The organism is Bradyrhizobium frederickii (assembly GCF_004570865.1).
Classification (GTDB): Bacteria; Pseudomonadota; Alphaproteobacteria; order Rhizobiales; family Xanthobacteraceae; genus Bradyrhizobium; species Bradyrhizobium frederickii.
Window position 1 is genome coordinate 113,107 of sequence record NZ_SPQS01000020.1, and the last position, 43,518, is coordinate 156,624.

Below are 43,518 nucleotides of genomic sequence, written 5' to 3' on the forward strand. Positions count from 1 at the left end.
CACAGCTGATGAACTTCCTGCTCTACGCCTCGCTGTTCGGCGGCGCGCTGACGCTGCTCCTGCTCCAATTCCGGCAATGGCCGCTGCCTTACGGGCTGGCGGGTCAGGCCTGGCTTGCACGGCTGCACGCCAAGGAGAGCGGCATCCCCTACGGCATCGCGCTCGCGCTGAGCGCGCTGATGGTCTACCCGGAGACCGAATGGGTGAAGGCGATCGACCTCGCTCACCTCGCGCTGCGCTGAACGCACCGGGTAAACCCGGCGTTAAGGCGATTTAGATACGCCTCATTAACCATGCTTTGACGAATAGCTGGTCAACTGCCGATTACGGCGGCGGCAGCGTCGCGGCGTCTTGTTGGAAAGTGAAGCGTATGAATAGGGCACGCATTGTCGTCCTGGCGGTCGCCATCAGCGCCGGCGGCGTCGCCGCGTACCTGGCGAGCGGCTCGGACCAATCTGCGCCGCCTCCCGCGGCTCCGGTCGCACAGCTTCCCACCGTCGACGTCCTCGTTGCCAAGAACGACATCGGCCTCGGCCAGACCGTGAAGCCGGAAGACGTGCAATGGCAGACCTGGCCGGCCGCGACCGCCAGCGCCACCTTCATCCGCCGCAACGAACGTCCCGAGGGCGCGACCCAGGTCACCGGTTCGATCGCGCGCGCCCCTTTCATTCAAGGTGAGCCGATCCGCGACCAGAAGCTGGTCAAGGCCGAAGGCTCCGGCTTCATGGCTGCAATCCTGCCCACCGGCATGCGGGCGATCTCGACCGAGATCTCGCCGGAGACCGGCGCAGGCGGCTTCATCCTGCCCAACGATCGCGTCGACGTCCTGCTGACCCGCCGGCTGAAGAATCCGGACCAGAACAACGGCGCGCCCGACATCATCACCTCCGAGATCATCCTGGCCAATATCCGGGTCCTCGCCATCGACCAGGCGCCAAAGGAAAAGGACGGCCAGAACGCGGTGATCGGCAAGACCGTCACCCTCGAGCTCAATCCCGCGCAGACCGCGACGCTCTCCGCAGCCCGCCAGAGCGGCACGCTGTCGCTGGCGCTGCGCAGCATCGTCGACGTCAAGATGAGCGAAATCACGCTCGATGATTCCGCGCAGAAGCGGGACGGCGTTTCGATCATTCGCTACGGCATTCCAAGTCAGACGGCGAAAGCACGATGAAGACAGTCGATATGAAACGCAGGGTGGATTTGGCGACGATGCGAACCTCGGTGGTTCGCGCCCTGTCGTTTTCGGCCGCTCTGGCGCTGGCGCTCAACCCGGTGCTGACCCCCGTGGTCGCCGCCGATTACCGTCCCGGGGCGACGGCCGCGGCGGATGGCCAGATGAACGCGCGCTTCCTCTCGCTCGGCGTCGGCAAATCCGTCGTGATCGACCTGCCGCGCGACATCAAGGACGTGCTGGTGGCCGATCCCAAGATCGCCAACGCTGTGGTCCGCTCGGCGCAGCGCGCCTATATCATCGGTGCCACGGTCGGCCAGACCAATATCGTGTTCTTCGATTCCGCCGGTCAGCAGATTGCGGCCTATGACATCGCGGTCAAGCGCGACCTCAACGGCGTGCGGGCCGCGCTGAAGCAGGTTCTGCCCAATTCGGACATTCAGATCGACGGACTCGGCGACGGCATTGTCCTGACCGGCACGGCGGCCAATCCGATGGAAGCGCAGCAGGCCAACGAGCTCGCCGCGCGCCTGGCCGGCGGCGCCGACAAGGTGGTGAACTCGATCGTGGTGCGCGGCCGCGACCAGGTCATGCTCAAGGTGACGGTGGCGGAGGTCCAGCGCACCATCGTCAAGCAGCTCGGCATCGACCTGACCGCCAGCCTCAATTACGGCACGTCGGTGGTGAGCTTCAGCAACTCCAATCCGTTCACGGCGCTCGGCAAGAACCTCGTGGACGGCAACAATTTGACGACGAAGTTCGGCGGCTCGTCGTCGGTGCAGGCCACCCTGCGCGCGATGGAAAACGCGGGCGTGATCCGCACGCTGGCCGAACCGAACCTGACCGCAATCTCCGGTGAATCGGCAACGTTCATCGCCGGCGGCGAATTCCCGGTCCCGGCTGGCTATGCGTGCGACCCCACCACCCACGTCTGCACCACCCAGATCAGCTTCAAGAAGTTCGGTATCTCGCTCAACTTCACCCCTGTGGTGCTGAGCGAAGGCAAGATCAGCCTGCGCGTGATGACCGAGGTCTCGGAGCTCTCGAACGAAAACGCGATCACGCTGTCGCAGGCCGTGACCTCGACCTCGGTGAACTCGCTGACGGTGCCCTCGATCAGGACCCGCCGCGCGGAGACCTCGCTGGAAATTCCCTCCGGCGGCGCGATGGCGATGGCCGGCCTGATCCAGCAGCAGACCAAGCAGGCGATCAGCGGACTGCCGGGGATCATGCAGCTCCCGATCCTCGGCACGCTGTTCCGCAGCCGGGACTTCGTCAACAACGCGACCGAGCTGGTCGTGATCGTGACGCCCTATGTCGTTCGCGCGGTGGCGCCAAAGGACCTGTCGCGGCCGGATGACGGCTTCACGCCGCCTGCGGATCCACAGGTCCAGCTGCTCGGCAGCATCAACCGCATCTATGGCGTGCCCGGCCGGACCGAACCGGCCAAGAACTACCGCGGCACCTACGGCTTCATTACCGACTGAGGCGGAACGGGGACTTCACGATGATCACAAGACCACCCCAGCTTCGCAAGCGCGCCATCCGTCTCGGTGGCGCGCTGGTCGCAATGGCGCTCGCGCTCGGCGGCTGCCAACACGACGAAGTGGTTACTGCCTCGATTCCCGACGACTACAAGCAGCGCCACCCGATCGCGATCGAGGAGCAGAATCGCTCGATCGTCGTCTTCGTCGGCCATGCCCGTGGCGGATTGACCGCTTCCCAGCGCGCCGACGTGATGGGCGTCGCATCGGCATGGCTGCACGAAGGCACGGGCGCCATCCGCATCGACGCACCGTCCGGCACGCCCAATGCGCGTCCGGTCGCGGACACGATGCGCGAAATCCAGGCGATGCTGGCGGCGGCAGGCGTTCCGCCGCGGGCCGTCAACGTTCGCCCCTACCAGCCCGAGGACAAGCGCTTCCTGCCGCCGATCCGTCTCACCTATTCCAAGATCGCAGCGATCGCAGGTCCCTGCGGCCTGTGGCCGGACGACATCGGCCCTTCGATGAAGAACAAGAGCTGGTTCGAGAACAAGGACTACTACAATTACGGTTGCGCCTATCAGCGCAACCTCGCGGCGATGGTCGACAATCCGTCGGACCTCGAGCAGCCGCGGCCTGAAACGCCGTCCTACACCCCCCGGCGCATCACCGGTCTCGAGAAGTACCGCAAGGGACTCACGAGCGCGACCACCTATCCCGAAGCCGACAAGGCCAAACTCAGCGACACCGGCAAATGATCAGCTACGCTCGCCAGACACACGAAGAGCAGCCGGAAGCGCCCCCTCCACCGGTCGAGGAGCATATTGCGCCGGCGCCGCGCGTCTCGGTCCAGGCCTTCTGCGAGACCGTCGAGACCGCTGCCGCGGTCCAGTCGGCCGGCGAGGACCGCCGCCTCGGCAAGGCCCATCTGAAGATCCAGATGGGCGGCATGGCGGCCGCGATCGAAGCCTACCGCTCGGCTCCCACGCCGAACGTGATCGTGCTCGAGAGCGACGGCCGCAACGACCTCCTGGGCGGGCTCGACCAGCTCGCCACCGTCTGCGACGCCGGCACCCGCGTAGTCGTGATCGGCCGCATCAACGACGTCACGCTCTACCGCGAGCTGGTGCGCCGCGGCGTCAGCGACTATGTGCTCGCGCCGGTCGGCGCGATCGACGTCGTACGCTCGATCTGCAACCTGTTCTCGGCGCCGGAAGCCAAGGCGGTCGGCCGCATCATCGCCGTGGTCGGCGCCAAGGGGGGCGTCGGGGCTTCCACCATCTCGCACAACGTCGCCTGGGCGATCGCGCGCGACCTCGCAATGGACGCCGTCGTCGCCGATCTCGACCTGGCCTTCGGTACTGCCGGGCTCGACTACAACCAGGATCCGCCGCAGGGCATTGCCGACGCCGTGTTCTCGCCCGATCGCGTCGACACCGCCTTCATCGACCGCCTGCTGTCGAAATGTACCGACCATCTCAGCCTGCTGGCGGCGCCGGCGACGCTCGACCGGGTCTATGATTTCGGCACCGACGCCTTCGATTCCGTGTTCGACACGCTGCGCTCCACCATGCCGTGCATCGTGCTCGACATTCCGCACCAATGGTCGGGCTGGACCAAGCGCGCCTTGATCGGAGCGGACGATATCTTGATCGTGGCCGCCCCTGACCTCGCCAATCTGCGCAATACCAAGAATTTGTTCGATCTGTTGAAGGCCGCGCGCCCCAACGATCGGCCGCCGCTCTACTGCCTGAATCAGGTCGGCGTGCCGAAACGGCCCGAAATCGCCGCCGCGGAGTTCGCCAAGGCGATCGAGAGCCAGCCGATCGTCTCGATCCCGTTCGAGCCGCAGATCTTCGGCTCGGCGGCCAACAACGGCCAGATGATCGCGGAGATCTCCGCCAACCACAAGTCGATCGAGATGTTCCTTCAGATCGCCCAGCGCCTGACCGGCCGCTCCGAAACCAAGAAACAAAAGTCGTCCCTGTTTTCACCCCTGATTGACAAGTTGCGGGGAAAATAAGCCGCCGCATGGAGTTGTTAAGTGTTCGGTAAGCGTAGCGGAACAGACACCGACCTTCGGGCGCCCAAGCCCGGCGCCGTGTCGCTCGAGCCTGCCCAGGCTCCGGCGCCGACGGTGTCGCGCGCCCCGCCTCCGCCGGCCGTTGTCTCGCCGCCGCTTGCTCCCGCCAAGGCCCCGCCGCCCCCGGCCATGGAGAGCCGGCGTTCGGACAATTACTACGAGGTCAAGGCGACCATCTTCGGCGCGCTGATCGAGGCGATCGACCTCGCCCAGCTGGCCAAGCTAGATTCGGAATCCGCCCGCGAGGAAATCCGCGACATCGTCAACGAGATCATCGCGATCAAGAACATCGTGATGTCGATCGCCGAGCAGGAGGAGCTGCTCGACGACATCTGCAACGACGTTCTCGGCTACGGTCCGCTCGAGCCGCTGCTGTCTCGCGACGATATCGCCGACATCATGGTCAACGGCGCCAACACCGTCTACATCGAGGTCGCCGGCAAGATCCAGCGCACCGGTATCCGCTTTCGCGACAACCAGCAGCTCCTCAACATCTGCCAGCGCATCGTCAGCCAGGTCGGCCGGCGCGTCGACGAATCCTCGCCGATCTGCGACGCGCGCCTCGCCGACGGCTCCCGCGTCAACGCCATCGTGCCGCCGCTGTCGATCGACGGCCCGACGCTCACCATCCGCAAGTTCAAGAAGGACAAGCTGACGCTGGATCAGCTCGTCAAGTTCGGCGCGATCTCGCCGGAAGGCGCCGAGATCCTCCAGATCATCGGTCGCGTCCGCTGCAACGTGCTGATCTCCGGCGGTACAGGCTCGGGCAAGACGACGCTGCTCAACTGTCTGACCAATTACATCGAGCACGACGAGCGCGTCATCACCTGCGAGGACGCTGCCGAGCTCCAGCTCCAGCAGCCCCATGTGGTGCGGCTGGAGACCCGTCCGCCCAACATCGAGGGGGAGGGCCAGGTCACCATGCGCGAGTTGGTGCGCAACTGCCTGCGTATGCGGCCCGAACGCATCATCGTCGGCGAAGTCCGCGGACCCGAGGCGTTCGACCTGCTCCAGGCCATGAACACCGGCCATGACGGGTCGATGGGCACGCTGCATGCCAACAACCCGCGCGAAGCGCTGTCGCGCTGCGAATCCATGATCACGATGGGCGGCTTTTCCCTGCCCTCGCGAACGATCCGCGAGATGATCTGCGCCTCGATCGACGTCATCGTCCAGGCCGCGCGACTGCGCGACGGCTCGCGCCGCATCACCCACATCACCGAGGTGATGGGCATGGAGGGCGACACCATCATCACCCAGGACATCTTCCTCTACGACATGATCGGCGAGGACGCTAACGGCAAGATCATCGGCCGGCACCGCTCGACCGGTATCGGCCGTCCGAAGTTCTGGGAACGCGCCCGCTATTACGGCGAGGAGAAGCGCCTTGCCGCCGCGCTCGACGCCGCGGAAGTGGCGCCGACGACGTGAGCAGGTCAGCGACGCCATGAACATACAGGTCCTCGCCCTCGCATTTCTCGCCACCGCAGCGGTCGGCGGCATCGCCTGGGTCTTCCTCTATCCGCTGCTCTCCGGGGAACGGAAGGCGGAAAGCCGGCGCGCCTCGATCTCGCGTGCCGACGCGCCGATGGCCAAGCAGAGCGAAAAGAGCCAGCGATCGCGCCGCGAGCAGGTCGAAACGTCGCTGAAGGACCTCGAGGCACGGCGTCAGCAGGAGAAGAGCGTTCCGCTCAACGTTCGCCTCTCCCAGGCCGGTCTGGACTGGACGCCGCAGAAATTCTGGATCGTGTCCGCCGTCGTGGCGGGCGTGCTGTTCGCGGCGGCCCTGTTCATCGGCGGCGGCCTGCTCGGCGCCGCTGGTCTCGCCTTTGCCGGAGGTTTTGGCCTGCCGCGCTGGGCCCTCGGCTTCCTGAAGAAGCGCCGGGAAGACAAGTTCCTGAAGGCACTGCCCGATGCGGTCGACGTCATCGTCCGCGGCATCAAGGCCGGCCTGCCGTTGTTCGAATCGATCAAGGTCGTCGCGGCCGATTCGCCCGAGCCGCTGCGCAGCGAATTCCTCGCCATCATCGAGACGCAGGCGATCGGTATGCCGCTGGGCGAGGCTTGCTCCCGGCTCTATGAGCGCATGCCGCTGCCCGAAGCCAACTTTTTCGGCATCGTCATCTCGATCCAGCAGAAATCGGGCGGCAACCTCTCCGAGGCGCTGGGCAACCTCTCCAAGGTGCTGCGCGACCGCAAGAAGATGAAAGAGAAGATCCAGGCGATGTCGATGGAAGCCAAGGCCTCGGCCGGCATCATCGGCTCGTTGCCGCCGATCGTGATGTTCCTCGTCTATCTCACGACGCCGCACTACATCTCGCTACTTTGGACTCATCCCACCGGCCAGCTGATGCTGGTCGGCTGCGTCGTCTGGATGTCGATCGGCATCATGGTGATGAAAAAGATGATCAATTTCGACTTCTGACGGTGCCGCATGGTCGAGTTCCTCGTTTCAAAACTGCATGACGTCCGTTTCATGACCATGTTGCTGGCGGCCGTCGCCGCCAGCGCCACCGTCTATACGCTGGTGATGCCGCTGTTCGCCGGCGAGGGACTCTCCAAGCGCATGAAGGCGGTCGCGAGCGAGCGTGAGCGCATTCGGCAGCGCGAGCGCGAGCGCCTTCACAAGAACGAAAAGGTCTCGCTGCGCCAGACGCCGAAGCAGCTCGTCTCCAAGGTCGTGGAGGACTTCAACCTCACCAAATGGCTCGCGCAGGAGGCGGCGCGGGACAAGCTCATCATGGCCGGCTACCGCGGCCAGGCGCCCTACATCACCTTCCTGTTTGCCCGCTTGGTCACCCCGATCGTGCTCTTCGTCGGCTCGCTCCTCTACGTTTTCGTGATCGCGCACATGGACAGGCCGATGCCGATCAAGATCGGCATCTGCATCGGCGCGGCCTATCTCGGTCTCCAGGCGCCGATGCTGTTCCTGAAGAATGCGATCTCCAAGCGCCAGCTCTCGATCAAGCGCGCCTTTCCCGATGCACTGGACCTGCTTCTGATCTGTATCGAATCCGGCATGTCGGTCGAAATGGCGTTCCGGAAGGTTGCCACCGAAATCGTGGGACAGTCGATTGCGCTGTCGGAGGAGTTCACGCTGACCACGGCCGAATTGTCCTACCTGCAGGACCGCAAGGTCGCCTATGAGAATTTGGCGCGACGCACCGGGCTCGAGGGCGTCAAGTCGGTCTGTCTCGCGCTTCAGCAGGCGGAGCGCTACGGCACCCCGCTCGGTCAATCCTTGCGCGTCATGGCACAGGAAAACCGCGACATGCGGATGACCGAGGCCGAGAAGAAGGCCGCCGCGTTGCCGCCGAAACTGACGGTGCCGATGATCCTGTTCTTCCTGCCGGTGCTGTTCGTCGTCATTCTCGGACCGACCGGCATCAAGCTCACCGAGATGCAGTGACACAAGCCCCCGACCGCGCGCGGTCCGCGGGACGGCTTCTTCTGAGGATCAGATCTTGATCAGTCGGGCTGGTTGAGCGAGGCGACCGGGGTCCGCTTCGGCCCGCCGCGATGATTGTCGCTGCGGCTCAGCATTTCCTTGAGATAAGTGACATTGGCCGCGGCCTGATCCGGCGGCAGATCCGCCTTCACGATGGTCTCGGCCTCCGCGAAGCGGCCCTGGAGACCGACGACGAGGCCGAGATTTTGCCGTACCCGGCTGCTGGCGCGCGGCGAGGCGTGGGCTTGCCGCAACGCCTCTTCGGCCTTGGGCAGATCCTTCGACAGCATGTAGGACAGGCCGAGATTGGAAAGCACGCCAGGATCACCCGGCGCGATCTTGAGCGCGCTCGTATAATAGGAGCGCGCCTCCTCGTGACGGCCCATCTGGTCCAGCGCGGTGCCCTGCACCGAGAGCAGGCGCCAGTCCGGATTATCAGGCGAATGCGCCTTCGACAGGACGTCGTAGGCCTGCTGGAAATTGCCGTTGTCGGCGAGCGCGCGGCCATACTGCGCGAGCAGCGCCTTGTTGCCGGGATTGGCGATGGTCGCCTGCTCGAGCACGGCGGCGGCCTGGGCGCGTTGGCCGTTGGCGCGCAAGGCCTGGCCATAGGCCAGCGCCGCCTCGGCATCCCTGGGATTGGCCCGGTAGCGCTCGCCATAGACCTCGACGGCGCGCGCGGGATCGGTGGGAGCCGCTTCTGCCCGTGGTCCGCCGACCGAGCCCGTCACGTCGGAGAGTTTCGACATGCCCGTGCAGCCGCCGAGGCCCATGGCGACCGCCGCGACCAGCGAGGTGGACGCAAGAAGCCGGGCGAGACTGAACCGTTGACGCATGACGCCTTGACTCTCGAGCCGATTGATCGAGCTGAACGCGCCAGCAATAGGCTGTTAACCCTAACGGCCGGTTAACGCCGCTTCCCGGCCCGCACCTCTCACGGCGACGTCTGCGGCGGCGTCTCCGCCGAGGTCGAGATCGGGGCCGAGCACCCTCATCTGCCCGTTAGATGCCTCAGCATTGCCGCCTCAATATTCGATCGCGAGCCGCTTGCGGATTTCGTCGATGCGCTTGTCGAGCGCATCGAAGCGCGCGTGGACCGAGCGGTCGTGGAGATAGAAGACGTAACCGCCGGCAAGGAGCGCGAAGATCCAGTGGTGGTGCTCGACATAGCCAAAGATCGCCTCGACGGCATGGCCGATGAACGTGACCACGCTCCACACAAATTCCATTGCATGTCCTCCCGGCGCGTTTGTCGTCGGCCGCCTGATCTCCAGCCCTGGCGACCATTGCCGGAACCTAGCATGGCCCCCTTGCCGCGAGTAGCGGCTCGCCGAAGCGGTGGCAGCAAAGCCGATTGCAGCCGCGGCGAAACTCTGCGAAGTCTCGTCCGTTCGCATGACCCGTTTGATCCGACGATCCGGACCCGCCAATGCCTGCTGTCTTCGAGACGTCATCCACCGCCATCCCGATCACGTTCGTCACAAAATCGAGCTGGGATCAGGTCGCCGAGGCGCTGCCGCCGGCGCAGCGCCAGTTCGCCACTTCATGCGCCTTTGCTGCCAAGCCCGGTGGTTATCTCGCGCTGCCCGCGCCCGATGGCGCGATCGCCCAGGTGCTGTTCGGCCTGGACGACGACACTGCACGATCGCGCGACCTGTTCCGGCCCGGCGCCCTGCCCGGCCTGCTGCCGCCGGGTACTTATCGCTTTGCCAATGCGCCGCACGATATACGGCTGGCGGCGCTCGCTTTCGCGCTCGGCACCTACCGCTTCGCGCGCTACCGCAAGGCTGACAGGCCCGAGGTCCGGCTGGTGCCGCCTGATGGCGTCGATCCTGCCGAGATCGAGCGGATCGCCAATGCGGCGATGCTGGCGCGCGACCTCATCAACACGCCCTCCAACGACATGGGGCCGGAAGAGCTCGCGGCCGCCGCGCAAGACCTCGCCGCGGAGTTCGGCGCAAGCTTTTCCTGCACCATCGGCGAGGAGCTGGAGAAGCACTTCCCGCTGATCCACGCCGTCGGCATGGCGTCGAGCCGCGCGCCTCGGCTGATCGACATCGGTTGGGGCGATCCCGATCATCCCAAGGTGACGCTGGTCGGCAAGGGCGTCTGCTTCGACACCGGCGGGCTCGACCTGAAACCGTCGAGTGGCATGCTGATCATGAAGAAGGACATGGGCGGCGCTGCCAACGTGCTGGCGCTGGCGCGCATGGTGATGGACGCGAAGCTGAAGGTGCGCCTGCGCGTGCTGATTCCGGCGGTGGAGAACGCCGTCGCCGGCAATGCCTTCCGCCCGCTCGACATCTTCACCTCGCGCAAGGGCATCACCGTCGAGATCGGCAACACCGACGCGGAAGGACGCCTGGTGCTCGCCGATGCGCTGGCGCTGGCCGACGAGGAGAAGCCCGACCTGCTGATCGACCTGGGCACGCTGACCGGCGCGGCGCGCGTCGCGCTGGGACCGGATCTGCCGCCCTTCTACACCAATGATGAGACCCTTGCCGCCGACCTTGCGCGTTGCGCGGTGAAGGAGAACGATCCGTTGTGGCGCATGCCGCTGTGGCCTCCTTACGACAAATGGCTGGACTCCAAGACGGCCACGATCACCAACGCGCCCTCCGGCGGTTTTGCCGGCTCGATCACCTGCGCGCTCTTCCTGCAGCGCTTCGTCGAGCACGCCGGGAGCTGGCTGCATGTCGACATCTACGGCTGGACGCCGTCGGCCAAGCCCGCACGCCCCGAAGGCGGCGAGTGCCAGGCCGCGCGCGCCATCTACACCTTGCTGAGCGAGCGCTATGCATGATCCGCGAATAACACCGGCGCGCGGCGACCTTGCCGCGAAATATCTCGAAGGCAAGGTGCAGGCGGATCGCTTCGTCGAGGGCCGGGAGTTCGAGGTGGTCGAGCCGGTCGCGCCGGTGCGCGAGCAACCGTCCTCGAGCGCAATGCTGATGACGGAGGCCCTGCGCGGCGAACGCGTCACGGTCTACGACCGCAACGGCGAGGGTTGGGCGTGGGGCCAGCTCAACGGCGATGGCTATGTCGGCTGGCTGCCGGATGCGGCGCTCGTGACGCCGTCGGCCGCCCCGACTCACGTGGTCAGCGCATTGCGGACGTTTGCCTTCCCCGGCCCGTCGATCAAGCTGCCGCCGGCCGAGACGCTCGTGATGGGATCCAGGCTCGCCGTGGCGCGCGAGGACGGCAGCTTCGCCGTGACGCACGACGGCAGATATCTGCCGAAAACGCATCTCGCTCCGCTCGATCATCGCGAACCGGACTTCGTCGCAATCGCCGAGCGCTTCGTCGGCACGCCCTATCTCTGGGGCGGCAAGAGCAGTCTTGGCATCGATTGCTCCGGCCTCGTCCAGGTCTCGCTGACGGCAGCAGGGATCGGCTGCCCGCGCGACAGCGACATGCAGCTGGCCGGTCTCGGCCGCGCACTGGAGCCGCATGAGCAAAGCAGCTTGCAGCGCGGCGATCTGATCTTCTGGAAGGGCCACGTCGCGATCGTCCGCGACGGCAGCACCATGGTTCACGCCAACGCGTATCATATGGCGACCGAGATCGAGCCGATCGAGCCGGCCATTGCGCGGATCAAGGCGGCCGGCAGCGAGGTCGCTGCGATCAAGCGGCTCTGACGGGGCTTACGTCTCCACCGAGCCGTTCCCCGCCGTCTCGAGCCGGAACGCCGCCGCGAACAGCGCACGCGTATAATCGCTCTTCGGATGCTTGAACAGCTCGGCGGCCTGGCCCTCTTCGACCACCTTGCCGCCGCGCATCACGATCAAATGGCTCGCGAGCGAGGCGACGACGCGTAAGTCGTGCGAGATGAACATGTAGGTGAGCTCGCGCTTGCGCTGCAGCTCGCGCAACAGATCGACCATCTGCGCCTGGAACAGCATGTCGAGCGCGCTGGTCGGCTCGTCCAGCACGACGAAGTCCGGCTCCAGCACCGCCGCGCGCGCGATGCTGATGCGCTGGCGCTGGCCGCCGGAGAATTCGTGGGGATAGCGGAAGCGGGTATCGGGCTTCAGCCCGACGTCTTCCAGCGCCTTGACGACGCGTTCCTCGCGTTCCTCGCGCGACAGCTTCGGCTGATGCACGGTGAGGCCTTCGGCGATGATATCGGCGATCGACATGCGCGGTGAGAGCGAGCCGAACGGGTCCTGGAACACGATCTGCATGTCGCGCCGGAACGGGCGCATCTCCTTGAAGCGCAGGCCCTGGATATCCTTGCCCAGGAACACGATGCGTCCGTTCGAGGAGATCAGGCGCAACAGTGCCAGCCCCAGCGTAGTCTTGCCCGAGCCGGATTCACCGACCACACCGAGCGTCTCGCCCTTGCGCACGGCGAGGCTGACCCCGTCGACCGCCTTGATGTGGCCGACCGTCTTGCGCATCAGGCCGCGCTTGATCGGAAACCACACTTTCAGATCGTTGGCCGACATCACCACCGGCGCGTCCGGCTGCGGCGGCGCCGGATCCGGCTTCGGCTCCGCCGCGAGCAGGTCGCGCGTATAGGGATGCTTCGGCGTCCTGAAGACCTGCTCGACCGGTCCCTGCTCGACGATCTCGCCGCTCTTCATGACACAGACGGTGTCGGCGATGCGGCGCACGATGCCGAGATCGTGGGTGATGAAGAGCAGGCTCATGCCGAGCCGCGAGCGGATCTCGGCGAGCAGCGCCAGGATCTGCGCCTGCACGGTGACGTCGAGCGCCGTGGTCGGCTCGTCCGCGATCAACAGATCCGGCTCGTTGGCGAGCGCCATCGCGATCATCACGCGCTGGCGCTGACCGCCGGAAAGCTGATGCGGATAGCTCCTCAGCCGCGTCTCGGGCTCGGGAATGCCGACCTGCGTCAGCAGTTCCAGCGTCCGTCTGCGCACCTCGGCATTGCCGGTCGGATTGTGCAGCTGGATGATCTCGCCGATCTGCGCCTCGATCGTGTGCAGCGGATTGAGCGAGGTCATCGGCTCCTGGAAGATGATGGAGATATCGCTGCCTCTGATCTCCCGCATCTTCTGCTCGGAGCGGTCGATCAGCTCCTGCCCCTTGAAGCGGATGCTGCCCGAGGGGTGTGAGGCGTTCGGATAGGGCAGCAGCTTGAGGATCGAGAGCGCGCTGACCGACTTGCCGGAGCCGGATTCGCCGACCAGCGCCAGGCATTCGCCGCGCTTGATCTGGAACGAGACCTTGTCGACCGCGAGCGTGGTGGCGCCGCCCTGGTGGAAAGCCACCGAGAGGTCGCGGACGGCAAGCAGGGGCTGGTTGATCGCGTCCATGACCTTACCTGAACGTCTTGCGCGGATCGAAGGCGTCGCGGACCGCTTCGCCGATGAAGATCAGCAGCGACAGCATGATCGCGACCGAGAAGAAGCCGGAGAAGCCGAGCCAGGGCGCCTGCACGTTGGATTTGGCCTGCGACAGCAATTCGCCCAGCGAAGGCGATCCCGGCGGCAGGCCGAAGCCCAGGAAATCGAGCGCCGTCAACGTCATCACCGAGCTCGACACGATGAAGGGCAGGAACGTCATGGTCGCCACCATCGCATTCGGCAGCAAATGGCGGAACATGATGACCGGGTTGGAGACGCCGAGCGCCCGCGCCGCCTGGATGTATTCGAAGTTGCGCCCGCGCAGGAATTCGGCCCGCACGAGACCGACCAGCGAGACCCAGGAGAACAGCAGCAGGATACCGAGCAGCACGAAGAAGCCGGGCACGAGCACCGAGGACAGGATCAGGAGAAGATAGAGCGAAGGAATCGCCGTCCAGATCTCGATGAAGCGCTGGAAGATCAAATCGACCCGACCGCCGAAATAGCCCTGCACCGCGCCCGCGGCGATGCCGATGACGGACGAGATGATGGTGAGGCAAAGGCCGAACAGCACCGAGATGCGGAAGCCGTAGATCAGCCGCGCGACGACGTCGCGGCCCTGATCGTCCGTGCCGAGCCAGTTGTATTCGAGGTCGCGGCAGCTCCTCAGCCCCTTCTTCTCAACCACCGGCTGGCACTGCTTTTCGGTCAGCATCCAGGTCGGCGGCGACGGCGCCGGCGTCGGCAGGTCGAGATTGTGGGTGTCGTAGGAATAGCGGATCAGCGGCCAGACGATGCTGCCGTTCTTGTCCTTGATCAGCTTCTGCAGGTACGGATCGCGATAGTCGGCCGCCGTCTCGAAATCGCCGCCGAAGGTGGTTTCGGAATAGGTCACGAAAGCGGGCCAATAGAGACGGCCGTCGAACTTGATCAGGAAGGGGCGGTCGTTGGCGATCAGCTCGGCGAACAGCGAGACCACGAACAGGGCGATGAAGATCCAGAACGACCAGTAGCCGCGGCGGTTGGCCTTGAAGTTCTGCCAGCGCCGCCTGTTGAGCGGCGAAGGCGCGAACGGCTTGCGCGTGATCGGAACGACCTCGCCGAGCGGGGACTGGGTCGTGGTCTCGATCGGCGTCGGCGCAGCAATCGTCATCAGACCTCCCGCGCCTCGAAATCGATCCGGGGGTCGATCCACATATAGGTCAGGTCGGAGACCAGGTTGATCACAAGGCCGACCAGCGAAAAGATGTAAAGCGTGCCGAACACCACGGGATAGTCGCGGTTGAGCACGCTCTCGAAGCTGAGCAGCCCCAGCCCGTCCAGCGAGAAGATGGTCTCGATCAGGAGCGAGCCCGAAAAGAAGGCGTGGATGAAGGTACCGGGGAAACCCGCGATCACGATCAGCATCGCGTTGCGGAAGACATGTCCGTAAAGCACCCGGCCCTCGCTACAGCCCTTGGCGCGCGCGGTCATGACGTATTGCTTGCGGATTTCGTCCAGGAACGAGTTCTTGGTCAGGAACGTCATGGTGGTGAACGCACCCAATCCCATGGCGATCAGCGGCAGCGTCAGATGCCAGAAATAATCGATGATCTTCCAGTACCAGGGAAACTGCGACCAGCCGTCCGAGGTCAGTCCGCGCAGCGGGAACCAGTTGAAGAAGGAGCCGCCGGCAAACAGGATGATGAGGAGGATCGCGAACAGAAAGCCGGGAATCGCATAGCCCAGCACGAGAATGGTCGACGTCCAGGTGTCGAAGCGCGTGCCGTCCTTCACCGCCTTGCGGATGCCGAGCGGGATCGAGATCAGATAGGTGATCAGTGTCAGCCAGATCCCCAGCGAGATCGAGACCGGCAGCTTTTCCTTGATGAGCTGCAGCACGCTGACGTCGCGGAAATAGCTCTTGCCGAAATCGAAGCGGGCGAAATTCCAAACCATCAGCGCGAAACGCTCCGGTGCCGGCTTGTCGAAGCCGAACTGTGCCTCGAGCTTCTTGATGAAATCAGGGTCGAGGCCCTGCGCGCCGCGGTATTTCGAGTTGATGGCATCGCCGCCGGCCCCGACCTGCCCCGGCGCGCGCTGTGCAAAGTCACTGCCGCCCGAAATGCGCGAGGTGCCGCCGGTATCGGCCCCCGAGAGTTGTGCGATCACGCGCTCGACCGGGCCGCCCGGCGCGAACTGCACGACGACGAAGGACACGAAGAGGATTCCGAGCAGGGTCGGAATCATCAGGAGGATACGGCGGGCGATATAGGCGCTCATGATTATTTCGCCTGCTCGAGCTTGGCGGCCTTGGCGGGTTCATACCACCAGATGTCGGGCGCGCCGACGCCATTGGCGTAACGCGGCAGCCTCGGTGGATGACCGAACTGGTCCCAATAGGCCAGCCGGTGCGTCTTGTTGTACCATTGCGGCACCCAATAGCGGCCGGCGCGGAACAGGCGATCGAATGCGCGGCAGGCGAAGGTCAGTTCCTCGCGGCTGTCGGCCGCCATGATCTTCTCGATCATGGCGTCGATGGCCGGGTTGGCGATGCCCGCGAGATTGTACGAGCCCTTGGTGTTCGCGACCTGCGAGGAGAAGAACGAGCGCATGGCGTCGCCCGGCGTCGCCGACATGCTGAAGCGCTGGATCGTCATGTCGAAGTCGAAGTCATCCTGGCGCGCCCTGTGCTGCACCGGATCGACGACGCGCACATTCGCTTCGATACCGAGCGTCGCGAGATTCTTGATGTAGGGCGCATGATGCGGCTGGAAGGAGGGCTCATCCAGCAGGAACTCGATTCTGAAGACTTCACCGTTCGGCAGGACGCGCTTGCCGTCCTTGATTGGCACGCCGGCTTCGGTCAGCAATTGCTGGGCCCTGCGCAACAAGCTGCGGTCTTGTCCGGAGCCGTCCGTGACCGGAGGCGTGAACGGAGCGGTGAAGACGTCGTCAGGAACCTGACCGCGGAATGGCTCGAGCAGCTTCAGCTCTTCCGGCGAAGGCGGCGCATTGCCCGCCATGAGGTCCGAGTTCTGGAACGGCGACACCGTACGGGCATAGGCGCCGTACATGATGGTCTTGTTGGTCCATTCGAAATCGAAGGCATCGATCAGGGCCTCGCGCACGCGCGGGTCTTTGAACTTGTCGCGCCGGGTATTGATGAACCAGCCTTGCGCACCGGAGGGCGTGTCGTCGGGCACGACCTCCATCTTGACACGACCGTCCTTGACGGCCGGGAAATCATAGCGCGTCGCCCAGATGCGCGAGGTGAATTCCTCTCGGTAGAGATAGTTCTTGCCGGTGAAACCCTCGAAGGCGACGTCGCGGTCGCGGTAGAATTCATAGCGCACGACGTCGAAATTGTAGCTGCCGCGGCAGGGCGGCAGATCGGCCGCCCACCAGTCCTTGACCCGCTCGAACTCGATGTAGCGATTGACCTCGAACCGGCCGACCTTGTACGGACCGGAGCCGAGCGGAATATCCAGCGTCGATTCATCGAACGCCCGCGACGTGTAATACGCTTTCGAAAAGATCGGCAGTCCGGCGACATAGAGCGGCACGTCGCGCGCGCGTCCCTTGGCAAAGGTGACGACGAGCGTCGCATCATCGATCGCTTCCACGCTCACCACGTCGCGCATCTGCACGGTGATCAGCGGGTGGCCCTTGGCCTTCAGCGTCGTCAGCGAGAACGCCGCGTCGTGCGCGGTGAGCTTGGTGCCGTCGTGGAATTTTGCCTCCGGCCGTATCGTGAAGCGATAGACCAGCCTGTCCGGCGATATCTGCACGGATTTGGCGGCAAGCCCGTACATCGCGTCCGGTTCGTCGTTCGCGCGGACCATCAGCGGCGAAAACGTCATGTCCATGCCTTGCGCGCCATCGCCCTTGAGAATGAAGGAGTTGAGCGAGTTGAAGGTCTGGTAGGACTGGTTGTGCGATTTTGTTGACGGGATGAGCGAGAACGTACCGCCCTTCGGCGCATCGACGTTGACGTAGTCGAAATGGTGGAAGTCGGCGGGATATTTGAGATCGCCGAAGGCCGAGATGCCGTGAGTTTCGACCCCGGCTTCCGATGCATGCGCGCCACGGATCGGCCGCGCACCCAGCGACACCCCGAGGGCGCCGCCGACACCAATTGTCAGCACATGGCGGCGTGACATCTGCGTCATGCGGGAAATATCCTTCACGACTTCTTTGCGATCCGTGCCGCCTTGTCTGCGTCGTACCACCAGATGAACGGGAAGCCGGACTGGCCGTATTGCGGCAATTCCGCCGGTCGGCCAAAGCGGTCCCAGCGCGCGGTGCGCACCTTGGTATAGGTCCACTGCGGCACGACGTAGTGATTCCACAGCAGCACGCGGTCGAGCGCCTTGGTCGCGGCGACGAGATCGTCGCGATCGGTGGCGTAGATGACCCGTTCGATCAGCTTGTCGATCGCGGGATTCTTGATGCCGGCGATGTTGCGCGACCCCGGGATATCAGCCGACTTGGATGACCAGAACTCGCGCTGCTCGTTGCCCGGCGACTGCGACTCGCCCCAGGAGTTGGTGACGATGTCGAAATCCCACTCGCGCGTCCGGTTCTCGTACTGGGTCGGATCGACGGTGCGCACGCTGACGGCGATGCCGAGCCGCTCCAGGGAGGGCTTATAGAACAGCGTGATCCGCTCGAAGCTCGGATCCGAGTTCAGCAATTCGAGGGTGAACTGGGCGCCGGTCTTGACGTCGACCAGCTTGCGGTCGCGCACCTCGTAGCCGGCCTCCTTGAACAGGCGCAGCGCCTCGCGCAGATTGTCGCGCACGGCTTCCGGATTGCCGCCGACCGGATTGGTGTAGGCCGTGGTGAAGACTTCGGGCGGGACCTGGGCGCGGACGGTTTCGAGGATATCGAGCTCCTTGCCCTGCGGCACGCCGGTTGCCATGAGCTCGTCGATACCATCGAAATAGCTGCTGACGCGCTTGTACTGGCCGAAGAATATCTGCTTGTTCATCTCCTCGAAGTCGAACGCGTAGTTGAGCGCACGCCGCACGCGCGGATCGCTGAACTTGGCGCGGCGCAGGTTCGGCACGAAGGCCTGCATCACGCCCGAGCTGCGATTGGCGAATTCTTCGAGGATCACGCGCTTTTCGGTCACGGCCGGGAAGTCGTAGGCGGTCGCCCAATTCTTCGCGCTGTTCTCGGTGCGCCAATCGACCTGGTCGGCCTTGAAAGCCTCGATCGCCACGGTGGCGTCGCGGAAATATTCGTAGCGCAGCTCGTCGAAATTGTTGCGGCCGACATTGGCAGGCAGGTCGCGGCCCCAGTACTCCTTGACCCGCTCCAGCGCGATCGACCGTCCTGCAACGAAGTCCTTGACCCTGTAGGGACCGGAGCCGAGCGGCACTTCGAGCGTGGTCGCCGAAACATCCCGCTTGCGGCCCTGCGCGTCCGTCCCCTCCCACCAATGCTTCGGCAGGACCGTGAGCTGACCCACGATCTGCGGCAGCTCGCGGTTGCCCGGCGCATCGAATACGAATTTCACCTCGCGTTCGCCAACCTTCTCAGCCCGGACCACATGGCTGTAATAGGCCGAGTACATCGGGTGGTGCTTCTTGAAGGAATCGAGCGAGAAGATCACGTCATCGGCGGTGACTGGCTTGCCGTCGTGCCATTTGGCCTCCGGCCGCAGGCGGTAGGTGACGAAGGAGAAATCATCGGGATGGCTGACGGCCTCGGCCAGCGCGCCGTACTCGGTCGAGACCTCGTCGAGCGAAGCCGTCATCAGGGATTCGTAGATGAATGCGACCGCGCCTGCGACCTGCCCCTTCACGCCCGACACGACGATGTTGAAATTGTCGAAGGTGCCGACGGCAATCTGGCGGGCGACGCCGCCCTTGGGCGCTTCCGGATTGACGTAGTCGAAGCGCTTGAAGTCGGCGGGGTACTTCACCTTTCCGAACAGGGATAGCGCATGGCGCCAGGGTAGCTCACCGGCGGATTGCGCCTGCGCTGAGCCGATAGCGGCAACGCCCGCCACGGAACCGAGGACGGGAAGCGCTGCGGCCGCAGTGCCGGTGAGCAGGAGATCGCGTCGGGTAATGGCCAAATCAACATCCCTGTCTTGAAGGAGGCTACTCCTTTAAGTTCCCAATATAGGCGAGGTTTCGACCGAATATGTTGCTTTTTCCTCATCTTGAAAGGCCGGACGGCCTGTCAGATGCGGCCAAACGCCCCGATAAATTCACCGGGAGGCCCGGATACGAAAACGGCCAGGCTTCTCAGCCTGGCCGCCTATTCCAAGACAGGTTGTTGAGGCCTTACTTCACTTCGACGCGGTCGGCAGCGGCTGCGGATGCTCCGACAGCGAATTCAGATAGGCGATGACATCGGCGCGCTCGGAATCCTTGGGAATACCGGCGAAGCCCATCGCGGTGCCCGGGATAAAGCCCTTCGGATTGGCGATGAACTTGTTGAGATCGTCGAAGGTCCAGGTGCCGCCCTTGGCCTTGATGGCGGCCGAGAAATTGAAGCCGCCGCGGCCCTCGCCTCGCTTCTCGCCGACGACGCCGTAGAGGTTCGGACCGACGCGATTCGGGCCGCCTTTCTCGAAAGTGTGACAGGCGCCGCACTTCTTGGCGGCCGCCGCGCCCTTCTCGACGGAGGCGGTCTGGAGCAGCTTTTCGATCGGCTCTGAGGAGGCAGCAGCAGCGGCGCCGCCTTCCTTGCCGTGGCCGGCGTCTTCTTTCACGGCGATCTCGAAGCCCGGCTTTTCCGGCATCTTGGGCGAAAACAGCGCATTCGCGGTGAAGCTCGTCACCAGCAGAAGGAGACAGGTGCCGAGCACGGCACCGAGAATTTTATTGAGTTCGAAAGAGTCCATTTCCGGCTAGGCCCCACACCGCAAGAAGGATCGAGCGGCCGGGCGGCCGCCAGGACGAGCCTCGGGAGAATCAACCGTTCCCTATCGTTTCCCCGAGTTTTGCCATTGAGATATCGGTTTGCCCGGGGTCTGGCAACCCGTATAAGCGAGCCGGCTTCAGGCCCGTCCCCACTCCCTTTCTCGGCGCGAAAAACGCCCCGTTTCCAGGCCCTTGACCCCAAGAACTTGAACCCATGATCGACCCTCGCATCCTGGTGCTGATCCCGGCCCGTATGGCCGCCACCCGCCTGCCCGGCAAGCCGCTCGCCGATATCGCGGGCCTGCCGATGATCGTCCACGTGCTGCGCCGCGCCGAGGCCGCCGCCATCGGCCGGGTCGCGGTTGCAACCGACACGCCGGAGATCGCCTCGGTCGTCACCGCCCATGGCGGCGAAGCCGTTATGACCCGCCCCGACCACCCATCCGGCTCCGACCGCATCCACGAAGCCATGCGGAAACTCGACCCCGAGGGCAAGGCCGAGATCGTGGTCAATCTCCAGGGGGATTTCCCAACCATCACGATCGACAACATCCGCGAGGTGCTGCCTCCCCTGCAAGACCCGGCCGTGGACATCGCGACCCTGGCCTCGCAGATTCACACCGAGGAAGAGGACCTCGCGCCGAGCGTGGTGAAGGCGATCGGAACCTCGCTTGGCGGCAGGCGGATGCGCGCGCTTTATTTTACCCGCGCGACCGCCCCTTACGGCGACGGACCGCGTTACCACCATATCGGGCTCTATGCCTACCGCCGCGCCGCGCTGGAGCGCTACGTCTCGCTTCCGCCGTCTCCGCTGGAATTGCAGGAGAAGCTCGAGCAGCTCCGCGCGCTGGAGGCCGGAATGCGCATCGACTTCACCATCGTGGATACAGTGCCCCGCGGAGTTGACACGCCGGCGGACCTGGAAACCGCCCGCAGCATCCTTTCCAAATCCTGAGCCGCTGTTACAAGGCCGATCATGAGCAAGATGAAGATCGCATTCCAGGGCGAACCCGGAGCCAATTCCCACATCGCCATCGTCGAGGCCTATCCCGAGGCCGAGCCGATGCCCTGCGCTACCTTCGAGGACGCCCTGTCGGCGATCTCGTCGGGCGAGGCCGATCTCGGCATGATCCCGATCGAGAATTCGGTGGCGGGCCGCGTCGCCGACATCCATCACCTCCTGCCGGCCTCCGGTCTCTTCATCATCGGCGAGTGGTTTCTCCCCGTTCGGCATCAGCTGATGGCGGTGAAGGGGACCAGGCTCGAAGACATCAGGAGCGTCGAGAGCCATGTGCATGCGCTCGGCCAGTGCCGCCGCATCATCCGCAAGCTCGGCATCAAGCCGATCGTGCACGCCGATACCGCCGGCAGCGCCCGCGACATCTCGGAACGCAAGGACAAGACCGTCGCGGCGATCGCCTCGCGCCTCGCCGCAAAGATCTATGGCCTCGACATACTCGCCGATGACATCGAGGACGAGGCTCACAACACCACGCGCTTCGTGGTGCTGGCACGCGAGCCGAGATGGGCCGCGCAGGGCTCCGGCCCGCTGGTCACGACGTTTGTTTTCCGGGTGCGCAATTTACCGGCCGCGCTCTACAAGGCGCTCGGCGGCTTTGCCACCAACGGCGTCAACATGACCAAGCTCGAAAGCTACATGATCGACGGCAATTTCTTCGCCACGCAGTTCTACGCCGACGTCGACGGCCACCCCGAGGACAAGGGCCTCGCTTTCGCCATCGAGGAGCTGAAATTCTTCTCGCGCGAATTCCGCATCGTGGGCGTATATCCGGGACATCCGTTCCGCGCGACGTTCAGCGAATCGCAGCAGGGTTAGTCTCGTGTCCCGGACGCGCGAAGCGCGAGCCGGGACCCAGGGCTGCAATACCCATAGGCGCGATGGGCCCCGGCTCAGCAGCGCACCGCCGAAGAGGCGCTGCGCTGCGTCAGGGGCACGAGAGCGGGTTACGCGACTTCTCTCTTCACCAACCCGAACGCCTCCGCCAGCAGCGAATAGGACTTCTTCCGCGCCTCGTGATCGTACACGGCGGTGATGACCATCAGTTCGTCCGGCTTGCTCGCGTCGATCAACGGCTGCAGCTTCCTCTGCACGGTCGCGGGGCTGCCGACGAACAGGCGGGAACGGTTGCGCAGGATCGAGGTGCGCTCGGCGTCGGAGTAGGGATAGGCCAGCGCCTCCTCCACGCTCGGCAACGGCAGATATTGGCCGCGGTCGCGGCGCAGCCGGTTGAGGTCGAACGAGCTGGCGAGCCGTTCGGCCTCCGCATCGGTATCGGCCGCGATGACGGCAACCGCGAGGATCGCATGCGGGTCCGCACGCCAGGCCGAGGGCTGGAAGCGGTTGCGGTAATGCACCATCGCATCGATCGCATCGTGGGACGCGAAGTGATGGGCGAAGGCGAAGCCCATGCCGATCTGCGCGGCCAGCTCCGAGGAATAATCGCTGGAGCCGAGCAGCCAGATCGGCGGCAGGGCCGTGTCGTCGGGCATGGCGACGACGTTGTTGTAGGGGTGTCCCGCAGGGAATTCGCGGGTCTGCCACAGAATCAACTCGTGCAGCCGCTCCAGGAAATCGTCGCCCTCGCGCCGATCGAGCCGGCTGCGCAGCGCGTAGGCCGTCGCACCGTCGGTGCCGGGCGCGCGACCGAGGCCAAGGTCAATGCGGCCGGGAAACAGCGCCTCCAGCATCTTGAAGCGCTCGGCCACCACCAGCGGGGCGTGGTTGGGCAGCATCACCCCGCCGGAGCCGACGCGGATGTGCTGCGTCACCGCTGCGATCTGGCCGATCATGACGTCGGGCGCAGGACTCGCGACGGAGGCAAGGTTGTGGTGCTCGGCGAGCCAATAGCGGACATAGCCGAGCCCATCGACATGGCGTGCCAGATCGATGCTGTTGCGCAGCGCCGCGGCGGGCTTGGTACCGGTGGTGACGACGGAGAGGTCGAGAACTGAGAGCGGGATCATGGTGCCTTAACCTAACGAAGGGCCGTGCGGCGGCAATGGCAGGCTGCGCAGGTCAGAGGGTACGGAGGGACGGGTCGTCGTGGAAAACGACGGTTGGGACAAATTACATCCGTAACATGCAAACTTCATCCTGCCCACCAACGAAACTGACCCTTGAGAAGGCGCCTGAATCAAATAACTCAATTATATTACAATATGTTATTCCAATTCATCCACCTTCCCACAACAAGGCCATTCAGCATCAAATTTCACGATATCCGCGCATTAGTGGGCTACTTCCCATCATCGATGGGCTGTCGACCAGACCGCCTTTGCCTTATCTTAGGCACTCCCAAGCTAGACCCCACGGCCGGCGGAAATTGGAGTGAGTGGTGCCATGACTGACGTAACGACGCCTGCGACAGCCGACGGGCACCTGAAGCAGCCTGCGATCTCGTTCGAGTTCTTTCCGCCCAAGACCGAGGAGATGGAGCGCAATCTCTGGGACACCATCAACCGGCTCGCCCCGCTGGAGCCGAAATTCGTCTCGGTGACCTACGGCGCCGGCGGCTCGACCCGCGAGCGCACCCATTCCACCATCGCCCGCATCCTCAAGGAGACCGCGCTGCTGCCCGCGGCGCATCTGACCTGCGTCGGCGCCTCGCGCGGCGAGATCGACGAGATCGTCGACCGCTATCACGAGGTCGGCGTCCGCCACATCGTGGCCTTGCGCGGCGATCCCGTCGGCGGCATCGGCACGCCATATGCGAGCCATCCCGACGGCTACCAGAACTCGGCCGACCTCGTCGCCGGAATCAAGAAGCGGCACGGCGACATCGAAGTCAGCGTGTCGGCCTATCCCGAGAAGCACCCCGAGGCGCGCGACTTCGACGCCGACATCGACACGCTGAAGGCCAAGGTCGATGCCGGGGCGACGCGCGCGATCACCCAGGTGTTCTTCGACAACGACCTCTACTTCCGCTATCGCGACCGCGTCCGCGCCCGCGGCATCAACATTCCGATCGTGCCGGGCATCATGCCCATGCACAATTTCAAGCAGGCCCGCAATTTCGTCACCCGCGCCGGCACCACGGTGCCGGACTGGTTCGCCGCGAAATTCGAGGGCCTCGACGAGGACGCCGAGACCCGCAAGCTGGTGGCCGCGACGGTGGCAGCCGGCCAGGTGCAGAAGCTCGCCAAGCACGGCGTCGACACCTTCCATTTCTACACCATGAACCGCGCCGATCTCGTGTTCGCGATCAGCCATTTGCTCGGCATCCGGGCCAAGAGCGTCCAGAAGGCTGCGTGAGAGAAGATGACCGTTCCCGTTTCCGCCAAGCGAACCGCCCTTCTCAACGCCGCGCGCGAGCGCATCCTGGTGCTCGACGGCGCCATGGGCACGATGATCCAGAATCTGCAGCTCGACGAGAAAGCCTTCCGCGGCGAGCGCTTCAAGAATTTTCACCGCGACCTGCGCGGTAACAACGACCTCTTGATCCTGACCCAGCCGCAGGCGATCGAGGACATCCACGCCGCATACTTGCGCGCCGGCGCCGACATCGTCGCGACCAATACCTTCTCCACCACCTCGATCGCGCAAGCCGATTACGACCTCACCGACATCGTCTACGAGATGGCGCGCGAAGGCGCCCGCCTCGCCGGCAACGCCGCACGGCGCGTCGCGGCCGAGGACGGCAAGCCGCGCTTCGTCGCGGGCGCCATCGGCCCGACCAACCGCACCGCCTCGATCTCGCCTGACGTTTCCAATCCCGGCTACCGCGCCGTCACCTTCGACGATTTGCGCAAATCCTATGGCGAGCAGATCCGCGGCATGCTCGACGGCGGCGTCGACCTCCTGCTGGTCGAGACCATCTTCGACACGCTGAACGCCAAGGCGGCGCTCTATGCCATCGCCGAGATCACCGAGGCGCGCGGCATCGACATGCCCGTGATGGTGTCGGGCACCATCACCGACAAGTCCGGCCGCCTGCTTTCGGGCCAGATGCCGGAGGCGTTCTGGAATTCGGTGCGGCACGCCAAGCCCGTCACCATCGGCTTCAACTGCGCGCTCGGCGCCGAAGATTTGCGCGCGCATATCGCGGACATCGGCCGCGTCGCCGATACGCTGGTCTGCGCCTATCCGAACGCCGGCCTGCCCAACGAGTTCGGCCAATATGACGAGAGCCCGGACTACATGGCGCGGCTGATCGGCGAGTTCGCCCGCGACGGCCTCGTCAACATCGTCGGCGGCTGCTGCGGCACGACGCCGGATCATATCGCGGCAATTGCGGCGGCCGTCGCCCCGCACAAGCCGCGGATCGTGCCCGAGATCGAACCGCGCCTGCGGCTGTCCGGCCTCGAGCCTTTCGTGCTGACGGACGCCATTCCCTTCGTCAATGTCGGCGAGCGCACCAACGTCACGGGATCGGCCCGCTTCCGCAAGCTGATCACCGCCGGCGACTACACCGCCGCGCTCCAGGTCGCGCGCGACCAGGTCGAAAACGGCGCCCAGATCATCGACGTCAACATGGACGAGGGGCTTCTGGACTCGGAAGCCGCGATGGTGACCTTCCTCAACCTCGTCGCCGCCGAGCCCGACATCGCCCGCGTCCCCGTGATGGTCGATTCCTCGAAATTCTCGGTGATCGAGGCCGGCCTGAAATGCGTGCAGGGCAAGCCGGTCGTCAACTCGATCTCGATGAAGGAGGGCGAGGAGAAGTTCATTCACGAAGCCAGGATCGCCCGTCGCCATGGCGCGGCCGTCGTGGTGATGGCGTTCGACGAGGTCGGCCAGGCCGACACGTTCGCGCGCAAGACCGAGATCTGCAAGCGCGCCTACGACATCCTGGTGAACAAGGTCGGCTTCCCGCCTGAGGACATCATCTTCGATCCGAACGTCTTCGCGATCGCGACCGGCATCGAGGAGCACAACAATTACGGCGTCGACTTCATCGAGGCGACGCGCTGGATCCGGCAGAACCTGCCGGGCGCGCATATCTCGGGCGGCGTCTCGAATCTCTCGTTCTCGTTCCGCGGCAACGAGCCGGTGCGCGAGGCCATGCACTCGGTGTTCCTGTATCACGCCATCAAGGCCGGCATGGACATGGGCATCGTCAATGCCGGGCAGATGATCGTCTATGACGACATCGATCCGGAGCTGCGCCAGACCTGCGAGGACGTCGTCCTCAACCGCGATCCGGGCGCGTCCGAGCGCCTGCTGGCGCTGGCCGAGAAATTCCGCGGCAAGAAGACGGAAAGCAAGGAGGCCGATCTCGCCTGGCGCGAATGGCCGGTGGAGAAGCGGCTGTCGCATTCGCTGGTGCACGGCATCACCGAATTCATCGAGCAGGACACCGAGGAAGCCCGCAAGAAGTCCTCGCGCCCGCTCGACGTGATCGAGGGGCCGCTGATGGCCGGCATGAACGTGGTCGGCGACCTCTTCGGCGACGGCAAGATGTTCCTGCCACAGGTCGTCAAGTCCGCGCGCGTGATGAAGCAGGCGGTGGCCTGGCTGATGCCGTTCATGGAGGAAGAGAAGGCCCGCAACCTCGCCAACGGTATCGGCACCGAGGGCTCCTCGTCCGCCGGCAAGATCGTGCTCGCGACCGTCAAGGGCGACGTCCACGACATCGGCAAGAACATCGTCGGCATCGTGCTCCAGTGCAACAATTTCGAGGTCATCGACCTCGGCGTGATGGTGCCCGCCGCCAGGATCGTCGAGACCGTGAAGGCCGAGAAGGCCGACATCGTCGGCCTCTCCGGCCTGATCACGCCCTCGCTCGACGAGATGGCGTTCTTCGCCAGCGAATTGCAGCGCGAAGGCCTCAAGCTGCCGCTCCTGATCGGCGGCGCCACCACCAGCCGCGTGCACACGGCGGTCAAGATCGACCCGAGCTATCGCGCAGGTCCGGTGGTCCATGTCAACGATGCCAGCCGCGCGGTCGGCGTCGCCTCCTCGCTGATCTCGCCCGAGAAGCGCGAGGCCTATGCCGCCGAGGTGCGCGCTGAATACGCAAAGATCTCGGAAGCACATCTGCGCGCGCAGGCCGACAAGAAGCGCCTGAAGCTGGCTGACGCCCGCGCCAACCGCGTGCCGGTTGATTTCGCTGCGAACAAGCCGGTGAAGCCGACGTTCCTCGGCATCCGCAGCTTCGACGAATACGATCTCGCCGAGCTCGTGCCTTACATCGACTGGACGCCGTTCTTCCAGACCTGGGAGCTCGCGGGACGCTTCCCCGCCATTCTCGACGATGCCAAGGTCGGCGAGGTCGCGCGCTCGCTCTATGACGACGCGCGCAAGATGCTCGACACCATCGTCAAGGAAAAATGGTTCCGGGCGCGCGCGACGATCGGCTTCTGGCCGGCGAACGCCGAAGGCGACGACATCGCGCTCTATGCCGACGAGAGCCGGACCAAGAAGATCGCGACGCTGCACACGCTGCGCCAGCAGCTCGAGAAGCGCGAGGGCCGTTTCAACGCCGCCCTCGCGGACTTCGTCGCGCCCGCGGGCGTGCCCGACTATGTCGGCGGCTTCGTGGTCACCGCCGGGATCGGCGAGGATGCGGTCGCCGACCGCTTCAAGATGGCGAACGACGATTATTCCTCGATCCTGTGCAAGGCGCTGGCCGACCGCCTCGCCGAGGCCTTCGCCGAGCGCATGCATGCCCGCGTGCGCCGCGAGTTCTGGGCTTATGCACCTAGCGAAGCGCTCTCGCCCGACGATCTGATCCTCGAGAAGTACCAGGGCATCCGCCCCGCGCCCGGCTATCCCGCGCAGCCCGACCACACCGAGAAGGCGACGCTGTTCGAGCTGCTCGACGCCGAGAACACGGCGGGCGTGAAGCTGACCGAGAGCTTTGCGATGTGGCCGGGCTCCAGCGTGTCCGGGCTCTATTTCGCAAATCCCGCGAGCTATTATTTCGGCGTCGGCAAGATCGAGCGCGACCAGGTCGAGGATTACGCCGCGCGCAAGGGCATGAGCGTGGCGGAGACCGAGCGCTGGCTCGCGCCGGTGCTGAACTACATCCCGTCGCAGCAGAGCGCGAGCGACAAGACTTTTGCGGCGACGCCCGCGAATGACGAGGCCCCCAAGGACCTTGCCTCGCACCCGCCGGGCTGCACCTGCGCGGTGCATCTGGTCTGGCAGAAGAAGCGCGCGGGCGCGGTGTAGTCGCGCCTCAAAACAAAAATTGCGAAAACAACCCCATGCACAGTAGCGATGGGGTTGAAATGCTTGAGAAATTTCGGCCTTGCCGAAGCGAGTTGCCGGCGTCGGGCAAAACAGCGGCAATATTCCATCGTCGGCTGCTGCGGCCGTTGCACGCTCCGGCCTTGATTGCCTTCGCCTGCAGCCCCCACGAGCGAAGCGAGGTGCGGGACCGGTCTATCGCATTCGAGAGCTTCTCCCTGCGGCCATCCTTCGAGACGCCGCGCGAAGAGCGCGGCTCCTCAGGATGAGGACGGAGTGTGCGGCAGCAGTTTCAGCGGGCATCGATGCCACTTAGCCTCATCCTGAGGAGACCGCCACCGGGTCCGCGCATAGCGCGCCCGATGACAGGCTCCGCGGTCGTTTCGAAGGACGAGGCGCTTGCTCAGGCCCTGCCAAGAACTCATATGCGATAACCCTGCCCTCCAGGGAGGGAAGGAAGCCCTACCCCTTCGGCGGCGCCAGCGGCTGCACGATCTCCTTGAACGGTGCCAAGGCCTCACAGCGCTCGGCATGAGCTGCCAGCGCCGGATAGCGCGAGGCGTCGAACAGCTGCGGATGCGCCTCGCGGGTGAAGCGGACGACGCAGGCCACCGCGACGTCGGCGTGGCCGATCCGATCGCCCAGCCAGTACGGCGTTGCCACCTTGGCCCGCTCGGCCTCGAGCACCTTGAGCACGTCGCCGATCTGCGCCTGGCAGCGCTCGACCCACAGCGCGAGTTGCTCCTTCCGCAGCACGCGCTCGTAGAGCAGGCTCACCGCCTTGTCGCCGAGGCCGGAGGCGAGCGCGCAGATGCGCAGATGCCCGCGCCGCTCAGGGCCGCTGCGCGGCAGCATCGCCTGCGCCTCGCCGACGCGCTCGTCGAGATAATCCAGGATGATCATGCTCTCGATCAGCGCCTCGCCGTCGTCCAGCACCAGGGTCGGCACGCGGCGCAGCGGGTTGTAGGGCGCGATCTTGTCGGCGTCGCCGAAGGTCGACCACGGCCTGTGCTCGAAGGGAAGGCCGTAAAGCTTCAGCGCAATCGCGACGCGGCGGACGAAGGGGGAATCATATTGGCCGATCAGGAACATGGTTCTCGCTCTTCTCAATCGTTGAACACGGCAGGGCCGACCAGTCTCCACGACCGGCTCGGTGCGGCGCAACAATTATCTCGGAAACGGAGCACGCCCGCAATGCCCTCACGCGCTACCCGTCAAAGCCCGTCCTGGATCGAGCGCTTGATCGCGGCGATGGCGGTCTCGTTGCGCTTGTACATCGTCCACTGCTTGATCCGCTTGGCGCGCACCAGCTTGGCTGATGTCAGCACCCGCATGTGCTCGCTCAATGTCGGCGCGCTGACGCCGAGCTTTTCGGCGATCAACAAGCCGCAGACGCCGTCCTCGACCAGGTCGCCATCGGCCTGCTCGCGAAAATGCTTCCGCGGATCGCGCAGCCATTCCAGGATCTGCAGGCGGCGTTCGTTGGCGAGCGCGCGCAAGGCGACAGCAAATTTCATTTAGCCATTTTGCTAATTACCTAATTGATGTCAACTCTCGGATGCGCTATTCTGGACGACATCATGACAGCGACAATGGACATCACGCGGGAGCGGATTGCGGCGACCGAGGCGGTCATCCGTCCGCATATCAGGCGCACGCCCCTGGTTCAGGCCGATCTCGCCGATTTCGGCCTGCCGGCCGCGCCGGTCACGTTCAAGCTCGAGATGCTGCAGCATTCAGGATCGTTCAAGGCGCGCGGCGCCTTCGCCAATCTGTTGCTGCGGCAGGTGCCGCAGGCCGGTGTCGTCGCCGCATCCGGCGGCAATCACGGCGCGGCGGTCGCCTATGCGGCGCAGCGGCTCGGCCGTCCCGCCACGATCTTCGTGCCCGACATCACCTCGCCGGCCAAGGCCGAGCGGATCAGGAATTATGGCGCCAAGCTCGTGATCGCGGGCAGCCGCTACGCCGATGCGCTCGCCGCAAGCGAGGCGCATGTCGCGCAGAGCGGCGCGCTGGCGGTCCATGCCTACGATCAGGCCGAAACCCTGCTTGGCCAGGGCAGCGTCGGACTGGAGCTGGAGCAGGATGCTCCCGGCATCGACACGCTGCTGGTGGCGGTCGGCGGCGGCGGACTGATCGGCGGCATTGCAGCCTGGTACGCCGGCAGGACGCGCATCATCGCGGTCGAGCCGGAACAATCGCCAACACTGCATAACGCGTTCGAGGCGGGCGCGCCGGTCGACGCGCCGGCTGGCGGCATCGCCGCCGACAGCCTGGCGCCGCGGCGCGTCGGCGAGTTGATGTTTCCGGTCGCGCGCGCCCATGTCGAGCGCGTCGTCCTGGTCAGCGACGATGCGATCCGGCAGGCCCAGGCCGAGCTGTGGTCGCACTTGCGCCTCGTCGCCGAGCCCGGCGGCGCAGCCGCCTTTGCCGCGGTGCTCTCCGGCCGCTATCGTCCGTCACCTGCCGAGCGCGTCGCCATTCTGGTCTGCGGCGCCAACACCAATGCGGTGAATTTCGATAGCTGAACGGGAATGACATGACGGGACCGCGCGGACTGATCCTGATATCGATCCTGCTGCCGATGATCGGTGCCGCCCATGCCCAGGACCGCCAGATCGACGACCGCCCGATCGGCTTTCTCACGCCGTCGCAGAACATCGCCTGCCAGTTCTTCACCGACAACGGTCAGGGCGTGCTCCGCTGCGACATCATGAACATGGAGAGCCGGCCGCGGCGGCCCGCCGATTGCGAGCTCGACTGGGGCCAAGCCTTCGAGATGAGCGCGAAGGGCGCCGCAAGCCGCATCTGCGCCGGCGACACCGTGATGGACCCCTCGCTGCCGGTGCTGGCCTATGGCGAGGTGTGGCAGCGCGGGGGATTTACCTGCCGGTCGGAGCAGACGGGGCTGACGCTTCAATGCGATGCAGCGGGGGTTTTCGCTAGCGCGGGGGAAGCAGGAGTTGTTTTGAGGCATGCTCCGCTCGCTTTTCATCGTTGGAATAGCCTCGATCACGATCGGGGCCGCATGGGGCCAGAACGACGTGCGTGCTGATATGTCTCCATCGCTCAATATATTGGGCGCCTACTCCTATAGCGCGGACAAGGTGGCCTATACCCGATTTATCCGGGAGCTGATCGATTTCCTAACTTCAGCGAAGAACTGAAAACCTTCCTGCGGAGCGTTGGCAGACGCAATGAAATCGTGCCCTTGACTGATGAGGATCGACAGGATTGGGAAGACGACCTCCGGCGCAACGATGCAGCAGTCTTCGAGGTGCAGGTCACAAACCCCGACGCACGAGCGCGGCAGCCCGCTCGCCGGCGGTCGCGGGTCAAACCAGAGCCATACTTCATGCGCTCACCGATTGGCGGGAAGCAGGAAAATTGCTGCGAGAGCGCCCAAGACTGCTGTTGACGCCGCGGTGGCAAAGATGGCCTCGAAGGCTTGCCCGCCACCAACTACTGCCAGCGCAGCGATCCCAAGCGCGAAGCCACCCTGCCGCGCCACGATCGTCATGGCAGAGGCCATGCCGGAACGGTCCGGCGGAGCGAGCGCAAGCAGGGCACCCGAAAGTTGCGGGTGAGCAAGCGCTGCGCCGCTGCCGATCACTACCATGCCCGCGAGCATGAGTCCGAGGGTCTCGGCCGTATCTGTACGCCAGAGGGATGCAAGTAAGAGGAGATTACCGACCGCGAGTATCGCGAGAGAATGCGCGAAGTGCCAGCGCCAACCGATGCGCATGACGAGGCGACCGCCAATTGGCGGCACGATTAGCATGGGCGCTGTTGCAGCGAGTAGCGCGAGGCCAGTACGATTGGTGTGCCACCCGAATGCGCTCTGCATCGCTGGCGGCAGATAGACAAGGATGGCCCAGTAGCTGACGGAGACCGCAATCAGCAGCAGGCCGACACCGATCATCGGGGGTGTACCGAACACGTTCGGGTCGAGGAGCGGCACAGCGCGCCGATGCTGTTGAAGGGCGAAGCCTGCCAACAGCAAAAGGGCCGCGCCGCCGAGGCTCGCGGCACCGATCATGTCGGCACGTACGCGCAACGTCGCCTCAATCAGCAGCGCGAGTGCCATCGTCAACAGGGCGACGCCGACAATATCGAGCGAGCGCTTCTCCGCGGCTTGGCTCTCGGCGACGAGCCGCGGCGCCGCAATGGTCAGAGCCACGCAGAACGGCACGTTGATGAAGAAGATCCAGCGCCACCCGGTCCAAGCCGTGATCACGCCACCGAGCGTCGGCCCCAGGGCCATCCCAACACCGGAGACCACGCCCATCAAGGCGAACACACGCGCTCTGGCGACGGCATCCGGGAACGCGCTGGCGACGAGCGCCAAGGCGCCTGTGACGACAAACGCTGCGCCAACGCCTTGCAGACCTCGGGCGAGCCACAACGACGGACCGTCCCAGGCAAGGCCGCAAGCAAGGGAAGCGACAAGGAAGATCGCATTGCCGGTCAGCAAAGCGCTGCGGCGACCGAAGCGATCGGCGATTGCCCCAGCCGCCAGCAGCATGCCCGTGAAAGCGAGAGAGTACGCATCAATCACCCACGCTGTCGCGGCCATGTCGAAGTTGAGGGTGCGCTCCATCGCTGGCAGCGCAACGACGACGGCGGTGACGTCGAGATTCGTGAAGAACGCACCGAGGCCGAGTGTCAGTGCAACGGAAAGATCACGAGCGGATAGCGAGGGTGCCGTCTTCACAAATCCTCTGCCGATAAGTGCCGCGCAGGAGCCCTGGATGCCCGCTAGTTATCATCGGTTTACGTTCTTGGCGTATGCCGAGTGTTCAATTCAGGATGAATCTCCTTCATAATGCCGACATGACCGCGCAACCTCCATTCGATGCCCTGATTGCCTTCGAAGCCGTGCACCGCCTCGGCAGCGTCACCGCCGCAGCAAGCGACCTCCGGGTGACGCAGAGCGCAGTGAGTCACCGGTTGCGCCGGCTGGAAGACTTTATGGGTTTGCCACTGCTGATGCGGACTTCGGGCGGCATGCGGCCGACGCCCGCCGGTGAAGCGCTTGCATCCGGCCTCGCGGAACTCCTCACCGGCCTAGGCGAGCTACGCGCGCGATGCCGCGCCGCCGCCAGCAATGGACCATTGCGCGTCGGCGTCAGTGCGGCGCTTGCGGACTATTGGCTCGTCGCACGCCTGCCGATGTTCAAGGCCTCATCGACGCCGGTCGAACTGATCATCGTCGAGAGCACGGCGCAAGCAATCCACCTCGATCTCGACATCACGATCCATTGGCTCCTCGAGGGCGAGGCACGCGAGACCTCGACGCAGCGCGTGTTGTTGCGCGAGCAGGTCTTCCCCGTTTGCCACGCGCAACTGTTGCCGTCCGCGCCGCTCGACGATCCGATGCGCATTGCCGCGCTGCCGCTGATCCATAAGGGGGTTGGCGCAGACGCGAACGCGGGAACGGAGTGGTCCTGGTCGACGTGGTTCGCGCGACTTGGCCTCAATGCGCCGCCGCCGGTTGGACTACGTTACGCCAACATGGCGACAGCGATCGGTGCCGCACTTCAAGGCAGCGGCGTCGTGCTGACGCGCTCACTCCTCGCGCGCGACGCGCTCATTGACGGTCGCCTTGTGCGCGTGCTGCCTGAGACCTGGGATATGCCGTCGACGAAGGTACACCTCGTGCGCTGGCCCGCGGTCCTGGCAAGTGATGCTCGGGTGAAGGCATTTGTTGCATGGCTTTTGGACGAAGCCAACGAATGCGTCCGATAGGAGACCGGCCGGCACCGCCGCACGTTGACGCGCTGACGGCAGCGTCGGCTCGCCCTCATTGCGAGCCAACGGGTCCGCGCATGGCGCGGCCCGATGACAGGCTCCGCGGAGCAATCCAGAATCTGTCCGCGGGGGCAGCCTTGATTGCTTCGCAAAGGGGCGGCGAGACAGACGCAGATCACTCAATGATCGGCACATGCTTCGCCGCATCGGGCGGCGCGGTGCCATCGAGCCGCGGGTCGTTGGCGATTTCGACCTGGCGGCGGAAGGGGCGGAAGCCGGAGCGTTGGTAGAACGCGACGGCGGAGGGATGGTCGAGCGTGCAGGTGTGGACCCAGACGCGGCCGACATCGTGCGACCACGCGAGCTCCAGCGCGCGGTTCATCAGGAAGCGGGCGGCGCCGGTGCCGATCAAGGGTGCGGTGACGCCGAAATAAGACAGCTCGCACTGGCCGGGCTCGCGGAAGTCGAGCTCGAGCAGGCCTTCGTCGCGGCCATCCGCGACCAATGCGTAGACCTCAATGCCCGGCGCGTGGAGGATCGCGGCAAGCTTGGTGTCGTTCATGCGTGGTCGCGAGAACCACAGCCAGTCCTCGCCGACGCGGCGGAAGAGATCGCGGTACCAGGGAAGCGCGGGGGCATCGACCTTGCGCAAGGTCCACGCGCCAGGGGGATCGGCGCGGCGCACGGGAGGTGCAGTCATTTCCAGATGGGTGACGACCGCGGCGATCTTGCCGGGGGGGACGTCGGAGTAGCCGTCGGGAAGGATCATGGGGCTTGCTCGTTCAGTTCAGGCCAAGCTGCGGCCATACAATCGGTGTCGTCCCGGCGAAGGCCGGGACCCATAACCACGAATGTGGATTGGTTTGCGGGCTGGAACGACGTGTCCCGTTCACAAGCTCTGCTGCGGAGTATGGGTCCCGGCCTTCGCCGGGACGACAGCTTGCCTGTTGATTCACCTCGTCACCTCAATCCCAGCGAGATGGACTTGGCGGTCGCGCCTACCCCTCCCCCTCGTCGCTCGCCAGCACGCCCTTCACCGCGCGCGCCCAGCCGGCGAGCTTTCGCTCGCGCGTCGCCTGGCTCATGTTCGGCTTGAAGCGGTGCTCCAATCGCCAATTGTCGGCGAACTTGGTCGGCTCGGGATAGACGCCGGCGTTGAGGCCGGCGAGGTAGGCGGCGCCCAGTGCCGTGGTTTCCTGGATCACCGGACGGTCTACTGGTGCATCGAGCAGATCGGAGAGGCGCTGCATGGTCCAGTCCGACGCCGTCATGCCGCCGTCGACGCGGAGCACGACGCTTGCGGTCTCCGAGCTCGGCCAGTCCGCGCGCATCGCGGCCCAGAGGTCGAAGGTCTGGTAGCAGACGCTTTCCAGCGCGGCGTGGGCGAGTTCGGCGGGGCCGGTGTTGCGGGTGAGGCCGAACAGCGCGCCGCGCACGCGCGGATTCCAGTAGGGCGCGCCCATGCCGACGAAGGCCGGGACGAGATAGACGCTCTGCATGGAGTCCGACTGATCGGCAAGAGGCCCGGTCTCGGCGGCGTGCTTGATGATGCCGAGGCCGTCGCGCAGCCATTGCACCGCGGAGCCGGCGACGAAGATCGAGCCTTCCAGCGCGTAGGTGCGCTTGCCGTCGAGCTGGTAGGCGACGGTGGTGAGCAGCTTGTTCTTGGAGACGACGGGCGTGGTGCCGGTGTTGAGCAGCGCGAAGCAGCCGGTGCCGTAGGTGGACTTCATCATGCCCGGGCGGAAGCAGGCCTGGCCGATGGTGGCGGCCTGCTGGTCGCCGGCGATGCCGGAGATCGCGATCGCGCCGCCGAACAGATCGGGCGTGCTCTCGCCGAAGCGGGCGGAAGAGTCCTTCACCTCGGGCAGCATCGAGCGCGGCACGCCGATGATCTCCAGCAGCTCGTCGTCCCACTGGCCGGTGTGGATGTTGAACAGCAGCGTGCGCGAGGCGTTGGTGGCGTCGGTGGCGTGCACCTTGCCGCCGGTGAGGCGCCAGAGCAGGTAGCAATCGACGGTGCCGAACATCAATTCGCCGCGGGCGGCGCGGGCGCGGGCGCCGGGGACGTGGTCGAGGATCCAGGCAACCTTGGTGCCGGAGAAATAGGGATCGATGATCAGGCCGGTCTTCCTGGAGATCACCGGCTCGCGGCCCTCTGCCTTGAGTTTCGCGCAGATGTCGGCGGTGCGCCGGTCCTGCCAGACGATGGCGCGATGCACGGCCTGGCCGGTGGCGCGGTCCCACACCACCGTGGTCTCGCGCTGGTTGGTGATGCCGATCGCGGCGATGTCCTTCGCGCTGATGCCGGCCTGCTCGATCGCCTCGCGGCAGACCATCACGGTCGAGGTCCAGATGTCCTCCGGCTCGTGCTCGACCCAGCCCGAGGCCGGGAAATGCTGCGGAAACTCCTGTTGCGCCTTGGCGGCGATGGAAATATCGCCGCGAAACACGATGGCGCGCGAGGAGGTGGTGCCCTGGTCGATGGCGAGGACGAAAGACATGGCGGCTTACCTTGGCGGTTTCCCTGGTGGGATCATTGTGTCGCGGCAAAGGGAGCGGATTGGAGGCGGAAGGTCAATATCCCTGAGCACGCCTCAGGCTCCGTCGTCGTCCCCGCGAACGCGGGGACCCATAACCCCAGGGAGAGATTGGAGCCCTGGCTGGTAGCCGCGAGTCTTCGCCAAACTTCTCCCTGTGGCTATGGGTCCCGGATCTACACCGCGGCTGTGGTCACGCCGCCGTCGATGACGATGGTCTGGCCGGTCAAGAAGCTCGATGCGTCCGAGGCGAGATAGGCGACGGCGCCGGCGATCTCGTCGGGCTCGCCGATGCGGCGGAGCGGAGTGGTGGCGGTGCGGCGCTTCAGATTGGCTTCGTCTTCCCACAGCGCGCGGGCGAAGTCGGTCTTGACCAGGCCGGGCGCGATGCAATTGACGCGAACGCCTTTCGGGCCCCATTCGCCGGCGAGCGAACGGCACAGCGCGAAATCGGCGGCCTTGGAGATGCCGTAGGCACCGATCACGGTGGAGCCGCGCAGGCCGCCGATCGAGGAGATGATGATCACGGAGCCGTTGCCGCGCTCCGCCATCTGCGGGATCGCGAGCGCGGAGAGCCAGATGTTGCTCTTGACGTTCGAGCCCATGATCTTGTCGAAGGCTTCGTCGGTGATGTCGAGCAGCGGGCCGTAATACGGATTCACCGCGGCGTTACAGACCAGGATGTCGATCTTGCCGTAATGTTTCGTCGCGCCCGCGATCAGCGCCTCGACCTCGGCCTTGCGGGCGATGTTGCAGGGAATGACGATGGCGTCACCGCCGGACGCGATGATGCCGTCGGCGACCTCCTTGCAGGCGTCGGCCTTGCGCGAAGACACCACGACCTTGGCCCCTAACTTTGCCAGCAATTCGGCGGAGGAGCGGCCGATGCCGCGGCTGGAGCCGGTGACGACCGCGACCTTGCCGGTGAGATCGAACGGGGTGTTTTTCATGGGGGCTCCCTCTCTCTTCGTCATTCCGGGGCGCGCCACCTGGCGCGAGCCCGGAATCCATTTCACCGCGCGTAATGCCACCCGATGGATCCCGGGTTCGCGCTACGCGCGCCCCGGGATGACAGTCGCGTGTGGTTCGGCTGAACTCAAACCAACCCGCCCGCGTCGGCGACGCGGCGCTGGTGGTAGTCGGTGTCGCCGAAGGTGTTCTCGATCATAGTGAGGCGCTTGAAGTAATGGCCGATCTTGGCCTCCATGGTCATGCCGATGCCGCCGTGAAGCTGGATCGACTGCTGGCCGACGAACTTCAGCGACTTGCCGATCTGCACCTTGGCCGCGGCGATGGCATTGCTGCGCTCCTTGGCGTTCTCGAAATCGTTCGCCATGGTGGCGAACATCGACATCGAGCGCGCCTGTTCAGTGGCGACGAACATGTCGGAGGCGCGGTGCTGCAGCGACTGGAACGAGCCGATCGCGACGCCGAACTGCTTGCGCGTCTTGATGTACTCGACCGTGGTCTTGAGCGATTCGTCCATCAGCCCGACCGCCTCGGCGCAGAGCGCGACGCGGGCCTCGTCCACCACGCGCTCGATCAGCGCCAGCGAATCCTCGGGATTGCCGAGCACGGCATCCGGGCCGACCTCGACACCGGTGAAGGTGATGTCGGCGGCGTGCAGGCCGTCCTGGGTCGGATAGCCCTTCCTGGCGACGCCCTTGGCATTCGCCGGCACCAGGAACACGCCGATGCCGGACGTGTCGCGGCGCTCGCCCTTGGTGCGCGCGGTGACGATGAGCGTGTCGGCATTCTCGCCGTTGAGCACGACGAACTTCTCGCCATCGATGACCCAACCATCGCCCTTCTTCTTCGCGGTCGTGGTGACGTCGAACAGATCGTAGCGCGAATTCTTCTCGAGCTGAGCAAACGCCAGCGTCCTGCTGCCGTCGATGATCGACGGGACATGCGCGGCCTTCTGCGCATCGGTGCCGGCATGGCGCAGGAAGCCGCCGCCGATCACCACGGTCGCCAGATACGGCTCGAGCACCAGCGCCTTGCCGAGCGCTTCCATCACGATCATGGTCTCGACGCCGCCGCCGCCGAAGCCGCCATCGGCCTCTGCGAAGGGCAGGCCGAGCAGGCCCTGCTCGGCGAGCTTGAGCCAGACCGTTTTGCTCCAGCCGCCCTTCTCCGCCATGTACTTCTTGCGCTGCTCGAAATCGTAGGAATCGGTCAGCAGGCCGTCGACGCTTTCCTTGAGAAGCCGCTGCTCCTCGTTCAGATCAAAATCCATGTCTCTCTCCAAATCGGCGGGAATTGCCCTGCCGTCGCCTCACCCTCAGATGTCATCCCCGCGAAGGCGGGGATCCAGTAAACGCAGGCGCTGGCGGGACTCACGATCGCCGCGGCGTACTGGGTCCCCCGCCTTCGCGGGGGACGACAGCGTTCTGCATTCAATCAATCACAGCCCCAGCACCGCCTTGGCGATGATGTTGCGCTGGATCTCGTTGGAGCCGCCGTAGATCGAAACCTTGCGATTGTTGAAGTAGCTCGGCGCGATCTGGGCGGTCCAGTCCATGGCTTCGTTCGAGCCGTCGTCGCCGTGCACGTCATAGGGCGCGGCGAACGGCCCGATCACTTCCATGAGCAGCTCGGTGGTGGTCTGCTGGATTTCGGAGCCCTTGATCTTCAGCACCGAGGAGGCCGGATTGGGCTTGCCCTTGCCGTGCTTGCCCTCGTCCGCGACGACGCGGAGCTGGGTCAGCTCGAGCGCCTTCAGCTCGATCTCGCACGCCGCCAGCTTCTCGCGGAACGCGGCGTCCTGGATGATCGGCTTGCCGCCGGATTCGACCTTCGAGGCGAGATCGCGGATGCGGCGCAGCCGCTCCTTGGAGACGCCGACGCGGGCGATGCCGGTGCGCTCGTTGCCGAGCAGGAACTTGGCGTAGTCCCAGCCCTTGTTCTCCTCGCCGATCAAATTCTCGACGGGCACCTCGACGTCGTCGAAGAACACCTCGTTCACCTCGGCACCGCCATCGATGGTCTGGATCGGGCGCACGGTGACGCCCTTCGACTTCATCGAGAACACGATGAAGGAGATGCCCATCTGCTTCTTGGCGTTGTTGTCGGTGCGGCAGAGGCAGAAGATCATGTCGGCGTGCTGGGCGAGCGTGGTCCAGGTCTTCTGGCCGTTGATGATCCACTTGTCGCCGCGGCGCTCAGCCTTGGTCTTGAGCGAGGCGAGGTCGGAGCCGGAGCCGGGCTCGGAGAAGCCCTGGCACCACCAATCGTCAACGTTCGCGATGCGCGGCAGATACTTCTTCTTCTGCTCCTCGTTGCCGAAGGTGTAGATGACGGGGCCGACCATGCTGACGCCGAAGGCGAGCGGCTGCGGCGCGGGATGCGCCTGCAGCTCCTCATTGAAGATATAATGCTGCACGGGCGTCCACCCGGTGCCGCCATATTCCTTCGGCCAGTGGCTGACGCCCCAGCCCTTCTTGTTGAGGATGCGCCACCACGTCACCATCTCGTCCTTCGAGAGATGACGGCCCTCGATCATCTTGCGCCGCGTATCCGGCGGCACGTTGTCGCGGAAGAACTGCCGCACTTCCTCGCGAAACGTCTGCTCTTCTTTCGTGAATGCGAGATCCATCGGATCCTCCTGTGAGCGATTTTTTTCTTACCAAACCCGCCGTCATTCCGGGATGCGCCGTAAGGCGCAGGCCCGGAATCCATATCCCCGACTGCTGGTTATGGATTCCGGGCTCGCCGCTTCGCGGCGCCCCGGAATGACAGAAACATTTACTGCAGCACCTCGAACAAGCCCGCCGCGCCCATGCCGCCGCCGACGCACATGGTGACGACGGCGTATTTCGCCTTGCGGCGGCGGCCTTCGATCAAGGCGTGACCGGTCAGGCGCGCGCCCGACATGCCGTAGGGATGGCCGACCGCGATCGCGCCGCCGTCGACGTTGATCTTGTCGGGGTCGATGCCGAGCTTGTCGCGGCAATACAGCACCTGCACCGCGAAGGCTTCGTTGAGCTCCCACAGGCCGATGTCGTCGACGGTGAGGCCGTGGCGCTTGAGCAGGCGCGGCACGGCGAAGACCGGGCCGATGCCCATCTCGTCCGGCTCGCAGCCGGCGGAGACGAAGCCGCGGAAGATGCCGAGCGGTTTGAGGCCGCGCTTGGAAGCTTCCTTGTCGCTCATGATCACCGAGGCGCTAGCGCCGTCGGAGAGCTGGCTGGCATTGCCGGCGGTGATCGAGAAACCCTCGCCGCGCACGGGCTTGAGGCCGGCAAGGCCTTCGAGCGTGGTTTCGGGACGCGGGCCCTCGTCCTGCGACAGCGTGACGTCCTTCATCGACACCGCGCCGGTCGCCTTGTCGGTGACCGCCATCTGCGTCGTGATCGGCGCAATCTCCTCCTTGAACTTGCCGCCCTGCTGGGCCGCCGCGGTGCGGCGCTGGCTCTCCAGCGAATACTCGTCCTGCTTCTCGCGCGAGATGCCGTAACGCTTGGCGACGACCTCCGCCGTGTCGATCATGGGCATGTAGACCTCGCCCTTGATCTTGAGCAGCGCCGGGTCCTGGGCGTGGAAGCCGTTCATCTTGTCGTTCTGCACGAGGCTGATCGACTCGCCGCCGCCGCCGACCGCGATCTCGACGCCGTCGAAGAGCACCGAGCGCGCGGCGAGCGCGATCGCCTGCAGGCCCGAGGCGCATTGCCGGTCGATGGTGGTGCCGGCGACGGTGACGGGAAGGCCGGCGCGCAGCAGCGCCTTGCGCGCGATGTTGCCGCCGGTCGCGCCTTGCTGCAGCGCGGCGCCCATCACGACGTCCTCGATCTCCTTCGGATCGACCTTGGCGCGCGCGACGGCTTCGCCAATGGCGTGGCCGAGCAGCGTGGCACCCTCGGTGGCGTTGAGCCCGCCGCGATAGGCCTTGCCGATCGGGGTGCGGGCGGTGGAAACGATGACGGCGTCGGTCAAGAACGACCTCCTGTTGCTGTTTTCGTGGATTGTGACGGTTTCTGCTGCTGGCGCAATTCGTGGCGCGACAATTTTCCGACCGGCGTGCGCGGCAGATCGTCGACGAAGTCGACCGCGGCCGGCAATTCGTGCTTGCCGAGCTTGCCAGTGAGCTGAGTGCGCAGCTCGTCGAGCGAGAACGGCTTTGCGCCCGGCTTCAGCTTGATGAAGGCTTTGGCGGCCTCGCCGCGGTAGGGGTCGGGGATGCCGAGCACGATGACCTCGTGCACGCCTGGAATGGTGTAGATCGCCTGCTCGATCATCTGCGGGTAGACGTTGAAGCCGCCGGAGATGATCATGTCCTTCTTGCGGTCGACCAGGAAGAAATAGCCGTCGGCATCGACATAGCCGATGTCGCCGGTGAGGAAACGGCCGTCGACGAAGGCGTCGGTGGATCCGTCCGGCTTGTTCCAATAGCCCCTGGTGACGTTCGGGCCCTTGATGCGGATCTCGCCGACCTCGCCGGGCGGAAGCACGCGCCTGGGATCGTCCAGCGCGACGACGTCGAGCTCGATGCCGGGCAGCATCAGGCCGATCGAGCCGGGCTTCTCCGGCCCCGTGGGCGGATGGCCGGTGCCGGGCGAGCAGGTCTCCGTCATGCCCCAGCCGCTCTTCAGCTTCTTGCCGACCTTGCGCTCGAAGAAGCTCGCGATCTCCACCGGCAGCGGCGCGCCGCCGGAGCCGATGGTGACGAGCGAGGAGAAGTCGCGCTTGTCGAGGTCGGGAAGCGCCGCGATCGCGATCCACATCGTCGGCACGCCCGGAAAGTACGTCGCGCGCTTGACCTCGATGTCGCGCATCACGGCTTCGACGTCGAATCGCTGATGCAGCGAGATCAGGTTGCCGCGGCTGAGCGAGGACAACAGCACCACGGTGAGCGCGTAGATGTGGAACAGCGGCAGCACGCAGATCACGCGCTCGATCACGTCGCCGCGCGCGGCGCGCCCCGGCTTACCCCAGACGTCGTAGATCGACACGGCGGAGGTGAGGTTGCCGTGGGTCAGCATGGCGCCCTTGGGCAGGCCGGTGGTGCCGCCGGTATATTGCAGCAGCGCGACGTCATCGGCCGTCACGGACGGCCATTGCGCGGGCGCTGTCGCGCCCTCGACAAAGGCCTTGAAGGTGACGATGCGGGGATCATCGGGGATCGCCGCCTGCGGCGTGCCGACCTTGCCCCAAGTGTCGTCCTCGCAGACGACCAGGCGGTCGATCAGTCCCTTCTCCAGGAATTTCAGCGCGGTCGGCAACAAGGCCTGGAGGTTCGAGGTGACGAGCAGACGCGAGCCGGAGTCGGAGACCTTGTGCGTCAGCGCGATCTCGCCGTCGAGCGGCGAGAGGTGCGCGACACGGGCACCCGCCTTCAGCGCACCGAAGAAATTGACGGGGTGGTCGGGCGAATTGCCGAGGAACAGCGCGACGGACGAGTTCCTGCCGCAGCCGGCGCGCAGGAACGCCGCTGCCGCGCGCTCGGCCTGAGCTGCGAGCCCGGTGTAGGTGATCGGACGGTCCCGGAACTCCAACGCGGTGCGCGGGCCGTAATCGGCGGCAGCCTTCGACAGCAGGTCGGGCAACGTGCCCTGGACGATCGGATCGTCCCACCGCACGCCCTCGGGGTAAAACTGTTCGCCGGGATGGGTCATAGGCGTTCGAGACTCTGCAAAGCGATAATGGCCGGGTCGCGTGAGGCGGGCACCGGCGGACGGGCTCCCCTCCCCCTTGCGGGGAGGGGTTGGGGAAGGGGGT

At 65.2% G+C, this 43,518-nt stretch carries 36 protein-coding genes (1 of these 36 only partly in view); 17 read left to right on the plus strand and 19 right to left on the minus strand.

The genetic code is table 11. From position 1 onward, the window contains the following. The 8 genes from E4K64_RS29420 to E4K64_RS29455 form a co-directional block, all read left to right on the plus strand. Positions 1-242, plus strand: the final stretch of a protein-coding gene (locus tag E4K64_RS29420) for an A24 family peptidase (protein ID WP_135166600.1). It extends 283 nt beyond the left edge of the window; the window shows 242 of its 525 coding nt (coding positions 284-525); its start codon lies off the left edge, out of view; the stop codon is at positions 240-242. Between the two features lie 128 nt (positions 243-370). Then, complete coding sequence (cpaB, locus tag E4K64_RS29425; protein WP_164718866.1) at positions 371-1,171, plus strand: Flp pilus assembly protein CpaB; 801 nt, start codon at positions 371-373, stop codon at positions 1,169-1,171. A gap of 11 nt (positions 1,172-1,182) precedes the next feature. Further along, a complete protein-coding gene (locus tag E4K64_RS29430; protein WP_167772326.1) occupies positions 1,183-2,658 on the plus strand; it encodes a type II and III secretion system protein family protein in 1,476 nt (491 codons plus the stop codon). 20 nt (positions 2,659-2,678) lie between these two features. Beyond that, positions 2,679-3,413: a CpaD family pilus assembly protein gene (locus tag E4K64_RS29435; RefSeq protein ID WP_135166604.1), complete on the plus strand. Its 735-nt coding sequence runs from the start codon at positions 2,679-2,681 to the stop codon at positions 3,411-3,413. Then, complete coding sequence (locus E4K64_RS29440; protein ID WP_135166605.1) at positions 3,410-4,678, plus strand: CpaE/TadZ family protein; 1,269 nt, start codon at positions 3,410-3,412, stop codon at positions 4,676-4,678. Before E4K64_RS29435 ends, E4K64_RS29440 begins: the two co-directional genes overlap by 4 nt. A 21-nt stretch (positions 4,679-4,699) precedes the next feature. Beyond that, positions 4,700-6,169 carry a TadA family conjugal transfer-associated ATPase gene (locus tag E4K64_RS29445; RefSeq protein ID WP_135166606.1) on the plus strand — a complete coding sequence of 490 codons (1,470 nt, stop codon included), beginning with the start codon at positions 4,700-4,702 and terminating at the stop codon, positions 6,167-6,169. A 16-nt stretch (positions 6,170-6,185) separates the two neighbouring features. Beyond that, positions 6,186-7,163 (plus strand): type II secretion system F family protein, encoded by a 978-nt coding sequence (locus E4K64_RS29450; protein WP_126259723.1) that lies wholly within the window; start codon positions 6,186-6,188, stop codon positions 7,161-7,163. A gap of 9 nt (positions 7,164-7,172) precedes the next feature. Beyond that, the gene (locus E4K64_RS29455) at positions 7,173-8,147 is read left to right on the plus strand and encodes a type II secretion system F family protein (RefSeq protein WP_135166607.1); all 975 of its coding nucleotides are present in this window, start codon (positions 7,173-7,175) and stop codon (positions 8,145-8,147) included. Between the two features lie 59 nt (positions 8,148-8,206). On the opposite strand, the gene E4K64_RS29460 is transcribed toward E4K64_RS29455, so the two are convergent. Continuing rightward, positions 8,207-9,022 (minus strand): tetratricopeptide repeat protein, encoded by an 816-nt coding sequence (locus tag E4K64_RS29460; protein WP_135166608.1) that lies wholly within the window; start codon positions 9,020-9,022, stop codon positions 8,207-8,209. Between the two features lie 189 nt (positions 9,023-9,211). Then, positions 9,212-9,415 (minus strand): hypothetical protein, encoded by a 204-nt coding sequence (locus E4K64_RS29465; protein WP_135166609.1) that lies wholly within the window; start codon positions 9,413-9,415, stop codon positions 9,212-9,214. 200 nt (positions 9,416-9,615) lie between these two features. Between E4K64_RS29465 and E4K64_RS29470 the strand changes: the two genes are divergently transcribed. Further along, positions 9,616-10,989, plus strand: coding sequence for a leucyl aminopeptidase family protein (locus tag E4K64_RS29470; protein ID WP_135166610.1), 1,374 nt, complete (start codon positions 9,616-9,618; stop codon positions 10,987-10,989). Beyond that, positions 10,982-11,824 (plus strand): C40 family peptidase, encoded by an 843-nt coding sequence (locus tag E4K64_RS29475; protein WP_135166611.1) that lies wholly within the window; start codon positions 10,982-10,984, stop codon positions 11,822-11,824. The genes E4K64_RS29470 and E4K64_RS29475 overlap by 8 nt, the downstream gene beginning before the upstream one ends. Positions 11,825-11,830: 6 nt before the next feature. Here the strand turns inward: E4K64_RS29475 and E4K64_RS29480 are convergent, their stop codons facing one another. The 6 genes from E4K64_RS29480 to E4K64_RS29505 form a co-directional block, all read right to left on the minus strand. Continuing rightward, positions 11,831-13,468: an ABC transporter ATP-binding protein gene (locus tag E4K64_RS29480; protein ID WP_167772324.1), complete on the minus strand. Its 1,638-nt coding sequence runs from the start codon at positions 13,466-13,468 to the stop codon at positions 11,831-11,833. A 4-nt stretch (positions 13,469-13,472) separates the two neighbouring features. Beyond that, entirely contained in the window at positions 13,473-14,651 is a 1,179-nt protein-coding gene (locus tag E4K64_RS29485) for an ABC transporter permease (protein ID WP_135166612.1), read from the minus strand. Beyond that, positions 14,651-15,760, minus strand: coding sequence for a microcin C ABC transporter permease YejB (locus E4K64_RS29490; RefSeq protein ID WP_135166613.1), 1,110 nt, complete (start codon positions 15,758-15,760; stop codon positions 14,651-14,653). The genes E4K64_RS29485 and E4K64_RS29490 overlap by 1 nt, the downstream gene beginning before the upstream one ends. A 2-nt stretch (positions 15,761-15,762) precedes the next feature. Continuing rightward, entirely contained in the window at positions 15,763-17,649 is a 1,887-nt protein-coding gene (locus tag E4K64_RS29495) for an extracellular solute-binding protein (protein ID WP_135166614.1), read from the minus strand. Between the two features lie 14 nt (positions 17,650-17,663). Beyond that, a complete protein-coding gene (locus E4K64_RS29500; RefSeq protein ID WP_135166615.1) occupies positions 17,664-19,565 on the minus strand; it encodes an extracellular solute-binding protein in 1,902 nt (633 codons plus the stop codon). Between the two features lie 216 nt (positions 19,566-19,781). Beyond that, on the minus strand, positions 19,782-20,339 hold the full coding sequence (locus tag E4K64_RS29505; RefSeq protein WP_135166616.1) for a c-type cytochrome: 558 nt from the start codon (positions 20,337-20,339) through the stop codon (positions 19,782-19,784). A gap of 233 nt (positions 20,340-20,572) precedes the next feature. Here E4K64_RS29505 and E4K64_RS29510 point away from each other — a divergent pair, with 233 nt between their 5' ends. Beyond that, positions 20,573-21,313 (plus strand): 3-deoxy-manno-octulosonate cytidylyltransferase, encoded by a 741-nt coding sequence (locus E4K64_RS29510; RefSeq protein WP_135166617.1) that lies wholly within the window; start codon positions 20,573-20,575, stop codon positions 21,311-21,313. A gap of 21 nt (positions 21,314-21,334) precedes the next feature. Continuing rightward, complete coding sequence (locus E4K64_RS29515) at positions 21,335-22,195, plus strand: prephenate dehydratase (RefSeq protein ID WP_126259711.1); 861 nt, start codon at positions 21,335-21,337, stop codon at positions 22,193-22,195. A gap of 128 nt (positions 22,196-22,323) precedes the next feature. Here E4K64_RS29515 and E4K64_RS29520 read toward each other — a convergent pair whose 3' ends face one another. After that, positions 22,324-23,343: an LLM class flavin-dependent oxidoreductase gene (locus E4K64_RS29520; RefSeq protein WP_135166618.1), complete on the minus strand. Its 1,020-nt coding sequence runs from the start codon at positions 23,341-23,343 to the stop codon at positions 22,324-22,326. Between the two features lie 376 nt (positions 23,344-23,719). Between E4K64_RS29520 and metF the strand changes: the two genes are divergently transcribed. Then, complete coding sequence (gene metF, locus E4K64_RS29525; RefSeq protein WP_167772325.1) at positions 23,720-24,631, plus strand: methylenetetrahydrofolate reductase [NAD(P)H]; 912 nt, start codon at positions 23,720-23,722, stop codon at positions 24,629-24,631. Between the two features lie 6 nt (positions 24,632-24,637). Continuing rightward, a complete protein-coding gene (gene metH / locus E4K64_RS29530; RefSeq protein ID WP_135166620.1) occupies positions 24,638-28,492 on the plus strand; it encodes a methionine synthase in 3,855 nt (1,284 codons plus the stop codon). Positions 28,493-28,972: 480 nt separating this feature from the next. Here the strand turns inward: metH and E4K64_RS29535 are convergent, their stop codons facing one another. Both E4K64_RS29535 and E4K64_RS29540 read right to left on the minus strand, forming a co-directional pair. After that, positions 28,973-29,602, minus strand: coding sequence for a glutathione S-transferase family protein (locus E4K64_RS29535; RefSeq protein ID WP_135166621.1), 630 nt, complete (start codon positions 29,600-29,602; stop codon positions 28,973-28,975). 122 nt (positions 29,603-29,724) lie between these two features. Then, a complete protein-coding gene (locus tag E4K64_RS29540) occupies positions 29,725-30,027 on the minus strand; it encodes an ArsR/SmtB family transcription factor (protein WP_135166622.1) in 303 nt (100 codons plus the stop codon). 27 nt (positions 30,028-30,054) lie between these two features. Between E4K64_RS29540 and E4K64_RS29545 the strand changes: the two genes are divergently transcribed. Together E4K64_RS29545 and E4K64_RS29550 are read left to right on the plus strand one after the other, a co-directional pair. Further along, positions 30,055-31,038, plus strand: coding sequence for a threonine/serine dehydratase (locus E4K64_RS29545; protein WP_135166623.1), 984 nt, complete (start codon positions 30,055-30,057; stop codon positions 31,036-31,038). A gap of 11 nt (positions 31,039-31,049) precedes the next feature. Next, positions 31,050-31,565 carry a DUF6636 domain-containing protein gene (locus E4K64_RS29550; RefSeq protein ID WP_235884810.1) on the plus strand — a complete coding sequence of 172 codons (516 nt, stop codon included), beginning with the start codon at positions 31,050-31,052 and terminating at the stop codon, positions 31,563-31,565. A gap of 306 nt (positions 31,566-31,871) precedes the next feature. On the opposite strand, the gene E4K64_RS29560 is transcribed toward E4K64_RS29550, so the two are convergent. Continuing rightward, the gene (locus E4K64_RS29560; RefSeq protein WP_135166625.1) at positions 31,872-33,224 is read right to left on the minus strand and encodes an MFS transporter; all 1,353 of its coding nucleotides are present in this window, start codon (positions 33,222-33,224) and stop codon (positions 31,872-31,874) included. A gap of 119 nt (positions 33,225-33,343) precedes the next feature. Between E4K64_RS29560 and E4K64_RS29565 the strand changes: the two genes are divergently transcribed. After that, entirely contained in the window at positions 33,344-34,258 is a 915-nt protein-coding gene (locus tag E4K64_RS29565; RefSeq protein WP_135166626.1) for a LysR substrate-binding domain-containing protein, read from the plus strand. Between the two features lie 178 nt (positions 34,259-34,436). Here the strand turns inward: E4K64_RS29565 and E4K64_RS29570 are convergent, their stop codons facing one another. From E4K64_RS29570 to pimA, 7 genes are all read right to left on the minus strand, one after another. Continuing rightward, the gene (locus tag E4K64_RS29570) at positions 34,437-35,030 is read right to left on the minus strand and encodes a GNAT family N-acetyltransferase (RefSeq protein WP_135166627.1); all 594 of its coding nucleotides are present in this window, start codon (positions 35,028-35,030) and stop codon (positions 34,437-34,439) included. Positions 35,031-35,259: 229 nt separating this feature from the next. Then, complete coding sequence (glpK, locus tag E4K64_RS29575; RefSeq protein ID WP_135166628.1) at positions 35,260-36,765, minus strand: glycerol kinase GlpK; 1,506 nt, start codon at positions 36,763-36,765, stop codon at positions 35,260-35,262. Between the two features lie 212 nt (positions 36,766-36,977). Further along, a complete protein-coding gene (locus E4K64_RS29580; protein WP_135166629.1) occupies positions 36,978-37,751 on the minus strand; it encodes an SDR family NAD(P)-dependent oxidoreductase in 774 nt (257 codons plus the stop codon). A 146-nt stretch (positions 37,752-37,897) separates the two neighbouring features. Next, complete coding sequence (pimD, locus tag E4K64_RS29585) at positions 37,898-39,040, minus strand: pimeloyl-CoA dehydrogenase small subunit (RefSeq protein ID WP_135166630.1); 1,143 nt, start codon at positions 39,038-39,040, stop codon at positions 37,898-37,900. A gap of 168 nt (positions 39,041-39,208) precedes the next feature. Continuing rightward, positions 39,209-40,399: a pimeloyl-CoA dehydrogenase large subunit gene (pimC, locus tag E4K64_RS29590; protein WP_135166631.1), complete on the minus strand. Its 1,191-nt coding sequence runs from the start codon at positions 40,397-40,399 to the stop codon at positions 39,209-39,211. Positions 40,400-40,548: 149 nt separating this feature from the next. Then, positions 40,549-41,736 carry an acetyl-CoA C-acyltransferase gene (locus E4K64_RS29595; protein ID WP_135166632.1) on the minus strand — a complete coding sequence of 396 codons (1,188 nt, stop codon included), beginning with the start codon at positions 41,734-41,736 and terminating at the stop codon, positions 40,549-40,551. Next, entirely contained in the window at positions 41,733-43,415 is a 1,683-nt protein-coding gene (gene pimA / locus E4K64_RS29600; protein ID WP_135166633.1) for a dicarboxylate--CoA ligase PimA, read from the minus strand. Before pimA ends, E4K64_RS29595 begins: the two co-directional genes overlap by 4 nt. Positions 43,416-43,518 lie beyond the last annotated feature (103 nt).

Excerpts from the sequence above, each read along its gene's own strand:
- E4K64_RS29515 (WP_126259711.1), top strand. The coding sequence starts at position 21,335 with ATGAGCAAGATGAAGATCGCATTCCAGGGCGAACCCGGAGCCAATTCC.
- E4K64_RS29485 (WP_135166612.1), bottom strand. The coding sequence starts at position 14,651 with ATGACGATTGCTGCGCCGACGCCGATCGAGACCACGACCCAGTCCCCG.
- E4K64_RS29490 (WP_135166613.1), bottom strand. The coding sequence starts at position 15,760 with ATGAGCGCCTATATCGCCCGCCGTATCCTCCTGATGATTCCGACCCTG.
- E4K64_RS29480 (WP_167772324.1), bottom strand. The coding sequence starts at position 13,468 with ATGGACGCGATCAACCAGCCCCTGCTTGCCGTCCGCGACCTCTCGGTG.
- E4K64_RS29570 (WP_135166627.1), bottom strand. The coding sequence starts at position 35,030 with ATGATCCTTCCCGACGGCTACTCCGACGTCCCCCCCGGCAAGATCGCC.
- pimC (WP_135166631.1), bottom strand. The coding sequence starts at position 40,399 with ATGGATCTCGCATTCACGAAAGAAGAGCAGACGTTTCGCGAGGAAGTG.
- glpK (WP_135166628.1), bottom strand. The coding sequence starts at position 36,765 with ATGTCTTTCGTCCTCGCCATCGACCAGGGCACCACCTCCTCGCGCGCC.
- E4K64_RS29450 (WP_126259723.1), top strand. The coding sequence starts at position 6,186 with ATGAACATACAGGTCCTCGCCCTCGCATTTCTCGCCACCGCAGCGGTC.
- E4K64_RS29505 (WP_135166616.1), bottom strand. The coding sequence starts at position 20,339 with ATGGACTCTTTCGAACTCAATAAAATTCTCGGTGCCGTGCTCGGCACC.
- E4K64_RS29565 (WP_135166626.1), top strand. The coding sequence starts at position 33,344 with ATGACCGCGCAACCTCCATTCGATGCCCTGATTGCCTTCGAAGCCGTG.
- E4K64_RS29510 (WP_135166617.1), top strand. The coding sequence starts at position 20,573 with ATGATCGACCCTCGCATCCTGGTGCTGATCCCGGCCCGTATGGCCGCC.
- E4K64_RS29460 (WP_135166608.1), bottom strand. The coding sequence starts at position 9,022 with ATGCGTCAACGGTTCAGTCTCGCCCGGCTTCTTGCGTCCACCTCGCTG.
- metF (WP_167772325.1), top strand. The coding sequence starts at position 23,720 with ATGACTGACGTAACGACGCCTGCGACAGCCGACGGGCACCTGAAGCAG.
- cpaB (WP_164718866.1), top strand. The coding sequence starts at position 371 with ATGAATAGGGCACGCATTGTCGTCCTGGCGGTCGCCATCAGCGCCGGC.
- E4K64_RS29540 (WP_135166622.1), bottom strand. The coding sequence starts at position 30,027 with ATGAAATTTGCTGTCGCCTTGCGCGCGCTCGCCAACGAACGCCGCCTG.
- E4K64_RS29440 (WP_135166605.1), top strand. The coding sequence starts at position 3,410 with ATGATCAGCTACGCTCGCCAGACACACGAAGAGCAGCCGGAAGCGCCC.
- E4K64_RS29470 (WP_135166610.1), top strand. The coding sequence starts at position 9,616 with ATGCCTGCTGTCTTCGAGACGTCATCCACCGCCATCCCGATCACGTTC.
- pimD (WP_135166630.1), bottom strand. The coding sequence starts at position 39,040 with ATGGATTTTGATCTGAACGAGGAGCAGCGGCTTCTCAAGGAAAGCGTC.
- E4K64_RS29580 (WP_135166629.1), bottom strand. The coding sequence starts at position 37,751 with ATGAAAAACACCCCGTTCGATCTCACCGGCAAGGTCGCGGTCGTCACC.
- E4K64_RS29535 (WP_135166621.1), bottom strand. The coding sequence starts at position 29,602 with ATGTTCCTGATCGGCCAATATGATTCCCCCTTCGTCCGCCGCGTCGCG.
- E4K64_RS29495 (WP_135166614.1), bottom strand. The coding sequence starts at position 17,649 with ATGACGCAGATGTCACGCCGCCATGTGCTGACAATTGGTGTCGGCGGC.
- E4K64_RS29475 (WP_135166611.1), top strand. The coding sequence starts at position 10,982 with ATGCATGATCCGCGAATAACACCGGCGCGCGGCGACCTTGCCGCGAAA.
- E4K64_RS29545 (WP_135166623.1), top strand. The coding sequence starts at position 30,055 with ATGTCAACTCTCGGATGCGCTATTCTGGACGACATCATGACAGCGACA.
- pimA (WP_135166633.1), bottom strand. The coding sequence starts at position 43,415 with ATGACCCATCCCGGCGAACAGTTTTACCCCGAGGGCGTGCGGTGGGAC.
- E4K64_RS29455 (WP_135166607.1), top strand. The coding sequence starts at position 7,173 with ATGGTCGAGTTCCTCGTTTCAAAACTGCATGACGTCCGTTTCATGACC.
- E4K64_RS29465 (WP_135166609.1), bottom strand. The coding sequence starts at position 9,415 with ATGGAATTTGTGTGGAGCGTGGTCACGTTCATCGGCCATGCCGTCGAG.
- E4K64_RS29435 (WP_135166604.1), top strand. The coding sequence starts at position 2,679 with ATGATCACAAGACCACCCCAGCTTCGCAAGCGCGCCATCCGTCTCGGT.
- E4K64_RS29550 (WP_235884810.1), top strand. The coding sequence starts at position 31,050 with ATGACGGGACCGCGCGGACTGATCCTGATATCGATCCTGCTGCCGATG.
- E4K64_RS29520 (WP_135166618.1), bottom strand. The coding sequence starts at position 23,343 with ATGATCCCGCTCTCAGTTCTCGACCTCTCCGTCGTCACCACCGGTACC.
- metH (WP_135166620.1), top strand. The coding sequence starts at position 24,638 with ATGACCGTTCCCGTTTCCGCCAAGCGAACCGCCCTTCTCAACGCCGCG.
- E4K64_RS29430 (WP_167772326.1), top strand. The coding sequence starts at position 1,183 with ATGAAACGCAGGGTGGATTTGGCGACGATGCGAACCTCGGTGGTTCGC.